Source organism: Paenibacillus sp. HGF5, from assembly GCF_000204455.1.
GTDB classification, from domain to species: Bacteria; Bacillota; Bacilli; order Paenibacillales; family Paenibacillaceae; genus Paenibacillus_AQ; species Paenibacillus_AQ lautus_A.
Genome location: NZ_AEXS01000009.1, coordinates 57,672 through 106,849, shown reverse-complemented (window position 1 = coordinate 106,849; position 49,178 = coordinate 57,672). Strand labels below are relative to the sequence as shown.

At 50.0% G+C, this 49,178-nt stretch carries 50 protein-coding genes (1 of these 50 only partly in view); 41 read left to right on the top strand and 9 right to left on the bottom strand.

All coding sequences use genetic code 11. The annotated features are described in order from the left end of the window. Positions 1-293, bottom strand: a 293-nt coding sequence (locus tag HMPREF9412_RS01425) for an alpha amylase N-terminal ig-like domain-containing protein (protein WP_009589442.1), incomplete at its 3' end; no start/stop codon positions are given. A gap of 581 nt (positions 294-874) precedes the next feature. Here HMPREF9412_RS01425 and HMPREF9412_RS01420 point away from each other — a divergent pair. The 3 genes from HMPREF9412_RS01420 to HMPREF9412_RS01410 all read left to right on the top strand — a co-directional run bounded on the left by HMPREF9412_RS01420 (position 875) and on the right by HMPREF9412_RS01410 (position 3,945). Next, positions 875-2,317, top strand: coding sequence for an ABC transporter substrate-binding protein/permease (locus HMPREF9412_RS01420; RefSeq protein ID WP_009589441.1), 1,443 nt, complete (start codon positions 875-877; stop codon positions 2,315-2,317). Then, positions 2,304-3,026, top strand: coding sequence for an amino acid ABC transporter ATP-binding protein (locus tag HMPREF9412_RS01415; protein ID WP_009589439.1), 723 nt, complete (start codon positions 2,304-2,306; stop codon positions 3,024-3,026). The genes HMPREF9412_RS01420 and HMPREF9412_RS01415 overlap by 14 nt, the downstream gene beginning before the upstream one ends. A 187-nt stretch (positions 3,027-3,213) precedes the next feature. Then, the gene (locus HMPREF9412_RS01410; protein ID WP_009589366.1) at positions 3,214-3,945 is read left to right on the top strand and encodes a 3D domain-containing protein; all 732 of its coding nucleotides are present in this window, start codon (positions 3,214-3,216) and stop codon (positions 3,943-3,945) included. An 80-nt stretch (positions 3,946-4,025) separates the two neighbouring features. Here HMPREF9412_RS01410 and HMPREF9412_RS01405 read toward each other — a convergent pair whose 3' ends face one another. Next, entirely contained in the window at positions 4,026-4,874 is an 849-nt protein-coding gene (locus HMPREF9412_RS01405; RefSeq protein WP_009589440.1) for a polysaccharide deacetylase family protein, read from the bottom strand. 166 nt (positions 4,875-5,040) lie between these two features. On the opposite strand from HMPREF9412_RS01405, the gene HMPREF9412_RS01400 reads away from it, so the two are divergent. From HMPREF9412_RS01400 to mobB, 7 genes are all read left to right on the top strand, one after another. Further along, positions 5,041-6,063 carry an NADH:flavin oxidoreductase/NADH oxidase gene (locus tag HMPREF9412_RS01400; RefSeq protein ID WP_009589410.1) on the top strand — a complete coding sequence of 341 codons (1,023 nt, stop codon included), beginning with the start codon at positions 5,041-5,043 and terminating at the stop codon, positions 6,061-6,063. A gap of 162 nt (positions 6,064-6,225) precedes the next feature. After that, the gene (locus tag HMPREF9412_RS01395) at positions 6,226-6,894 is read left to right on the top strand and encodes a PspA/IM30 family protein (RefSeq protein ID WP_009589445.1); all 669 of its coding nucleotides are present in this window, start codon (positions 6,226-6,228) and stop codon (positions 6,892-6,894) included. Between the two features lie 197 nt (positions 6,895-7,091). Further along, positions 7,092-7,496, top strand: coding sequence for a DUF350 domain-containing protein (locus HMPREF9412_RS01390; protein ID WP_009589371.1), 405 nt, complete (start codon positions 7,092-7,094; stop codon positions 7,494-7,496). Between the two features lie 31 nt (positions 7,497-7,527). After that, positions 7,528-8,034, top strand: coding sequence for a DUF4178 domain-containing protein (locus tag HMPREF9412_RS01385; protein WP_009589430.1), 507 nt, complete (start codon positions 7,528-7,530; stop codon positions 8,032-8,034). A gap of 10 nt (positions 8,035-8,044) precedes the next feature. Then, complete coding sequence (locus tag HMPREF9412_RS01380; protein ID WP_009589478.1) at positions 8,045-8,776, top strand: DUF4247 domain-containing protein; 732 nt, start codon at positions 8,045-8,047, stop codon at positions 8,774-8,776. A gap of 186 nt (positions 8,777-8,962) precedes the next feature. Next, a complete protein-coding gene (locus tag HMPREF9412_RS01375) occupies positions 8,963-10,252 on the top strand; it encodes a molybdopterin molybdotransferase MoeA (protein WP_009589432.1) in 1,290 nt (429 codons plus the stop codon). Then, the gene (gene mobB / locus HMPREF9412_RS01370) at positions 10,249-10,752 is read left to right on the top strand and encodes a molybdopterin-guanine dinucleotide biosynthesis protein B (RefSeq protein ID WP_009589367.1); all 504 of its coding nucleotides are present in this window, start codon (positions 10,249-10,251) and stop codon (positions 10,750-10,752) included. The genes HMPREF9412_RS01375 and mobB overlap by 4 nt, the downstream gene beginning before the upstream one ends. A gap of 10 nt (positions 10,753-10,762) precedes the next feature. Here the strand turns inward: mobB and xerS are convergent, their stop codons facing one another. Beyond that, positions 10,763-11,845 (bottom strand): tyrosine recombinase XerS, encoded by a 1,083-nt coding sequence (gene xerS, locus HMPREF9412_RS01365; RefSeq protein ID WP_009589376.1) that lies wholly within the window; start codon positions 11,843-11,845, stop codon positions 10,763-10,765. A gap of 202 nt (positions 11,846-12,047) precedes the next feature. On the opposite strand from xerS, the gene HMPREF9412_RS01360 reads away from it, so the two are divergent. The 7 genes from HMPREF9412_RS01360 to HMPREF9412_RS01335 all read left to right on the top strand — a co-directional run bounded on the left by HMPREF9412_RS01360 (position 12,048) and on the right by HMPREF9412_RS01335 (position 18,164). After that, positions 12,048-12,551, top strand: a complete 504-nt coding sequence (locus HMPREF9412_RS01360; RefSeq protein WP_009589447.1) for a GNAT family N-acetyltransferase — start codon at positions 12,048-12,050, stop codon at positions 12,549-12,551. Positions 12,552-12,632: 81 nt separating this feature from the next. Further along, positions 12,633-13,406 carry an SDR family NAD(P)-dependent oxidoreductase gene (locus HMPREF9412_RS01355; RefSeq protein ID WP_009589446.1) on the top strand — a complete coding sequence of 258 codons (774 nt, stop codon included), beginning with the start codon at positions 12,633-12,635 and terminating at the stop codon, positions 13,404-13,406. Positions 13,407-13,528: 122 nt separating this feature from the next. Further along, positions 13,529-14,416 (top strand): aldo/keto reductase, encoded by an 888-nt coding sequence (locus tag HMPREF9412_RS01350; protein WP_009589416.1) that lies wholly within the window; start codon positions 13,529-13,531, stop codon positions 14,414-14,416. A gap of 533 nt (positions 14,417-14,949) precedes the next feature. After that, positions 14,950-15,213, top strand: a complete 264-nt coding sequence (locus tag HMPREF9412_RS33165) for a hypothetical protein (protein WP_254663977.1) — start codon at positions 14,950-14,952, stop codon at positions 15,211-15,213. Then, positions 15,126-16,295, top strand: a complete 1,170-nt coding sequence (locus HMPREF9412_RS01345) for an ABC transporter substrate-binding protein (protein ID WP_009589475.1) — start codon at positions 15,126-15,128, stop codon at positions 16,293-16,295. The genes HMPREF9412_RS33165 and HMPREF9412_RS01345 overlap by 88 nt, the downstream gene beginning before the upstream one ends. 117 nt (positions 16,296-16,412) lie before the next feature. After that, a complete protein-coding gene (locus HMPREF9412_RS01340; RefSeq protein ID WP_009589479.1) occupies positions 16,413-17,270 on the top strand; it encodes a carbohydrate ABC transporter permease in 858 nt (285 codons plus the stop codon). A 21-nt stretch (positions 17,271-17,291) separates the two neighbouring features. Further along, positions 17,292-18,164, top strand: coding sequence for a carbohydrate ABC transporter permease (locus HMPREF9412_RS01335; RefSeq protein WP_009589480.1), 873 nt, complete (start codon positions 17,292-17,294; stop codon positions 18,162-18,164). Between the two features lie 120 nt (positions 18,165-18,284). Here HMPREF9412_RS01335 and HMPREF9412_RS01330 read toward each other — a convergent pair whose 3' ends face one another. Beyond that, complete coding sequence (locus HMPREF9412_RS01330; protein WP_009589461.1) at positions 18,285-19,223, bottom strand: NAD(P)-dependent oxidoreductase; 939 nt, start codon at positions 19,221-19,223, stop codon at positions 18,285-18,287. A 286-nt stretch (positions 19,224-19,509) separates the two neighbouring features. Here HMPREF9412_RS01330 and HMPREF9412_RS01325 point away from each other — a divergent pair, with 286 nt between their 5' ends. Together HMPREF9412_RS01325 and HMPREF9412_RS01320 are read left to right on the top strand one after the other, a co-directional pair. Then, positions 19,510-19,944, top strand: coding sequence for a MarR family winged helix-turn-helix transcriptional regulator (locus HMPREF9412_RS01325; protein WP_009589444.1), 435 nt, complete (start codon positions 19,510-19,512; stop codon positions 19,942-19,944). A gap of 56 nt (positions 19,945-20,000) precedes the next feature. Beyond that, the gene (locus tag HMPREF9412_RS01320; protein WP_009589468.1) at positions 20,001-20,636 is read left to right on the top strand and encodes an NAD(P)-dependent oxidoreductase; all 636 of its coding nucleotides are present in this window, start codon (positions 20,001-20,003) and stop codon (positions 20,634-20,636) included. Positions 20,637-20,980: 344 nt separating this feature from the next. Here the strand turns inward: HMPREF9412_RS01320 and HMPREF9412_RS01315 are convergent, their stop codons facing one another. Beyond that, entirely contained in the window at positions 20,981-21,442 is a 462-nt protein-coding gene (locus HMPREF9412_RS01315; RefSeq protein ID WP_009589458.1) for an Hsp20/alpha crystallin family protein, read from the bottom strand. Between the two features lie 120 nt (positions 21,443-21,562). Between HMPREF9412_RS01315 and HMPREF9412_RS01310 the strand changes: the two genes are divergently transcribed. The 5 genes from HMPREF9412_RS01310 to HMPREF9412_RS01290 are packed head-to-tail and all read left to right on the top strand — an operon-like array spanning position 21,563 to position 23,275. Then, a complete protein-coding gene (locus HMPREF9412_RS01310) occupies positions 21,563-21,784 on the top strand; it encodes a spore germination protein (protein WP_009589476.1) in 222 nt (73 codons plus the stop codon). A gap of 18 nt (positions 21,785-21,802) precedes the next feature. After that, positions 21,803-22,030 (top strand): spore germination protein GerPB, encoded by a 228-nt coding sequence (locus HMPREF9412_RS01305; protein ID WP_009589402.1) that lies wholly within the window; start codon positions 21,803-21,805, stop codon positions 22,028-22,030. Positions 22,031-22,078: 48 nt separating this feature from the next. Further along, complete coding sequence (gene gerPC, locus HMPREF9412_RS01300) at positions 22,079-22,696, top strand: spore germination protein GerPC (RefSeq protein WP_009589413.1); 618 nt, start codon at positions 22,079-22,081, stop codon at positions 22,694-22,696. Continuing rightward, positions 22,674-22,859, top strand: coding sequence for a hypothetical protein (locus HMPREF9412_RS01295; RefSeq protein ID WP_036670963.1), 186 nt, complete (start codon positions 22,674-22,676; stop codon positions 22,857-22,859). Before gerPC ends, HMPREF9412_RS01295 begins: the two co-directional genes overlap by 23 nt. Continuing rightward, complete coding sequence (locus HMPREF9412_RS01290; RefSeq protein ID WP_036670960.1) at positions 22,856-23,275, top strand: spore germination protein GerPE; 420 nt, start codon at positions 22,856-22,858, stop codon at positions 23,273-23,275. The genes HMPREF9412_RS01295 and HMPREF9412_RS01290 overlap by 4 nt, the downstream gene beginning before the upstream one ends. 59 nt (positions 23,276-23,334) lie before the next feature. Here the strand turns inward: HMPREF9412_RS01290 and tlp are convergent, their stop codons facing one another. Further along, positions 23,335-23,562: a small acid-soluble spore protein Tlp gene (gene tlp / locus HMPREF9412_RS01285; RefSeq protein ID WP_009589405.1), complete on the bottom strand. Its 228-nt coding sequence runs from the start codon at positions 23,560-23,562 to the stop codon at positions 23,335-23,337. A 221-nt stretch (positions 23,563-23,783) separates the two neighbouring features. Here tlp and HMPREF9412_RS01280 point away from each other — a divergent pair, with 221 nt between their 5' ends. From HMPREF9412_RS01280 to HMPREF9412_RS01265, 4 genes are all read left to right on the top strand, one after another. Next, positions 23,784-25,082 (top strand): YCF48-related protein, encoded by a 1,299-nt coding sequence (locus HMPREF9412_RS01280; protein WP_009589407.1) that lies wholly within the window; start codon positions 23,784-23,786, stop codon positions 25,080-25,082. 207 nt (positions 25,083-25,289) lie between these two features. Beyond that, positions 25,290-25,472, top strand: a complete 183-nt coding sequence (locus tag HMPREF9412_RS01275) for a hypothetical protein (RefSeq protein WP_009589477.1) — start codon at positions 25,290-25,292, stop codon at positions 25,470-25,472. A gap of 218 nt (positions 25,473-25,690) precedes the next feature. Beyond that, positions 25,691-26,107 (top strand): DUF2500 domain-containing protein, encoded by a 417-nt coding sequence (locus tag HMPREF9412_RS01270; RefSeq protein ID WP_009589448.1) that lies wholly within the window; start codon positions 25,691-25,693, stop codon positions 26,105-26,107. A gap of 65 nt (positions 26,108-26,172) precedes the next feature. Continuing rightward, a complete protein-coding gene (locus tag HMPREF9412_RS01265) occupies positions 26,173-26,922 on the top strand; it encodes an SDR family NAD(P)-dependent oxidoreductase (RefSeq protein ID WP_009589470.1) in 750 nt (249 codons plus the stop codon). Between the two features lie 111 nt (positions 26,923-27,033). Here HMPREF9412_RS01265 and HMPREF9412_RS01260 read toward each other — a convergent pair whose 3' ends face one another. Beyond that, a complete protein-coding gene (locus HMPREF9412_RS01260; protein WP_254663974.1) occupies positions 27,034-31,446 on the bottom strand; it encodes an Ig-like domain-containing protein in 4,413 nt (1,470 codons plus the stop codon). A gap of 200 nt (positions 31,447-31,646) precedes the next feature. Here HMPREF9412_RS01260 and HMPREF9412_RS01255 point away from each other — a divergent pair, with 200 nt between their 5' ends. The 8 genes from HMPREF9412_RS01255 to HMPREF9412_RS01220 all read left to right on the top strand — a co-directional run bounded on the left by HMPREF9412_RS01255 (position 31,647) and on the right by HMPREF9412_RS01220 (position 41,308). Further along, positions 31,647-33,980: an AraC family transcriptional regulator gene (locus HMPREF9412_RS01255; protein WP_009589370.1), complete on the top strand. Its 2,334-nt coding sequence runs from the start codon at positions 31,647-31,649 to the stop codon at positions 33,978-33,980. A 138-nt stretch (positions 33,981-34,118) separates the two neighbouring features. After that, positions 34,119-35,750: an extracellular solute-binding protein gene (locus HMPREF9412_RS01250; RefSeq protein ID WP_009589395.1), complete on the top strand. Its 1,632-nt coding sequence runs from the start codon at positions 34,119-34,121 to the stop codon at positions 35,748-35,750. Between the two features lie 86 nt (positions 35,751-35,836). After that, positions 35,837-36,796, top strand: coding sequence for an ABC transporter permease (locus tag HMPREF9412_RS01245; RefSeq protein ID WP_009589453.1), 960 nt, complete (start codon positions 35,837-35,839; stop codon positions 36,794-36,796). A gap of 13 nt (positions 36,797-36,809) precedes the next feature. Beyond that, complete coding sequence (locus HMPREF9412_RS01240) at positions 36,810-37,691, top strand: carbohydrate ABC transporter permease (protein WP_009589481.1); 882 nt, start codon at positions 36,810-36,812, stop codon at positions 37,689-37,691. 14 nt (positions 37,692-37,705) lie between these two features. Then, the gene (locus HMPREF9412_RS01235; protein WP_009589431.1) at positions 37,706-38,833 is read left to right on the top strand and encodes a glycoside hydrolase family 88 protein; all 1,128 of its coding nucleotides are present in this window, start codon (positions 37,706-37,708) and stop codon (positions 38,831-38,833) included. A gap of 173 nt (positions 38,834-39,006) precedes the next feature. Continuing rightward, positions 39,007-39,642: a copper homeostasis periplasmic binding protein CopC gene (copC, locus tag HMPREF9412_RS01230; protein WP_009589429.1), complete on the top strand. Its 636-nt coding sequence runs from the start codon at positions 39,007-39,009 to the stop codon at positions 39,640-39,642. Continuing rightward, the gene (locus HMPREF9412_RS01225) at positions 39,642-40,730 is read left to right on the top strand and encodes a copper resistance D family protein (RefSeq protein ID WP_009589379.1); all 1,089 of its coding nucleotides are present in this window, start codon (positions 39,642-39,644) and stop codon (positions 40,728-40,730) included. The genes copC and HMPREF9412_RS01225 overlap by 1 nt, the downstream gene beginning before the upstream one ends. A 146-nt stretch (positions 40,731-40,876) precedes the next feature. After that, positions 40,877-41,308 carry a GNAT family N-acetyltransferase gene (locus tag HMPREF9412_RS01220; RefSeq protein ID WP_009589425.1) on the top strand — a complete coding sequence of 144 codons (432 nt, stop codon included), beginning with the start codon at positions 40,877-40,879 and terminating at the stop codon, positions 41,306-41,308. Positions 41,309-41,433: 125 nt separating this feature from the next. Here HMPREF9412_RS01220 and HMPREF9412_RS01215 read toward each other — a convergent pair whose 3' ends face one another. After that, complete coding sequence (locus tag HMPREF9412_RS01215; RefSeq protein ID WP_009589387.1) at positions 41,434-42,306, bottom strand: AraC family transcriptional regulator; 873 nt, start codon at positions 42,304-42,306, stop codon at positions 41,434-41,436. A gap of 200 nt (positions 42,307-42,506) precedes the next feature. Here HMPREF9412_RS01215 and HMPREF9412_RS01210 point away from each other — a divergent pair, with 200 nt between their 5' ends. The 5 genes from HMPREF9412_RS01210 to HMPREF9412_RS01190 all read left to right on the top strand — a co-directional run bounded on the left by HMPREF9412_RS01210 (position 42,507) and on the right by HMPREF9412_RS01190 (position 48,660). Further along, positions 42,507-45,191: a family 78 glycoside hydrolase catalytic domain gene (locus HMPREF9412_RS01210; RefSeq protein WP_009589437.1), complete on the top strand. Its 2,685-nt coding sequence runs from the start codon at positions 42,507-42,509 to the stop codon at positions 45,189-45,191. A gap of 132 nt (positions 45,192-45,323) precedes the next feature. Then, positions 45,324-45,746: a cell wall hydrolase gene (locus HMPREF9412_RS01205; RefSeq protein ID WP_009589484.1), complete on the top strand. Its 423-nt coding sequence runs from the start codon at positions 45,324-45,326 to the stop codon at positions 45,744-45,746. A gap of 88 nt (positions 45,747-45,834) precedes the next feature. After that, positions 45,835-46,236 (top strand): spore coat protein GerQ, encoded by a 402-nt coding sequence (gene gerQ, locus HMPREF9412_RS01200; protein WP_374705876.1) that lies wholly within the window; start codon positions 45,835-45,837, stop codon positions 46,234-46,236. 444 nt (positions 46,237-46,680) lie between these two features. Beyond that, entirely contained in the window at positions 46,681-48,000 is a 1,320-nt protein-coding gene (locus HMPREF9412_RS01195) for a hemolysin family protein (protein ID WP_009589420.1), read from the top strand. Positions 48,001-48,162: 162 nt separating this feature from the next. Next, positions 48,163-48,660, top strand: coding sequence for a hypothetical protein (locus HMPREF9412_RS01190; protein ID WP_009589388.1), 498 nt, complete (start codon positions 48,163-48,165; stop codon positions 48,658-48,660). Positions 48,661-48,728: 68 nt separating this feature from the next. On the opposite strand, the gene HMPREF9412_RS01185 is transcribed toward HMPREF9412_RS01190, so the two are convergent. Next, positions 48,729-49,178, bottom strand: the 3' portion of a protein-coding gene (locus tag HMPREF9412_RS01185) for a DUF4367 domain-containing protein (RefSeq protein WP_009589415.1). 369 nt of this gene lie beyond the right edge of the window; 450 of the gene's 819 nt are visible here — the last part of the coding sequence; its start codon lies beyond the right edge, outside the window; its stop codon occupies positions 48,729-48,731.

The window sequence follows — 49,178 nt, the reverse complement described above, 5'->3', positions numbered from 1 at the left end:
CCGCTGTCCACCATATACACCGTTTCATCTCCCGCATGGATCCGGAATCCGTATGACAACCTTTTGTATTTGGGCCTGACTCCGCATTCCCAGTAATCAAACATGTCGTCAGAGGCGGCCTTTTCCATGGTGATCTCGAAGTACGTACGGTCCCAATCATATTTGTCGCCCGTCATGGCAACAACTGAATCAATGTCGTTCTTCTTGGTTCGAATCCGAAGATGAATGGTATGTGTATCGTAAGCATAAGCCCATTTATCTCTAGGAACATGATACAGCGCTTCTAACAGCATGGTTACACCTCCTATATGAGTAAAGCTATAGCTAATTAATAACCAGCTGCTGGCTTGCCTGAATCATGCGGTGAATGAGACAGGCGGCTTGCAATGTAGATGGACCGAAATCTTGCGCTTCTATAAGATGGGAAGGCAGCCGATAGATTATGCATCGTCCGTAAAGTGTTCCATTCTTATATTCCATATCTTTAAATTCCTATTTTGGATAATTCTAAAGTCCTGTGTTTACATTTTAATGCAGGGAGATGAGAAGCTTGCGGATAGGATGTAAGCTAAACATTAATTTCCATTATTATTGGGATTGAATGAATTCAAACCCGCTTGATTATTTTAATAATTAGTTATAATCCACAGACTGACTGAATCATATGTTACATGATCATTCTAAGGGTATGATGATTTGACCGTTGTATTAAAATAGTGGAATGACATACTACAAGCTGATCTTGCCTGTAAGTTACAAATTGAAAACCATCAATTTTCATTGCATATTCATGCATCCTGTTTTATAATGACTCAGTTGCTTTTTTTTCTAAAGATTTAATCTATTTGTAATAGTTAGGGGAGAAACGAGACGTATGAAACGTAAATTTACAGCGTGGATGACCCTGTTCATGGTGGTCGTGCTGTCTTTCGGCAGCCTCGTCCATGCGGAGGGCGAGAAGAAAACGGTGATTCTTGGCACCAGTGCCGACTATGCACCATATGAGTTCCATAAAACGATAGATGGCGTGGATACCATCGTCGGATTTGATATCGATATCGCGAAGGAAATCGCCAAGGATCTTGGCGCAGAGCTCATCATCAAGGATACGTCCTTTGATGCGCTCTTGCCAGAGCTGACGAGCGGCCGCGTGGATTTCGTCATATCGGGCATGAATCCAACGGAAGACCGCCGAAAAAGCATTGATTTCTCGGAGCCTTATTACGCTGCGGAACAATCGGTCGTCGTCCGCAAGGAAGACGCCCAGAAATTCAATACGCTTGAAAGCCTGGAAGGAGCCCGGATCGGGGTTCAGAAAAGCTCCATTCAGGAGTCCATCGCAAAAACGATACCGAATGCCAATGTAGTATCGCTTGATAAAATCCCGGATTTGCTGCTGCAGCTGGAATCCGAGCGCGTGGACGTCGTCCTTGCGGAGTATCCGATCGCAAAGACCAACATGAATGAAGCGACCATGGTCATCACGGATGCCAAGCCGACGGCGGAGAACGACACATATGCCATCGGGGTTCGCAAAGGAAACGAAGAGCTGCTTGGCAGCATTAATGCTACGCTCGAGCGTTTAAAAGAAAATAACCAGATCCAGAAATTTGTCGACGATGCCAGCGATCTGGCTGCAGGACGAACGGCAGAGAATCTGAATACCTTTGAATTTTTCTGGAAATATCGCGACTATTATGCCAAAGGGATTCAATTTACGTTGCTTATTTCGGCCCTCGGCGTGTTATTCGGATTCATTCTCGGATTGATTATCGCATTAATGCGGATGTCCGGCGTAAAAATCCTTAAGTTTTTGGCTACCGCATATATTGAAATCATCCGCGGCACGCCGATGCTGGTCCAGCTGTTTATTATCCATTACAGCTTGGCGGCGTTTGATATTAAATTCTCACCGATCCAGTCGGGTATTTTAACGCTCTCCATCAACAGCGCTGCCTATTTGGCCGAAATATTCCGGGCAGGCATTCAAGGCGTAGACCGCGGACAGCTGGAAGCGGCCCGTTCACTCGGGATGACGAAGGGCAAGGCGATGCGTCATATCATTTTGCCGCAGGCGCTGAAAGGGGTACTCCCTGCGATCGGTAACGAATTCGTTGTCATTATCAAGGAATCGTCCATCGTATCGTTCATCGGTGTATTCGATATTATGTACCAAGCTCAGATTTTGCGCGGTTCAACCTTTGCCCCGCTGAATCCGCTGCTTGTGGCGGCCATGATCTACTTTATTCTGACATTCGTTCTCTCGAAGCTTCTGGGTGTCTGGGAAAGGAAGTTGAGTGCAAGTGATAACCGTTAAGGATCTTCATAAATCGTTTGGCAAGCTGGAAATACTGAAGGGCATTGACATCGAGATTGCAAAAGGAGAAGTGGTGGTTGTCATCGGACCTAGCGGCTCCGGTAAAAGTACCTTTTTACGCTGTCTCAATTTGCTTGAAGTGCCGACCAGCGGCGAAATATCGTTCGAGGGTGAGCTGATCACCGCCAAGAATCACAATATCAATGCTACCCGCGAGAAAATGGGCATGGTGTTTCAGCAGTTTAACCTGTTTCCGCACAAGAAGGTCATCGAGAATATTACGCTTGCTCCTATTCAGGTGAAGGGGGTCTCGGCGAAGGAAGCCGAGGCTACTGCAGACGAGCTGCTGAAATCGGTTGGACTGCAGGACAAGAAGGAGTCTTATCCTTCCCAGCTGTCCGGCGGACAGAAGCAGAGAATTGCCATTGCGCGAGCACTCGCGATGCAGCCCCATGTCATGCTGTTTGACGAGCCGACCTCCGCACTCGATCCCGAGATGGTGGGCGAGGTTTTGGAAGTGATGAAGAAGCTTGCCGAAGGCGGAATGACGATGGTCATCGTGACCCATGAGATGGGCTTCGCCCGCGAAGTGGGAGATCGGATCCTGTTCATGGACGGCGGCAATATCGTGGAGGAAGGCACGCCGGACCAACTGTTCGGCAATCCGACCCATCCCCGTACGCAAGAGTTTTTAAGCAAGGTGTTGTAACTTTTTCATCTGGAATGTAACAAATTAAAAACAGCGCCTAGCCTGGTGTTTCAGGCAGCGGCGCTGTTTTTCTTTGTGTGTTGGTAACAATTGCTTGCGGTATAGGTTACAAAATTGTGATATATTCATGTTCGTTGACATACTACATCCGATTTACCAAGCTACATATTAAGGGAGGCATCTTTAGATGTTACAACAAATGAAATCTTGGACAAGAAATCGTGGACTTAACAAAAATAATAAGATCGCTGGAAGAACAGCCAAATGGTTTACCATTACAGCCGTGGCACTCGGACTGACTTTTGCCGGAGGCGGACTGCAAGCACATGCAAGCTCCGTGCATGTTGCCAAGAACGGCGATACGTTCTACTTCTTGTCCAAACAGTACGGCGTTAACATGGACAAGCTGATGAAAGCTAACCCAACAATTAAGGCAACGAATATTTACCAGGGGCTCAAAATCAACATACCAGGGACGGTATCGATGAACTCGGCGGCATCCGCGGCGCCCATCGCTCCAGGAAACTCCGGTTTCACGCCAAGCTTGAATGTTATCCCGCAGAATAACGTAGTCGAAGCATGGGGCAAGACGTTTAATTACAGCAAAACTTTGTCCGTTAAAGCTACAGCGTATTCCTCTGCTGCAAGCGAGAACGGCGGTTGGGGCGCGGTTGACTATTTCGGGAATTCCCTTAAGCTTGGCACCATCGCCGTTGATCCCAAGGTAATTCCGCTCGGTACCAAGGTGCTTGTAACAGGACATGAGCATCCAGGACTGCCTAAAAAGGCATTTGTAGCAGAGGCACGTGATATCGGCGGAGCCATAAAAGGGAATAAGATTGATATCTTCATCCCAGGCTCCCAATCATCCGTAAATCAATTCGGGATCCAGGATATCAAATTGTTCATTATCGATTAATTCATATATTATCAGGAATCGTAAAGACGGCTTCACTGGTCAACTTCCAGTCAGCCGTCTTTTTGGCGTTCAAACAGGCACTATCGTGATTCCGGCACGTTTAACATATCCGGAAGCGTCACGAAGCTGTACCCCTTGTTTCGCAGCTCCGCTATGATGTCGGGGAGCGCTTCAATAGTACCGGATAGATTGGATCCCACGCCGCCTCCGGCATGCTGGAGAATGATCGAGCCGGGACCGACCGCAGATAAAATATTGCTTTTGACATCTTCCTTTTGCAGTCCCTTCCAATCGAGGGAATCGACATTCCAATTCACGACCTTGTACCCGTTTTTACGAGCCCATTGAAGCTGTTCTTCATTAATATCGCCATAAGGAGGACGGATCAGCCGCGGGTGGACGCCGGTCAGCGACTTCAAAATCGTGTTGGTACGCTCAATTTGGCTTTTGAATTTCTCCAGGCTCAGCTTGTTCAGTTGGGCGTGATTGTAAGAGTGATTCCCAATGGCATGTCCTTCTTCATGGATGCGTTTCATGAGCTCAGGGTGTTTCTTGGCACGGTCTCCTACTGCAAAAAAGGTGGCCTTCACCTGCTGTTCTTTCAGCACATCGAGTACTTTTCCGGTAAATCGGGGGTCCGGTACATCATCAAAGGTAAGCGCCACCTGTTTGACCCGTGGTCCGCTTGCGCGAAACGTGTCCGGGTATTTTCTCAGCAATTGGCTTAAAGACGGCGCGCCGTCTGATGGTTTGCTCTTATTTCGCTTCGAATGATCCATGACTTGGCCGGACTCCGACATGACGGAAGCATCCTGAGGTTGTTGTGACAGATTATGTAAAGCGGACGCGTTTGCCGGGATGCCCGGCACAACGATAAAGAATGAAAGGATCCACAGCAGGCAGATTCCTGCGCGGCATCTTTTGAACATCACGATCGGCCCCTTTAGCTTTTTAGTATGGTATGCCCAGTTGGATAAACAATTATCCTCAATATGGGAATTCGACGGTTTTTAGTTTTCCCTCGGAAAGGTGTATAATAACCCCTAACAGATTTTATTACATCTTAATCATTTGGATGTGGAAGGAGATAATCGCTTGGCTGACTTGTTTACACCCTACAATTTCAAGAATTTGACCCTCAAGAACCGCATTGTTATGCCACCGATGTGTCAATATTCCGTAAAGGCCGGGGACGGGATTCCGAATGATTGGCATTTTGTGCATTACGTCAGCCGTGCCGTGGGAGGCACTGGCTTAATTATTGTGGAAATGACAGGCGTTCACCCGGACGGACGCATAACGAATCAGGATACCGGGATCTGGGACGACAATCAAATTCCTGCCTATCGCCGTATTGTCGAAGCCGTGCATTCTTATGGAACCAAGATTGGTATCCAGCTCGGCCATGCCGGCCGAAAGGCGCAGGATGCCGAGCCGTCGGTTGCCCCGTCGGCAATCCCGTTCAGTTCCCATTACAAAATGCCGAAGGCACTCTCCACTGCCGAAGTGGAAGATCTCATTCAGGCCTTCAGGGAAGGAGCTCGCCGGGCCGTTGAAGCTGGATTCGACACGGTTGAGATTCATGGCGCGCATGGTTACCTGATCCATCAGTTTCATTCGCCGCTGACGAATCAACGCAGTGACGAATATGGCCAAGACCTCCCCCTGTTCGGTGAACGGGTTGTCCAGGCCGTTAAGGAAGTGCTGCCCGAAGGCATGCCGATCATCATGCGGGTGTCTGCTAAAGAATATGTGGACGGCGGTTATGATGTGCAGTACTGCGCTGAAATCTGCAAACGATACCGGGATGCCGGGGTCGATATTTTTCATATCTCCTCCGGAGGAGAAGGGGTCGTCGGTTCCAATGGCGGTCCGGAAGCGAAGCCGGGTTATCAGGTCGATCTGGCTGCGGAGTTCAAACAACTGCTGAAGGTCCCCGTGATTGCGGTAGGGCTGCTTGATGATTACAATGTCGCCCAAGAGGTGGTCTTGTCGGGCAAGGCGGATATGGTGGCGATTGGAAGGGGCATGCTGCGGGATCCGTACTGGGCGGTTCATGCTGCCAAAGCGCTTGATGAAGAACAGAAAGTTCCGAAGCAGTATGAACGTGGATATTAAAAATCGGTGCGTGTTCAAAATTCGGATTTCACCACCGATAAGGTGATCCAAAGATGACTTTTTGAACAACCTCTAAAAAAATTTTGAAACCGTTTGGGATCATGCAACGTAAACATTTAACATATACCAGTATTTTAAAGCGAAAGCGAGAGGAAGAGAACGATGTCCATATTTAAAAGATTGCGTGACTTGACCATGTCCAATATTAACGCCATTATCGACAAGGCTGAAGACCCGATCAAGATGACGGACCAGTACATCCGCGACATGACCGAAGACCTTGAGGATGCCGAGAAAGCGGTAGCTGCCCAAATCGCCATCGAGAAACGCTTCAAAGCCCTTTATGAGGAGCAAGCTGCTCTCGTGGAAAAACGCACGCAGCAGGCTCATACGGCAGCGCAGGCGCAAAACGTTGAGCTTGCCCGCCGTGCGCTGGAAGAGAAGAAGGCAGCTGAAGCCAAGCGCGACGAGTACAAAGCAAGCTACGATCAGAACAAGCTGGCAGCCGACAACCTGCGCGGCAAGCTGGAGGAAATGCGCAAGCAGCTTACAGCGATGAAGAACAAGCGCGAGACGCTGGTTGCCCGTTATAATGCGGCTAAAGCGCAAACCGAGATCAACAAAGCAATGAACGGTTTCGGGTCTGACACGGCTTCGGCCGGGTTGAAGCGGATGGAAGAAAAGATGCTGGCCATGGAAGCGCGTGCCGAAGCAAGCAACGAGATGTCGACGCGCGAGAAATCCCTCGATGAAGAGTTCGAGAACCTCGGCAAGGACAAAGCCGTTGAGGATGAGCTTGCAGCCTTGATGAAGCAATACGAGAACAAGTAATCCGGGTCTGGTGGTCTGACAGGTAAATAGTATCGATGGCGAGGGAGACGCAGCAGGGCTGAATACTACTGTGCTTCTCCTTCGCTTTTGTTTGATACCGGATATATACGGGATTACCCCATTAAGGCTGTCTATCTTCATTTGAAGCAGTCTGATCGGGGCATTGATATGTATGTTGAATGTGTGGAGGCTTAGAGATGGATTTTGATATGATCTTGCGTGTATTGCTTTGGACGGCTGTCGGTGGGCTGCTGTTGTTTGTATTGATGTTCGTGGATTCCCTGTTCACGAAATATAACGATCTTGAAGAAGTGAAAGCAGGTAACATGGCGGTAACCACAAGGCTGATCCTCAAGCTGGTCGCCCAAGGGTATATTTTATCCGTGTCGATCGGAACGTCCTATCACCTGCTGGAGGCGATTGTGGTATCGGTCGTTTCGTTTATCATATTGTTTGTTCTCGAAGCGTTGACAGAGCTCATGCTGCGCAATTTCGGCAAGCTGAACCTGGATAAGGGAACCCGCGAGGGCAAAACCGGTTACGGTTTGTTTGCAGGATCGCTGCATGTGGTCGGAGCGTTAATTATTACCGCTTGCTTATAGAACGCATAATGGAGATAGGGGATTAGGAAAGATGAGTATGTGGAAAAGAATCAGCAATTTATTTAGCAAGCCCGAGCCGCCCAAGGTAGAGAAGAGCATGCTGCAGCTGGCTCCGGGCGATATTTGCGAAGTGTCTCTGGTTACTTACGAAGTCACGGGCCGCGTGCACAATCGAGGCCGCAACGCGGTCGTCCTGACGCTTCAGGATGGCAGCACCATTGCTTATCTTCACATCGAAGAACGCGAGACGGTTCAATATGCACTCTATGCGCCCATCGATGGACGCCTGGATTCGCCGGATGAGGTGCCGTCCATCATCGATCTGGACGATCATGTGTTTCATTTGGAAGAGGAATACGGTGGACATGTATCGATATCCGGCCGTACTGCATTTATGCAAAGCGGGGAGCAGCATGTATGGCAGTACCAATCGGATGATTACAAGCTGCTGCGAATCGAATGGCAGAATGGACGGTTTATGCTCTATGAAGGCGAGAAAGTGATACCGGGGGACGTAAGGGTTATCCGGGCGACTTAGGAGTGGTGGCATGAAGGAACGCTCTTTTTTATCTGTAAAAATCATACTGGTACTGAGTCTGTTCGTATCTTTATTAAGCGGATGCGGAGCGCCGAATATCAAGGATACGTATCCGCTGGAGTCCGTCAATCGGGACGGAAATGCAACATCCTATGTGTATCGGGCAGCTGATAAAAGCGTTCCCGAAGTGGCGGGCGAGCTCATGGCGGCGAATACGCCGGATCAATCGTCTCCTGAGGATACGGAGCGGATGTTCTTGGTGTATGGCGATGAGTATTACCATTTGCAGCAGGATCCCCAGAAGCCGGCCGATACGCTGATCGAAATCGATTCCAAGGAATATGTTCAGCGCAATTACGATTCCAGTTTCCTGCAGGGATACTTGACCGCCGTCCTTATCGGGAATTTGTTTGATTCGATGGGCGGCGGGGGCTATCGCGGCTATACCAGCAAAGATGTGTATAAACCGGCTCAAGGGAACTATAAAAAGCCGACAAGCCAAGATAAGAAGATCGCTCCGCCGTTGACGGTTGACCGGAGCGGGAAAATTACGCGGCGCGGTCAGGATACGGTCGGCACGGGCGGAAGCCTGTTCAGACGGAATCCGGATTCAAGCGGTGACCGCGGCTCGATCAAACGCGGCGAAAGCGGCGGAAGTTTGTTCGATTCGCCGAAGAAATCGTACAAGAAGCCCAAGACCCGGATCGGATCCGGTAAGATTTCCCGAAGGGGCCGAAGGTAAAACAATACGCTTTATGCGCATGGTCTAAGGGCCATGCGTTTTTTAATGTTTCGAAACGAAAATATACAACCTTCAGATACGTACAAGCGATTTCTTGGAGATCAGCCGCTCGGTTTGAAGATTGCTCAGAATGTAGTACAGTAAGATTATCAGTCTGGGATATAGTCAGAAAGCGAGGAATGCGTTGTGAAAGATCATGAACCGATATCGCCCAAGAAACCAAACCATAAATTCGATCGGCGTGCACTACAGGTATCAGACGCGCAAGCGTTAGCAACTTCTTATGCGGATTGCGGCCAGGAGGAGCTTATTCGGCTGCAGGACAGCGATGGCCGGGTGCTTGCATCCGATGTCGTCGCTCCTCACCCGTTCCCGGCTTTTGCCCGTTCGGGCATGGACGGTTATGCGGTGTCGTCAGCCGATTTGGCGCCATGCGATCAGGGGGAAAAGGTTTGGCTTGAGGTCGTCGACCATATCCCGTGCGGATATGTCTCTTCCGTGCGGATAGTACAAGGCAAGGCTTCCCGTATCATGACGGGCGCCCAGGTGCCCGAAGGCGCAGACGCTGTCGTGATGCTTGAAGCGACGGAGCTTCGCGTGGAGGATGCCGTAACCTATGTAGGCTTTAAGCGTTCCATCGAGAAGGGAAAGAATATTACCCCTCTCGGGTTTGAACTCCAGGAAGGCGATATGATTCTCCGCCGAGGGACACGCATCGGGCCGGGAGAGATTTCGGTCCTGGCTACGTTTGGCATACATAAGGTTGGAGTGTATCGTCAGCCGATCGTGGGAATCTTCTCGACGGGCACCGAGCTGCTCGACATAACCGAGCCGCTTGAGCCCGGTAAAATCCGTAACAGCAACACCTATATGCTTGCATCGCAAATTCGGGAAGCGGGCGGCGTTCCGGTGATCATGGAGGCCATTCCCGATCATATCGAGCTTGCCCGTCAGAAGGTGGAGGAAGCGCTCCGGGATTATGACATCGTGGTTACGACAGGAGGCGTCTCCGTAGGCGATTACGATATTATGGGGGAGCTGGTGACATCCGGCGGATTGGACATGCTGTTTAATAAAGTCACGATGCGTCCGGGCAGCGTGACAACCGCGGCGGTGAAGGAGGGGAAGCTGCTCTTCGCGCTCTCCGGTAATCCGGGGGCATGCTTTGTCGGATTTCTGTTGTTTGTCAGACCTTCGATTCGAAAAATGCTGGGCATGGAGCAGTTGTATTTAACCGAATGGACAGCCGAGCTGGGTTCGGATTATGCAAAGGTGAATAATTTTACCCGTTTTGTCAGGGGCAGCCTCCAAGTGGTAAACGGCAAACTTGTAGCCACGCCCGCCACCCTGGATGAATCAAGTGTCATGATCACGATCAAGGACAGCGACTGTTTGATTGTTATACCGCCAGAGCTTAGAGGAGCGGTTAAAGGCCAAGCCGTGCAGGTGCTCGTTCTTCCAGGGGTCTGGTCATGAAGGTCTTCCAGTTCTGCGGGTATAAGAACAGCGGCAAAACCACGCTCATTGCGGCTCTGATTCCACAATTGAAACGACAGGGCATCAGGATAGCCGTCATCAAGCATGATGGGCATGGCTTTGATATGGACCGCGAAGGGACGGATACGTACAAATTCCGCGAGGCCGGAGCCGAGGGGATTGCCATTGCCTCGCCGGGCCGGACGGCCATGCTGAGGGAAACGGAGCTGGACCTTGATACGTTGATACATATGTACACTGATTATGACATGGTGCTGGTCGAAGGGTATAAGACGATGCCTTACCCGAAACTGGTACTGCTGCGGGGAATGGAGGACAGGGGGCTGCTGGATCAGGTCGAGGAGATCCGGGGCATCGTCGTGAATCCCGACATGCTAAAGGAACCGCCCGGCCTGCAGGAGATTCAGCATCGGCTGGCGGTTCCCTTGTTTACTTGGAATGAGACGGAGCGGATCGCGTCGCTTATACTATCACTGTAAAAAACTATAATTACTCGTCGGTACGCCGCTCAATCGCCTCGGACATCGTTTTGTCCGTCAAATGGGCATACACTTCGGTCGTTTCGGTCGAAGCGTGCCCCAATTGTTCTTTCGTTTTATATATGTCATTTTGAAGATAGTAATCCGTTGCAAACGAGTGCCGCAGCTTGTGCACGGTCAGGGACGGCTTGCCAAAACGCTTGGCGTATTTGATGATCATTGCCTGAATCGCCCGTTTCGTCATGCGCTGTCCTTCATTCTGGCCGTTGCGCAGCGCGACGAAGAGAGCTTTTTCTTTTTTCGGCACCTTGTAGCGGGTCTGCCGCAGCTGCAGATAATGCTCGAGATCGTCTTTGGCCTGCGCCCGGAAGTAGACCGGGGTTTTAAAGGTTTCATCGTTATTGCCCTTACGATACACATGCAGCATTTTATTGTTCAGGTCGATGTCCGCAAGATTCAAGTTGACCACTTCGGATACGCGAAGACCGGAGTTTAGAATAAGGCTGGCAATGCAGGCATCTCGGACTTTGTTCTGTTCATGCGCATAGAGAGCCTGTTTGTTCTTCTCCACATCATGCCCGTATCCTTCGTGAATGTAAGTAATGAAATCCTGAAGCTCTTCTTCTTCCAGTATTTTTCCTTTCAACTTGGCAGCCGTATCTTTGGGCTTGTGAATTCGTTTGATCTCCACTTTGGCCATGATGTTGCGTTTAAGGAGCGGGTAAAAATCCTCATCCTCCGCAATCTGGCTTAAATAATGGAACAGGGAGCGAAGCGATGACAGCTTGCGGGAAACCGTGATTCGGGAATTGGTGCCTTCCCGGCGCGTGGTCAAATATAATCGGTAACCTGTGATGCTGTCCATGCGCAGCGTCTCCAGCTCTAGCAGCGTCACGTCCCGGTTAGAGGCGGCTTGTGACAGCCCTTCCGACCGGAGCCAATTGAAAAACGTTTCATAGTCCCTTACATATTCGAGCAGGGTGGAGGGGGAGAGATCCGGAAGTTTGTAGTCGATAAATTGCTGCACAAACCAAGGCATGGCCGGCGCTTTCTCATCGAGTCTAGCGCGGTCGATATCTTTTTGTATATTCATGTTCCACCTCGAATGATTGTCTTTATAGCGAAAATCGCTGTCATTATCTACTAGTGTAACATATGGAAAGTCCGTCGTGCTTAATGCTTCAAACGATCGTTCTCCTCGATCCGATGGCCGCTTGTGTTTCAACGTAGACGGATATTATGATGAAGATGGGAAGCATTTAATATGATAGTGAAATGCCTAGGGAGGCGGCAGCATGATTTCAGAACGAGCGGAGCGCATGGGAATTGAGCTGGTTCCCAAACGGAAGCAAGCCGTTATCGTAAACTTGATGCAATTGTACTTGTACGATTTTACTAAATATCTGGATATCTCGGTGAACGATCAAGGATTGTTTTTACCCTATCCCGATCTCGATGAGTTCTGGAAAAAGCGGGAACGGAAATATCCGTTTCTGATTACGTTTGATCAACGGCCGGCCGGTTTTGCCTTGATCGAGCGTATGGACAACGCCGCGGAAGCCGACTATTACATGACGGAATTTTTCGTAATGCAAAAATACAGACGTACGGGATTGGGGACTTGGGCCGCGACCTGGCTGTTCGATCAATTCCAGGGACGCTGGAAGGTGACGCAGGTCAGCAGCAATATACCGGCCCAGGCTTTCTGGCGAAAAGTCATCGAGTCCTATACGGGCGGGCGTTATGAGGAATACGTGGACCCGGTTCGTCATAATCCTTCGCAGTACTTCAATTCCTAGTAAGTCAACATGAAATCAACCATGACGTGTTTCAACTGAATACCTGAGCTGTTTGCATATCTATAACTTGGAGGGATTCGAATGTATTTGCCCAGCTTTAATCTGGAAGGAAAAAAAGCCTTTGTAACAGGGGCAGGGCGGGGAATCGGGCGCGCGATAGCCGTAGGCTTGGCGGAGGCCGGATGCGACGTTGGTCTGATGTCCCGTACCCGAAGCGATCTAGAGGAGACCGCGGGTCTGATTGCCGGCTTGAAGAAAGGTCAAGCCTATGTGCTGCCGGGCGATCTTACGATTCGGGAAGAGATGGAGGCGGCGATCCGCGAATTTGTGGACCAGGCGGGGCAAATCGATATATTAGTGAACAATGCCGGCATGAACATTCGTACGCCGGCGCTGGAAGTGACCGATGACGAATGGGACTTAATCGTGCAGACCAATTTGAAATCGGCGTTTGTCGCATCTCAAACCGCTGCCCGTTATATGAAGGAGCAGGGGAATGGAAGAATCATCAACATTTCTTCCGTCGGCGGCCATACCGCCCTACGCACGGGCGTTGTCTATGGATCGACCAAGGCCGCTCTAATCCATATGACCAAGGTGCTGGCGATGGAGTGGGCGCAGTATGGAATCCAGGTTAACGCCGTAGGGCCTTGGTATTTCCGGACGCCGCTGACCGAGAAGCTGCTGAATGACGACACTTACATGCAGGCTATCCTGGACCGGACGCCGCTAAAACGCGTAGGAAACCTGGAAGAAGTGGTGGGGCCCGTCGTTTTCCTGGCTTCCGAAGCCGCCAATTACATGACCGGGCAAACGCTGCTGGTTGACGGCGGGCTTAGCATTTATGGATTTTGATAGGTTTTTTTTCATGCATGCAGGTGCTTGAATCCTTTGGCAATTGTATCGGAACAAAGCTTTCAAGATTATCCATATCGGGTAATGAAGAATGGTAATCATAGGGAGGAGAGTGAAGGACGATGGAACGTAGAACATTTGGACGGACGGATATGCAGGTCAGCGTATTGGGATTCGGCGGAGCCGAGATCGGCAAGTCGGATCAGAAGACGGTTGACCGGCTGCTGCACAGCGCGATTGACGCAGGCCTTAACATGATTGATACCGCGGAATGTTACGGCCACAGCGAGGAATTGATCGGCAAAGCGCTGTCGGGCCGCAGGGATGATTATTATCTGTTTACGAAATGCGGGCACGCCTCCGGACTGGACTACCCGGATTGGGATCCGGTAATGCTTGAGCAGAGCATTGACCGGAGCTTGAAGCGGCTGCAGGTGGACCACGTTGATGTCATTCACCTTCACAGCTGCTCTGAGGAAATGCTGCGGCAGGGCGCCGTGATCGAGGTGCTGAAAAAAGCAAAAGAGCAGGGGAAAACGCGGTATATCGGCTACAGCGGCGATTCGACGGATGCACTGTACGCCCTTCAAACCGGCGCATTCGACAGCTTTGAAACTTCGCTGAACATTGCGGACCAGGAGGCAATCGACCTCACGATTCCGCTTGCCATGAAGCAGGGAATAGGGGTTATTGCCAAACGTCCCGTAGCCAACGTAGCCTGGAAGCATGAAACATTAAGCGAACGGGACTATGCCTATCCTTACTGGGTTCGGCTCGGCGAGCTGAACTACGATTTCCTCTCTGACGTTCAGCAAGGCGTTGAGACGGCATTACGGTTCACCCTGAGCACGCCGGGCGTAGCGACGGCCATCGTAGGTACGGCAAATCCAGACCGTTGGGGGCAAAATGCCGCACTGCTCGAGAAAGGGAAATTGCCGGAGGAGGTTTACGAATCCATCCGCGGCCGCTGGAGAGAGGTTGCCGGATCCGACTGGGTGGGTAAGGTGTAGATCGCGGCTTGCTTAGAACCTGAGATTCAGACCGAATAGAGTAAGAGGTTTGCGCCTTAAATACCGTTTTGGTATCCCGGAAGAGCTTGTCAAGATTTCTTGACAAGCTCTTTTGCCGTGATGAGAGTGCGGATGCCGCGCCTCGGCAGATCGATTAAGACAAAGTGGAATGATGTTTCCGGAGAAGGCCGGCCATTGCGAGTGGCGGGTCTTTTTTTGTTGAATAAAAGAGCATGAGCGTTTGGATGGTGAATAATTATATTGTTTCAACATATGAAAAATTCATAATAGAGAAATACCAATCACTTTCGTTTCTCTTGCCGCTCCGATGTTCCCGCTTAACTATGGTTTAACCTAGCACAATGACATGGCCTAAAAAGTAGAGCTAGGGTGCGAAGAAAAGTTGACATGGAAATATTTCCCCCTGCTAAAGATGAATGTCCCCCTTTGAAAGCAATAGGGCTTGGAATAAAATTCTGGTAGACAGCAAGTGTCTACATCAGGTTCTGAAAACATACTTAGGGGGATTAGAAATGAAAAGGACTTCCATGTTACTCATGAGTGTCATGCTGCTGCTCTCCATGTTCCTCGCAGCCTGCGGAAACAGCGGTGGCACGAACACTCCTGCCGCTGAAGGAGATACGCCGAAAACGGAACAACTCCGCCAGCGGAAGAAAAGAAGGATGAAGCCGCTCCGGTTTCGCTTCGCGTGTTCTCGACCTTCGGAGGAACTGACGCAGCTCGCGAAGCCTTCCAGGCCGCGTTGGATGAATTCACGAAAGAGCATCCAAACGTAAAAATTGATAACGACACCATGTCAGCAAATGATGACGGTTTCAGAACGAAAGTCAACACCGATATGAACAGCGGCAACGAGCCAGACCTGTTGTTCTACTTCATCGGGGCTGACGCAGAAGGGTTCGTCAATGCCGGCAAAGTCGTTCCGCTGAACGAAATTCTCGACGCTGACGCTGACTGGAAGAACGGATTCATTCCTGATGCGCTTGAGCTTGCGAAGCAGAAAGACGGCAACATTTACGCTGCACCTTTGACCGGGTTCTACGAAGGTTTGTTCGTTAACAAAAAAATCTTCGAAGAAAACGGTCTGGAGCTCCCAACCGATTGGGCGAAGCTGACCACCGCCGTTAAGGCATTGGCAGCAAAAGGCATTATTCCTTTGTCCGTACCGTTTGACCAATCGCACTACCTGATTGAGCATACCATTTTGTCTGCGGCTGGCCCTGAAGGACAAAATAAAGGCCTGCTCGATGGCATCGATCCAAACTGGGAAAAAGCTTATGCCGCTATGAAAGAATTGTATGATCTCGGCGCATTCCCTAAAGATGCCGCAACAATCGACCTGAGTATGTCCGGCAACTATTACAGCGAAGGCCTGGCAGCCATGACCATCGAAGGATCCTGGGCCATCGGCGGCTGGAGCGACGATACTCGCGATAATTCCACGGTTGTGCCATTCCCGACGGTTCCTGGCGGCGTGGGCAGCGGCAATGATATCGTAGGCGGATTCGGTTCCGGCTTCTACCTCTCCAAAGCCACTTATGACGATGCAGCCAAAAAAGAAACAGCCATCGCTTTGCTGAAACACCTGACTTCCCCGGCGTCCATTCAAAAAATCGCTTCGGCTAACGGCGGTACACCTGCTGCTGACGTTGAAGTGACGGGATTGCCGCAAGTCGCACTCGACGGCTTCGCTATGGCAGCAAAAGCAGCCTCCATCAGCGCACCTGTTGACAGTAAAGTTTCGCAAGAAACGTTCGGCAACCTTCGTGCCAGCGTTCAGCCTGTAGTAGAAGGCAAGAAAACGCCTACTCAAGCGATCGAAGAAGCGAAGAAAACCGAGGATGCCAACAAAAAATAGTTGTTATCAGAAACGGTAGAAATAAAAGTGACGTACGCCGCCCCTCTGCTTTCATTCGGGCGGCGTAGTCATTTCGGCATGGACGATGAAGAAAAATAAACATCAAGGGTGATTAATATGAAGGGTGATCGCAAGTACATTGTGCTGTTTTTATTACCCGCAGCAGCCATCATGACAATCTTTCTATATTATCCGTTCTTTAAGAGTTTGTATCTCAGCTTTTATCGCACAAGCGGCTTTTTCGACAAAAAGTTTGTGGGCTGGGCTAATTATGAGAGACTCGTTACGGATAAGCTGCTTGGCGCTGCAACGCTGCACACGCTGGAAATTATGCTCTATGTTATCGTGTTCCAGGTGGGAATTGCGCTAGTGCTGGCCGTCCTGGTAGATAACATATCCAAGCTGAAAGGGTTCTATCGAACCGTATTCTTCTTCCCGGTGGTTATATCCGGTACGGCTATTTCTTTGTTGTTTGTGCTCTTCTACAACTACAACTTCGGATTGCTGAACAACTTGCTGGCGAATTTCAACATCGAGAAGGTATTGTGGCTGGATGCGAAAAATGCGCTTAAAGCGGTATCGATCCCAACGGTATGGCATTATGTGGGCTTTTATTTCGTTCTGTTCTTGACCGCCATGTCCAAAATACCTTCGGATTATTATGAAGCTGCAAAATTGGAAGGAATCACGGGCCTCAAAAAAACAACGATGCTTACAATTCCGCTTATCATGAGTGACATCAAGGTCGTCATTACCCTTGCCATTACGGGTACGTTGAAGGTGTTCGAGTTCATCTGGGTCATCACAAGCGGCCAGAACGGAACCGAGGTGCTGGGGACGTACATGTACAAAAAGGCCATGGTGGACCAGAACTTTGGTTACGGATCGGCGGTTGCGATATACATGGTGGTCTTTGGCGTGCTGCTTGCGTTGATAGCCAACCGTTTGTTGAAAAGAGACGAGATTACATACTAAGCATTATAGGGGTGTACTGTTATGGAGCCAACCATCGTCGTTGAACACAAAACTCAGCGCGTTAGGAAGCGTCGGTTTAGTCTAGGCACCACGTTGATGTACGTGATTTTGACAGCGTGGTCCTTAACAACCATCTATCCGTTATTCTGGATCGTGAACAACTCGTTCAAAGTATCCCGCGATGTGATGAATAATTCCTTTGGCATCGCCTGGGAACCGGTGTTTGTTAACTATCAGAACGCATTTGACCGCATTAATATCGGAAGAAGTTATATCAATAGTTTGGTGATGTCCTTCAGCACCGTATTCTTGGTATTATTGCTTGGAGGATTAGCTGCTTACGTGTTGTCCAGGTTCAACTTTCGAGGAAAGCGAACCATTTATTCCATTTTGTATGCGACGCTGCTGATTCCTGCGTTTGCAACCGTGGTTCCGGTCTATGAGCTGCTTATCAAAACCAGTCTGGTCAATACATACTGGGGTTTGATTTTTCCGCAAACGGCAGGCAATCTGACGTTTGCGACCTTGGTTATTGCCGGTTACATGGCAACCATTCCGAAAGAGCTTGAAGAAGCGGCATTCATGGACGGCTGCAACCGGTGGCAGATGTTTGTGAAGATCTTCGTTCCGATCTCTCAGCCCGTATTCGCGTCGGCAAGCATCTTCGTATTTATGTGGTCGTATAACGATTTGTTCTCGGCATTGATTTTTGTGAACAAAGAGAATGTCCGTCCAATCGTTGCCTTGCTCAATGAGATCAGCTCGCAATACGGAACGGACTTTGGATTGATGGCGACGGCAGTATCATTGACGGTTATTCCGGTTCTGATTGTATATCTGTTTATCTCGAAATATATCCAGAAAGGTCTGACCGAGGGAGCCGTCAAAGGTTAAGGAAACGGCGAACTCAACGAATAGGCAAGTCAAGAGGGGACATGAAGTCGCCTGTTTGACTTGCCTATTCGTTGTTAGGTTTCATACGAGTATTAAACTTCAGAGAGCGTGATCGGTAAATTATGGCGAGGTGAGATTATACTCGATCAAGCGGGAGAAGCCGTCTTCTCCATGGCCGGCATGGATTGCTTTTTGGGCAATTGCTTTTGCTGCGATTAAGACGCTGCTATCAATTCCATGATGTTCGGCAGCGTGGATAATGTGCTCCATGCTCGTTACATTCGAGATCAGGTTGGAACTGTCCCCAGGGTAAACGCCCCGATCCGCATCATGCGCCATATAGGTCATGATATCCGGCATAATGCGAATGATATTGTGCGCATAAGGGGCGATGTCTTCCGCAGCGATGTTCTCCGCCCGTGCAATGGCCAGCGCGTGTACATAACCGCTCATGGCTGTCCAGAACACATCTAACAGCGCCACATCATATGCCGCTGCACGACCCGGATCCTCGCCCAGGAACGAAGCGGTTCCGCCCAGGCTGGCGAGTATACTCTGACGGCTGCGATAGACGTCTTCGGGCCCGCTGTACAAAATGACGGCCGAAGGCTCCCCAATCGTAGGTATCGGCGTCATAATGGCACCATCGATGTAGTCAATTCCGTTGTGGAAAGCCCATTCCGCCATTTCCCGCGCACGTTCAGGTACGTCGGCTGTCAGGTTTATAAGCGTTTTTCCTTTCAAAGCACTTGTCTCAGAAGACAGAACGGCGTTCACTGCATCATAGTTGAGTACGCAGATGATAATAAGCTGACTGGCAAGCACCGCATCCTTAACGGACGGAGCCAGCACGGCACCTTGCTTTACCAGCGAGTCAGCCTTTGCCGATGTCCGGTTCCACACCGTTGTGGAATGGCCGCTCCTGATAAATGCACCGGCCAGTGCCTGCCCCATGGGTCCGAGCCCCAGCACCGTTACGGCGGTTTGGCTGCCGTTTGCCGGCGTTTGACGAGTTTCAGTTTCAAGCATTTGATCTTGAAGTTGTTTCGACGGTTTCATTGTATACCTCCTTAAGGATTAGCTTCGAATACAGTGTAGACCTTGACATTAATGTCAAGGTCAACGGTTTGTTTATAAACATAGAGGAAAGAATAATATTTCAACATATGAAAAATTCACAAAAGTAGTAGTAACTCGTTCTACCATCAGTGGAGCATGCTAACGGCTGAAACCGAACTTATATACAAACGAAAGAGGAAAAAGTATTTAAACTAACTAAAATAAAGTTGTTGACAATAACATAGTTAAATGTTAATTTGTATATACAAATGAGAGGTGGCTGGATATGAACATCGATGATTCCATTTTAAGCTCGTGCCTGTTTTTTACGTCAAATCGGTTTGCACGTTCCATGACTAAGATGGCGGAGGATGCATTTGCAAAAGCCGGCTTATCCCCAACGTACTCCTATGTGCTGGTGGTGATCCATCAATATCCCGGAATTACGCAGAAAGAGCTTAGCGATAAATTGTCGATTGCTCCATCCACAAGCACCCGATTCATTGATAAGCTGGAGGAGAAACTTCTGGTAAAGCGCAAATCCGAATGGAAAGAAACGCATATTTTCTTGACGGATGAGGGGATGGCGTTATACCAGGAGCTGAACCAATATTTTGAAAAGTTATACGGAGAGTATGTCACCCTCTTGGGGAAGGAGCATAGCGAACAGTTAGCGAAACTTCTCCATGAATCCAGCGAATTGCTGAAAAGGGGAATGTAGCCTCTGTCTTTTTTACCACTCATTTGCACATACAATTGATAAAGGAGAGATTCGAAATGCAGATTGGTATTATCGGTGCGACAGGGAAAGCGGGAAGTCTGATTCTCAAGGAGGCACAAGCACGCGGCCATGAAGTAACGGCGATCGTGCGTGATGCATCCAGAATCTCCGATTCCAGCATAAACATTTTGGAGAAGAACGTGCTGGATCTGACAGGTGCCGACCTTCAGCGGTTCGACGTTGTCGTGAATGCATTTGGCGCGGCTCCTGGGCAGGAGACTCAATATGTGGAAGTAGGCCGGGTGCTGATACAAGCACTAAAAGGCACGGATACCAGACTGTTTGTTGTCGGAGGAGCGGGCAGCTTGTTTGTGGACGAAGCCAAGACGCTTCGACTTTTAGAAACCCCCGATTTTCCGAAAGAATATTATCCGACGGCATTCCATGCCGGCGAGAATTTGAAGGACCTGGAACAAACTTCGGATGTAAAATGGACGTATCTGAGCCCGGCAGCGTTCTTTAATCCGGAAGGTCGGCGGACAGGCAGTTATCAGGAGGGCAAAGATCACGTCATTGGCAATGCTAGCGGTAAAAGCTATGTCAGCTATGCCGATTACGTCATTGCGGTGCTCGATGAGCTTGAGCAGCCTAAACATCTCAACGAGCGCTATACGGTCGTATCCGAGGCTTAACAGGCCCGGGCATGCGGCCTTCATATAGATCCTGGAATAAGCTGGTTTCGTAACTGAAATCAGCTTATTCCTTTTTGATTATGTTATTTCAACATATGAAAAATTCACAATAGTAAACACCTCAAGGTATATCTAGCTACATCCCCTTAAACACAACCCGACCACTTACAAAGCGGCTATGATAAAGGTTTAAACAAGGAAAAACCCCATTACGATATCGCAAATTTAGGCATCTATAAGTACTAGATAAGATGGGTCAAAACAACCTGCAAACAAAGGATATTGCATGCAGGTTGTGATGAACGGTGCTTCTGTTGGCTGTCCTTGTCGTTACCCGTTTGATCTCACAAGAAACGAATATTGATATCACGCAGGCGGCCGGGAGACATTTTCGGCATCTTAATTTGAAGCGTAGGCTGTCTATAGGTCGCAACGGATTGCGCAGGCAGAATGGGGACGGGTAAAGATATGGTTTGGTGTTGTTCTTTTGGCAAGCCGTTGATTTTGATCTGCGTCCGGTTTAGCTGAATCCATAAATTTTCCGGATGGATGCGTTTAGGCACATAACATTTCACGATCAGAAAGTTATGAGTATCTAACGTTTCATAGCGAAGCGAGTGCGGGTCGGGAAGAATTTCATTTCCGGCAGTCGCTTTTCGTATCGTATCCTTTACATAATCCTCAATGATCGTCGGATCCAGCTGATAATCCTCATTGAGATGATTCAGATCCTTAAATGGAAAGGAATTGTTGTTAAAGAAAGAGTCCTGTGTCAACCAGTCCGGCTTTTTAGATCTTGAGCTCACGATAATCCCTCCTACGTTCTTTGCTTCCAGTGTATGGGCGAAAGAATGTTATAGTGACATCTGGGCATCCGACCACATAGAATAAATCAAGCGGACGATTATGAACAAAGAGGTGGAATTGTGGTTTCAATTATCGGCAATATGAAAATCGTAAACGTGGGCCCCAGTTCTACGGTATTGGTTGGAAATACAGGAGTCATCGATTTAAACAGCACGACAAAAGCTTATTCCGGCGCCAACTCGTTCACCACCGGTGACAGTATTGGTACGAATATAACAAATAACCAAGCCAACAGTACGAATACATTCGATCCGGACCTTATTGATTCGCCTAATGCTTAATTAAGGTTGTGAGCCCCAGTGAATCTAACGGTACATCAATGCATTAATATACAGCAGCTTCGGGTTGACGCGGTGACCAATTCCTCGGTGCTTCAGATAGGAACCGCAGGTGAGATTCGCGCATTATCCAATATATATAACACCGGCGGTTTTACGGGCCCTGCTCCGGAGTTCGAGCCTTCGAATAATATGGCCCCCCTGGTTCCGTTACCTGCGCCGATTGAAGATCTATATCGGCCAGAATGAGGCTCATATCATACGCATACAATCATTAGGGAGCGGGGGGGAGATGCTATGTATCAATACCATATCCAGCAATTGTTCCATTGCCTTCAATCCCAGGCGGAGCAGCTTAACAGAATGGAACAAATGCTAAAGGAAATGCGTAATGAAATAAATCAATTACAGCAGGGCAACCAAAAGTCGACGGATCACGTCGAATATAATTTTGATTTATTGAAAATCGAAAAATTGGAAGGAACCTTAAACATTGGACTGACACCCTCAGATGGGAAGTCTCTGGGGGATATCACCGTCAATGGCCAGTCGGCAGAACAATTCCAGGCGGGAGCTGCCGGAAGAGATCTATACTCAAACATACATCAGCAGGTATCAAGCCACTTGGAGCATGCGGTGCCGGCGCGGCTCGAGCAAATGATTCCTCAGTCCAATCACGAACTTGGAGATCAATATGCTTCGGTGATGATAGAAGATATCCGAAAACAACTCGGAGATCGTATCAACGTTTACTTACAGCAATACCAAACGAACAGCACCGCAATGAATCCGGGTGATGTTGAACAAACGATCGCAAATCAAATGAAAAAAGAAATCGATACGGCAGTCGAGCATCATCTTCATCATTTGCAACAAGGAAAGAGGAATACGAATGAAAATGACGGTCATCAATAAAGAGCTCCGGGTTGGTTCGATCCGTATTACGGCGATCTCCAGCTCATCCGTGCTGTTGATCGGAGATACCCGGGTTATTAATAGCAGTTCCATCTACGACACTCCTTCCGAATCCCTGCAGATCACCCCGCTCGTTCCGTTATCGCCGGGTACCGCACCATGAAGCGCCATGTACTCGTTGATAACGTATATATCATCAATATCTCTAATAGTTCGGCATGCATTTGCGGCGAATCGGGACATATCGATGCCTATACCCGAGCATTGGCGATTCAACGTCAAGTTCCGGTTTTTTTTGAGGACGAAGGCAATTATGAGGACTATCCGATTTTTTCGAGATCCATACCTGCATGGCAGCTTCCGTCAGAAGTAGACTTAGACGTTATACATGACCATAAAACGATTCATGTGGGTTGCCTGGACGTGATAGCGACAGCGTCTGCATCGGTTGTGCAGGTAGGTTCGAACGATACGATGGAATTGGAATCAAGGGTGAAGGCGATCAGGCACTTTATTACGGATGCGCCCCAAGAATTAAAGGATTATAAAGGCGTCATTGTCAGAAAGAGCCCACTATAGCGTGGCAAAGAAACAGGAGGAGCTTCATAAGCTCCTCCTGTTTTTTTGCGGTCTGCAGATTATTCTCCTTGCTGGTGGGCAGCCTCGTCTTTAATCTCTTCCCGGAAGCCGGAAATACTCTTTTCGCGACGAGCATTGCGGTCTTGAATCTGTTCTTTCTCGCTTGCGGGAATCTCATCCCCGAACTCCTGAAGATAATCTTCCGCCTCACGGAAGTTCTCGATCGTGTTTTGGACGGCCTGCTGCAAATGTTCGACATTGTCTTCGCGATTATCAGGTTTAGCCATGAAAGTTCACCTCCTTGTATGTAATGACTTGCTCATTCGCACACCTCAAAAGTCTTCCATAATAGAAACATCCTTATGCATCTGAGAATGACGCTATCAAAAAAGCTACAGTATTGTAAATTTTGCAAGCCGGTTCTTTACATTTCCGTAGGATGTAATATGTTATAATGTCGAAAAAGCAGACTTGCCGGCATGACATCGAATAAGAGGAGGAAGAATTCTTGATATCTAGACGTTTTATATTCTGGCTCGGTATGCTGATGATGATTGTATTCACGTTAGCAGCCTGTACCTCAGAACCGATAAAACAACAACAGCAAACTTCTACTGTAGAAGACCCTCCTGAATCGATTGAAGATGAAGAAGAAGGTCAGACTATCACACTAGTAACGCCGGATACGGCCATGAAAGCACCTGAGGAAAAAAGCAAATATCAGATACATACACGGTTGACGGATTTCCATCTGCTCAGTGAGTCAACGGGGATTGCTTGGGGGATCACGAACACAGAACTGCGTCTCTATCAAACCCAAGATTACGGTGAGACTTGGGTTGATATCTCTCCATCATCCAATGTCCAATTCGTTGACAAGCTGGAGTATGGGAAAGACATCGTGTTCACGGATAAAAATCATGGTTGGATTATACGAAACAAACAGAGATCGGCCGAAACGATCCTGCTCAATACGACCGACGGTGGCGCCAGCTGGAAGCTCTCTTCGCTTCCGGAGACGGGAGTCGTCACGGCAATGTCCTTCGTTTCATCCCAGCAGGGATGGATTATGGCAAAAGGCGATCTCTCCCGGGGATCGGAAGAGAAGTCGCTGTTTCACACCAGCAATAATGGCGGATTATGGGATGAGATTATGCAGAATACGGAGTATCCAACATCCCGAATTCCGGGAAGCGTCATTCCGCGAACCGGATCCGTCATCGGATTAACGTTCACGGATTCGCTTGTCGGGTTTGCGACCATCCGTGAAATGCAATCTTCCAAGTTGTATATAACACGTGACGGAGGACAGAAGTGGAAGTCTTCCGGCCAAGTATTCAAAAGCAAGCTGCTGGATGCGTGCGGTTCCGTTTTTGCCGGGACGCCCAAGTATCTGGGCAAAGGCGGTAGCGGAAGCGAGATGTATATACCGGTTACCTGCGTGAAGGAAGATCAGGCGAACTATTTGGGTTACTTTACGGCCGATACGGGGAAGTCATGGAATTTGGTGTCGTTCCCCATGACGGGAAATAGCGGGAAGGGAACCATCCAGCCTGTCTTCCGTCGTCTGCATGACGGATGGAGAATGGTGAACGGCATCGTCTATCATACGAGCGACATGGGCAAGACCTGGACGCCATTCCCTAGAAGCAAGCTGCTGTCCGATAATCTTGCAAAATATCCAAATGTGGTCAAATTGCAATTCACATCGTCGGATGTCGGCTGGATGCTGATTGAAACGACGGACAAAAACCGATCGCGCCTGATGAAAAGCAGTGACGGCGGCGTAACCTGGCAGGGGTTGTAATACCGGCTAATAGCATACAAGCAGGATCTGATTCGCCAATCGAAAACGCTCTCGATGACGAAGGCTTTATCGGCTAAAACCAACGGTTCCGATAAAGCCTTTATAAACACAAAGAATTGTGAAATAAATCACAAACAATATTCAACCTGTATGCTACTATAAAGATGTAATCAGGTACGTCAAAATGTTTGGAAGGGGACGATCCTCATGCATACCGATCAAATGACGATAAATTTCCTTCGCTTGTGCTACCATTGCGATGATGCATGTTTATGTCAGACGGAGGAGCAATGCCTGGCTTGCTGGAATGAGCAGGACATGACACCGCAGGACCATGAAATGACGGGACAAGAAGAAACGATGAAATGGATGAGATTGGCTTACGATTAAGCGGGTATGAACAACATGAAGACCATGAATGGATCAGGGCGTTATAAGGTTCCATGAAGAAGCTGATAACTGGCAAAGTGCCGGCATCAGCTTTTTTTGACGCTCCCAGAAAGGGACAAGTTCTTTAAAATTTCAATCAAACTTTCCATGATGTAGGAGTTAAATTGTCCGACATAAAGCATATACATATTTCAAGACAAGGTGGAGGGGGGAGCCGTATGGGATCGGGGTCAGATTGGATGTTCGATTTTTTCGGCAGCGTTATGCCCGTGTTTTTCATCGTCGTCATCGGGATCATTTTGCTGTCGGCCGGTAAGGGAATCCTGCAATGGAGTCAGAATAACCGACAGCCTTTGCTAGCGGTCGATTCCAAAATTGTGAGCAAGCGAACGGAAGTGAAACATACACAGCAGACGGATGATACGATGTCGAGCCGTACTCGTACCACCTATTATTTGACATTCGAAGTGGAGAGCGGAGATCGCATGGAATTTGCCGTAAACGGCGAGGAATTCGGCATGTGCGCGGAAGGGGACGAGGGACTGCTTCGTTTTCAGGGAACCCGGTACTACGGATTCGTCAGGCACCCCAGAGCGCATCTTCACGTGGTCCGGGGTTATGAACAGCCTAAATAAGAGGCTGGTTCATTTTATGACGCCTTCTCCTGTGGTATATAATGTAGGAGAAGGAGGAGCTGCCTATGAAATTTCAGGATAAAACGGTCGTGATAACGGGCGCTGCGAACGGGATAGGCCGGGGATTGGCTGAGGCTTATGCGGCTAGCGGAGCTCGAGTGATAGTAAGCGATGTTCATGAAGAGCAGGGCAATCTGACGGCAAACACCTTGAAGGATCAAGGATTTCATGCCGTCTTCATCCCCTGCGATGTGAGGAAGGAAGAAGAGATTAAACGCCTGATGGACCAAGCGGACCAATATGGGGGCACCATCGATATCTTAATAAACAACGCTGGGGTCTCCCGATGGAAATCACCATATGAGCTTACGGTTGAAGAATGGGACGACGTAATCAACACGAACGCCAGAAGCTGTTTTTTGGCTACCCGCGAGGCTGCCGCATATATGAAAAAGAGTGGGAATGGCGGGGCTGTCGTCAATATATCCTCCACGCGTTCCATCATGTCCGAGCCGAATTCGGAAGCTTATGCGGCTTCCAAGGGAGCCATCGTTGCGTTGAGCCATGCCATGGCCGTTAGTCTGGGGCCCGATGGAATTCGGGTAAATTGCATAAGTCCGGGCTGGATTGAAACCGGGGATTATGAAGTGCTTCGATCCGAGGACCATAAGCAGCACCCTGCGGGTCGGGTCGGGATTCCGGCCGATATCGCCAAAGCCTGCTTTTATTTTACCGATCCGGAGAATGACTTTGTAACAGGGTCCCATCTGGTGGTGGACGGCGGCATGACCCGCAAAATGATATATGAACCTTAACTTGTTGCATAGATAAAATAAAAAAGGATCGTCCCCCCGGGGACGATCCTTTCCTGGTTATAACCCGTATTCGCAAAACAGTGGCGAATATCTCAATATAGCCGCTTGGACTTAACGGACGGTTATAGCAATGGAATCCGACTTGCCGCTCGTCCGGTCGGTTACGCTGACAACGGCATTTCCTCTTTGATTCGCGCGGGCAACTCCCTGTGCGTTAACGGAGATGATATGGGGGTTGCTGCTGCGATAGCTGAGTTTGGCGAGGGATTCCTTGCGGCCATCGGGGTGAAGAAGTTCAGCCCGAAGCTGCTGCGTTGTCTTGGAAGTCATTAGATCCTTGCCCAGCAGCCGGAGAAAAGGCTGATTTCCATCGAATACGGCCGTGACATGGAGCGTTTCAACGAATCCGTAACGTTGGTCCTTAACCGAGATCGCAGCGCTTCCCGGAGATATCGCCTTCATCCGTCCGGTTGAACTCACTTGAATGATATCCGGAGCATCGGATGTGTACGTCAGCTCTTCCGCCTGTTCACGCATCCCGCCCGGAAAGCCGTACCAGGCTTCGATTTGCCCCGATTCGCCCAGTTTGAGCTCATCCGAAGCTTCCACGCGCATTACGATCGGGGCTAGCGGGTACACGCCGACTTCGGTGAAGCTATTCCACGGGTTGGCATTATTTCCTTTGCCCAGTATCCGAATGTACCGGGCTGTCGTTTGCTCCACAAGAAAAGTTTCAGGCTGTACAGTCGTACCGGAAGTCAGCCCATTCTCGTAGATGGTCGACCATTCCTCGCCATCGACGGAGGCAAGAACATCAAACCGGTTTTTACGGGTATCCCCTAAATATATGGCCAGCGAAACAGCGCCCACTGGCTTCAGCTCACCCAGGTCAAGCTGTACGTATTCCGTGCCCGGCGCGGACCAGCGAGTGCTGAGGTTGCCGTCGACGGTATGTTCCGGAATGTTCGCCGATTCGGGAACGGCGCTCGCGGTAACCTGCTCCACCTGATATTTTAGATGGTTCGGCGGTTCGCCTATGGCGGGATTCCGGGTGAATTTGATGGTATATCTATTGCTCAGATTCGGTTGAGCGTCGTTCTGAATGACGATGGTTGCCGTACCCGGGATCGTTTCTGCCTGATCAATGGACACGGCATGCTCCGCTTCGGCCGTCACCACAGGCGGAGAGGGAGCATCAAACGGAAGTCCGACTTTATAATACGTGAATTCTGGACGAAACCCATGGAGCGGCATTCCGTCCATTAATAAACGGTTAACCATAGGTCGGGCTGCCGGTTCGGGCAGATCGCCGTCAGGTATGGTCCATTCCAGCAGAGGAGTATACCCCGTCTCCGCTGGAGGTATCGGATCGTTTGCGTATAAAGGAACCATGCGAACGGACAACCGGACATTCTGGACGTGCTCCAGGTGTATGGTCAGCTTGCGCATGCCTTCGTTGCTGGATTGGCCATCCGGATTCGGGGAGGTCGCCAGCGGCGCTGCATCCATGACGGAGAACCGGGCACCGGCCGGTCCTTCGACCAGCTCAACATACAGCCGCTTATCCAGTTGTGAAAGAATGGCGGCGCGTCCATTCGCAACAATCTCCACGTCCGCTCCGGTGTGCATGAACCAATACAGCTCTGAAGGAAGCTTCAGTTTCATCTCATCCTGGACGACCAGTTCGCGTCTATCGGCGGAGAGTTTCATTCCTCTTAACATCTCGCCTGCGTCTTTCCGGTACAGGTCGGTCATATCCAGAATCGTATAGGCTCCTCTTGGCTTCGATTCCTTTTTTATCGTAACGGCTGTGCCGTAAGGCTCTTGCTGAACAATCGGATTCTGGACGGGATTGATGACGATGGTATTATGTCCCTCGGTTTTTTTGCGGTAATACGTCCAGCGATTATAATTGTAATCCCAGAAGCCGGGCAAGCTGTAGGATTCGTTCCCCAGATCGGATGCCCACCTTACGCCCAACGCGTCAAAAACGAAGGTACCGCCATCCAGATCGTTATGGCTTCGCATCGTTTCGTTAACGCCTTTCATGGAAGCAAACAAGGCATAGGGATCATCCCATGCGCTCCGCATGGAGGCCGATTCAATGCCGGTGAAGAAACGATCCAGCTCCGTCGGAGCCGTTTCAAACATGCCAGGCTCGTAAAACACCAGATACAGAGGGTGGAAGTAGCCCTTGCGCTCATACAGATCGCCAATAAACCAGGCGTATTCAGGTTTATCGAAGAATGAGGCGAACCATAAGGATTCATACATGTTGTAGCTGACGCCGCCATCATAAAAATTGAACACGCCGCCTTCGCCTAGCAAATGATACGGATATGCGCCCGATGCCTCGTATCCCGGCAGCAGGGATAGCCCAAAATCGGTACCCAGGCTTTTATTCAAGCCTTGAATATACATGGCCAAGTATTGGCCTCCATAATGCCAATAAGCAGGACCTTCCGGCCAAGAACCGTCCTCGGTATAGTGACGGAGCGCATATTGCAGCTTCTGAAACGTGCTCTGGATGACTTCCAGAGCCTGATCCTCGGTCTCAGGCTCATCCGCAACGGTTAACGCAAGCAGGCCAAGGCCTCCGTTGTCTACCAGGTTAATGTTATTGTGCTCCCCGTTATGGCGGAATTCACCCCGGTACCAATCGAGCGCGACAGCAAGCGCATGATCCCGAATCGCCGCATTCAATTGGGCTCGCTGAGCTTCATTCAAATCGTCGTATATCCAATCGTAGGCCAACGCAACGGCAAAAGACAATTCGGACAAGGCAAGGATATTGTTGGTTCTGCCGCCCCAATCGGGGTAGTGCGTCATCGACTCCAGTTCCTGCCACGCACGTTCGGCATAACGGGATTCGCCGGTCAAGCGATACATGAGCGCGGTCGGAATCAAGCGGTCGCGCAGCATGTAGGCATTGCCCCCATTAGGTTGGTAGGTTAGCGGCGTAGTCGCAAGGACGGGGTCTGCTTGATTTCTCAAGAGTTCCATCCACTCCGTCATATAACGATCTCCGCTTGCCAGCAATTGCTTGGAGCGGTTCAAATCGTCCGTGGATGCGAGAAGACGGGGATGGGAACGGGCGTATGAGGCATGTAGCGATTCCGAAATTCGATCTGCCGTCGGCCCGACAAAGACCAGCATATCGCTTTCCGTACGTCCGCCACGTCCATCTTCAGCCGATACGCGAAAACGGTCGTACCCCAGATAGTCTTCATTGGGAGCATATCGATAAGTACCCTCGGCATCCACTTGAACCGTGCCCTGTGCCGGCGGTGCTTCAAGCTTCCATGCGATCGGATCTCCATCCGGATCCTCCGCTTTCTTGAATTGGCCGGAAAGGGAGGTGTTCATCGTCGTATAGCCCCATTCCAAATCCAGCAGGGGAGCAGCATTCACAGGGGTAACGTGGATCGTGCCCTGGCCGAATTTGGCGCCGCCCGTATCAGCCTGCAGGGCAGCAAACTGGAAGCGATCCGCTCCGCTAAAGCTGCTGTCGGGATAGTAGGTAAAGCTGCCGTTCTCCTTTACGGTAATCATGCCGTGCGCAGGCTTGGAGATGAGGAGATACGTAAGGTCGGCACCGCTGCTGTCGAGCGCGGACAGTTGCCCGAGCAAAGCTTGGCCTTGAGCCGTTTCGCCTTCGTAATCGTCCACCAGCAAGGTGTCCGGCGCATTGACGCTAACCGCTATTGAGGAGGTATGAGCACCGTCATAAGTCGCTGCCGTTACGGTTGCAAGTCCTGTGGAAAGGCCGGTTACGTCACCTTGATCCGTCACTTCCACGACTTCCGGATTGGACGCAGACCACTGCAGCTGAGGGGGAGGTGACGAGCCTGGCTCATAACGGACGGAAGGTGTTATGGTCTCGCCCGTATTCAGATAGGCCACATCCGGTTCGATCGCGATGGATTGAAGCGGCTCCTCAACCAACACATCGTCAAACCAAGCTTTGCCCGTTCCGGTTTCCAGAAACAGCTCAACGGTCAATAGGGGCGGTGAGGCTGCATTTTCCGGAACGGTGAATAGCTTCTCCATATAGGTCCAGTCTTGGGTGCCCTTGAGCGTTCCGACATGAACCAGCACATTGCTGGTGCCGGTTCGCTTCATTTGATATCGAATGAGTGCGGCATTGCTGACGGACTCCGTTTTGACCCAGCCGCTGATCCGATACGTTTTCCCGACCTCTACCGGGATGGACTGGGTTATGGCTGCCCGGCTGGCCGTTCCTGCGGGACCTTCGATGCTGACCGATTGTTTCCCGGACTTGAATATTCCCGAATCTACTCCCAATATGGGCGAGCCTGTTGGAAGCCACTGTCCCCAATTTGCCGGCTTGATTCCGCCTGACCAACTGGACCCCGCCTCCGTTGCCTCAAAACCGCTGTTCACAAGCAAACCCTCCTGTACCTGATCTCGTTCGCCCTCTGCCCATGCCAATGGGGGCGGCAAAAAGCCATGAAGCCCCGTAATCAGCATGAGTACAATCAGAGCCATTCGTTTCACATCCATTCCCTCCCGACTGATATCGATTTCCGGTCATGAAACCGGAACACTTCCATCGTAGAGGAAGCCGCAGCGTTCGAGTATGATACAATTTCGTGATGCATTAACATTTTTGAAGAAAACCTGTTCATGTTAAATAAAAACAGTATGATGTAATTAATGTAAGTGCGGAAAGAACACATCTAAAGAATGGAAGGAATGAGGGTATGGGGAAATTGACGACAACCACTGCAAGAAATGAGCGTTCCAATCGCGTATCCGTGTTCGTTACGTTGCTCATGTCCTATCTTGTGGTACTGCTGATCCCAGTCATCGTGTTCTGGGGTCTGTATACCCAAATCGAGCGAATTATGATCGAGAATGCCAACAACTCCAACATGGCACTCATCGAACAGGCCAAGCAGGTCGTGGACAGCCGATTGGATGAAATGCATTTGATTTCCCGAAACATTACTTCACATCCGAGACTGGATGCGCTGTTAAAGGCAGGATCCCCTCAAAACGGAGCGGAGCACTACAATTACTACACCTTCATGCAGGAAATGCAGCGGTACCGAAACAGCAGCAGTTTTATCACCGATTTTTATGTATATCTTGATGAGAGCGATACGGTTCTCAGCCCAACCTTAAAAACGACGTCCAGCGTCTTGTTCTCCGATATCTACGGATATGAAAGCTTAACCTTTCAACAATACCAAGCGGATATACTGCGCGGCGTTCATTTCAACCGGTATCTGCCCGTAACGGAGGTCGGCAAAGGCCTAAACCAGAAACGAATGCTCACATATATGCAAACGCTTCCATTTGGCGAGAAAAACAACCCCAAAGGCGCCCTTGTCATGCTGATCGACGAAAGGCAGATTACAGGCTTGCTCGAGGAGATCGTGAAAACCAACAACGGAACGATATCCATTAAGGATGCCAGCGGTCAAGTGATCCTTCGTGCCGGTGAAACCGGAGTATCCAATATGAGTAAAGCTGAGGATAAGCAGGCCGTCATGACGGTATCGTCCAGATCCGCGCGCAGCGGGTGGGAGTACGTGTCGGTCGTGCCGGAAAAAGTGTTTATGGAAAAGGTGAATATGGTCAAACGAATGGCCGCCGGCGTTCTGGTTATCTGCCTGGCCGCCGGAGTTGCCGCTTGCGCGTACATGACGTACCGGGCGTATTATCCCTTGCGCGACATTATCCGCTTTATCCGCCAATCCCATCCGGTCAAGGAAGGAAAGGTACGCAACGAATATGATTTCATCAAATCCACGATGGCCGATTCCTTTGGCAAGCAGACGGAGATGAAGGAGCAATTGTCGAGGCAAACGCCGGTGATCCGGTCCAACTTTTTGCAGCGTTTATTGAAGGGAAACGTGGATGCGGCCGATATGTCGGAGCATGCCCTGGAATTCATGGGGATATCGTTTCCGTTTCCCGGCTTTGCCGTTGCCCTGATCGAGCTGAGGGATGCCAGCGGGTTCATTCATAACGAACGGGAAAGCGAATGGGCCCTGATCCGCTTTGTCACCGGGAAGGTGGCCGAAGAAATTCATCCCTTTACCGCGTATTCCGTGGATCTGGAGAAGAACCAGGTTGCCATAATTCTGAATATGCCGGAACCTCTGCAGGACAAGGCGGGCGAGCTGTACGATTGGGCGGAACAAGTGAAGCTGGTGATTGAACAGCGCTTCAAATCCGAGATCACGATCGCGATCAGCGATATCCGTTCGGATCTTGGATCTTTGGCCAGCGGATATACCGAAAGCTTGAAGGCGCTGGAATATTCCATTTTTACGGCCTATAAACCGATTTTATTCTACGATGAAATGAAGCAGAAAACGGGGGTGTATTATGATTTTCCCATTGAGACGGAAATTCAGCTCATTAACGCCATGAAAAGCGGGGATACGGATAAGGCTCAGGATATCATTCAAAGTCTGTACCACAACAACTTCAGCGGTCAATCCATCTCGCCCGAGCTCGGCCGACTCATGTTCGCGAACCTGCTCAGCACGATGTTCAAGCTGCTCAATGCCTTAAATTTGAAATACGAGGACGTATTCGGTCAGGCAGGCAAATCGATCGAAGACATTACCGAAGGCAGCACGGTAGAGGAGCTGTACCGGGAAGTGAAATGGATGTTCGGCCAGGTCTGCCTGTACGTCAGAGACCAGAGAGGCGATTCCTCCTCGCAGCTCCTGGATAAGATAAAAAGCTACATTGCAGAGCATCACGACGATGCCATGATCAGCCTGGCTTCCATTGCCGAGCAGTTCGATATCACGCCGCCCTATCTGTCGGCCTTCTTCAAGAAGAACAGCGGGACCAATCTGACCGATTACCTGGCCAAAATTCGGATCGAGCGCTCCAAGGAAATGATGCGGGATGCCAAAAATACGATTTCGCACATCGCCCGTTCCGTCGGTTATACCAGCGATGTCGGCTTTATCCGGGTATTCAAGAAATACGAAGGGATCACCCCAGGAAAATACAAGGAAACCCTGCATTCCCTATCATCCACCTTAAGAAATGATCATCTCAATTCTTAATCGCTGTATATGGATCCAGAAACTGTACGATATACGTTGAAAGCGCTTCAGCATTAATATTTGAGTCAGGGCCGGCATCAACTCGGCCTGAACATTTCGGATGATCATTCATTTAGGAAAAAAGGGAGGCGTCGTGATTTGAAAACAAACCGGAAACGTATGACGAGGCTGGCCATCTTCATGCTGATTGTGGCTATGATTGCCGGGTGCAGCGGAAAAGGCTCGGGAGCCGAGGAGGCTGCCGGCGACAAAGGCAAGGAAGGAACGGGCGTTGCCTCAGGCGGAGAAACGGGGTATCCCGGCCAGCTGACTTATTGGGTATCGCTGAATGCCAACGCATCGGCAACGATGCAGGATATGAACGGCATTGCCGCCTATCAGGAAATGGAGAAATTGACAGGGACCAAGGTTAAGTTCCAGCATCCGCCGGCAGGGCAGGAGGCCGACGCATTCAACATTATGGTCTCGTCGGGCAACTTGCCGGATGTCGTGGAGTATGGCTGGGCCAACGTATCCGGAGGGCCGGATAAAGCGATATCGGACGGTTCGATCATTCGCCTGAATGAGCTGATTGAAGAGCATGCTCCGAATTTATCGAAACTGCTGAACGAACACCCGGAATACAAAAAGCTGATTACGACGGATGATGGAAACATTTACGTTTTCCCGTTCATTCGCGGCGACGAATATCTGCTGACCTTTAACGGCCTTATCATCCGCAAGGACTGGCTGGATCAGCTCAAACTGCAAGTGCCGGAAACAATTGACGAGTGGTATGAAGTATTGAAGGCAATCAAGACCCAGGATCCCAACGGGAACGGCCAGGCGGATGAAATCCCACTCCTGCTTGATATGGATATGACGGGTATCAACCATGCGTTTGTCGGCGCGTGGGGAATTACGACAGGATTTTATCAGGTGGACGGGAAGGTCCAGTATGGCCCTATCCAACCGGAATTCAAATCTTATTTGGAGACGATGAGCAAATGGTATGCCGAAGGCCTGATCGATCAGGATTATGCGGCAACGGACGGGACGCTCAAAGATGCCAAAGTGACCAACAATCAAGTGGGTGCCTTCTCCGGATACATGGGCAGCAGCCTCGGCCGCTATTCCGAGCTCATGCTAAAAAGCAATCCGGACGTCGAACTGGCGGGCGCACCGAACGTTGTGCTGAAGAAAGGGGACACGCCCCTTCTTGGACAGAAGGATTCGCCGTTCAACGGATTTGGGGCGGCTGTGACGAAAGCGAACAAGTTCCCGGCGGAAACGGTGAAATGGCTGGATTACAAATATGGGGAAGAAGGGCATATGCTGTTTAATTTCGGGGTTGAGGGAGTCAGCTACGAGATGAAGGACGGATACCCGACCTATACCGAAGAAGTGATGAAAAATCCGGATGGGCTGTCAATCACCCAAGCGTTGTCGAAATACAACCTGGCCAGTTATTCGGGGCCTTTCGTTCAGGATCGCCGTTACGTCGAGCAGTATTCTGCGCTTCCTCAGCAAAAAGCGGCCATTGAGACATGGATGAAGGCGGAGAACGACCGTTTGATGCCGATTATTTCGCCAACGGCAGAAGAGAGCACGCGTTATGCCTCGATCATGAACGATATTAATACGTATTACGAAGAAATGATCAACAAATTCATTATGGGCGTGGAGCCGATCAGCGGCTTCGATCAATTTGTCCAAACGGTACAGGGAATGGGGATCGAAGAAGCGCTTCAGATTCAGCAGTCTGCGCTGGACCGATTCAACAGCCGGTAAGTTTTGTAAAAGCGCATGAAGAGGGAGAACAGGGGCGATCCTTAGCCTTCTTCATGCGGGTTATTTTTCACAGAGGAGGGCATACGGTGCAGCTAAAGGAAGAAACAAAACGCATGACGATACAGAGTAAATCCGAGAGCTTCAGCGCAAGAGCAGCGAAGGACTTTCGCCGGAATTCCACGATCTACCTGATGCTGCTGCCGGTTGTGGCGTTTTATGCCGTGTTTCATTACGGACCGTTATACGGCCTGCAGATTGCGTTCAAGAACTTCTCCGCAGGGCTCGGCATCTGGAATAGCCCATGGGTCGGCTTTCAACATTTCAGCGATTTTTTTAACGGATTTTTCTTTGAACGGGTCGTTTCCAATACGATTATCCTTGGCGCGTACGATCTTATCTTCGTATTTCCCGCCTCCATCGTGCTGGCCTTGATGCTGAACGAGGTGCGACATCGGATCTTTAAGCGGACCGTACAATCCATTACGTATATTCCCCATTTCATTTCCGTTGTCGTTGTTGTCGGGATGCTGGTGGATTTTTTGGCGGTGGACGGCCTGATCAACCATATCATCACCTACTTCGGCGGCAAGCCGATTTCGTTCATGCGGCTGCCGGAATGGTTCCGCACCATCTATACCTCATCCGCGATCTGGCAAGGGATTGGCTGGGGCTCCATCATTTATCTGGCAGCCATCTCCAATATCGATCCGTCCCTGTATGAGGCGGCGAAGGTGGATGGTGCCGGCCGCTGGAAGCAGATGCTTCAAATTACGCTTCCGGGCATCCTGCCGACCGTGATCATTCTGCTTATCTTGCGGATCGGTTCCTTTATGGCGCTGCAGGATGAGAAGATCCTGATCATGTACAACCCGGTCATCTACGAGACGGCAGACGTGATCGGGACTTATGTCTACCGCAAAGGGATACTGGAAGCAAGCTACAGCTTCAGCGCCGCGGTCGGCATGTTCAATTCCTTGATTAACTTTGCGCTGCTCATTGGAGCCAATTATCTCAGCAAGCGGTTTACCGACACGAAGCTGTGGTAGAGAGGGGGATCTCATGCGAACTACTAGATCGGTCAGTGAAATCCTGTTTGATTCTGCGAATGTCATTCTATTGTGTTTGTTATCGATCATAACGTTATACCCGTTTCTCTACGTATTGTTTGCTTCGATCAGCACGCCGGCCGAATTCGTTCAGCACCGGGGCATCCTGCTGTGGCCCAAGGGTTTCTCGCTGGATTCCTATCGGATGGTATTCGAGAACCCGAATATCATCCGAAGTTACCTGAACACGATATTTTATGTGGTCGTCGGCACGACGCTGAACATTCTGATGACGGCTCTCGGAGCCTATGGCTTATCCAGGAAAAACGTGATGTGGAAAGGCGCCATCATGATGCTGATCGTGATGACGATGTTTTTTGACGGCGGGCTCATCCCGAAATACCTGCTCGTGAAAAATATGGGTCTGCTTGATACGTACTGGGCACTGATTATTCCAAGCGCCATGACGACATGGAACTTGATTATTATGCGAACGGCATTTCAAGGGGTACCCGATGCGCTCGAGGAATCCGCGCGGATCGACGGAGCCACCGACTGGACCATTCTGTTCCGGATCATCATCCCGTTATCGCTGCCGGTCATTGCGGTCATGGTGCTCTTTTACGGGGTGTGGCATTGGAATAAATGGTTTGATGCCCTCATCTATTTAAGGGACCGGGACTTGTTTCCGCTGCAGCTGATCCTGCGCGAGATTCTGATCCAGAACGATACCAGCAGCATGATGACCTCGGTAGGAGGGGGAGATCGGATGCCGGTTGGCGAAACGATTAAGTATGCGACGATTATGGTGGCGACGCTGCCGATCTTGTTTCTATATCCGTTCTTGCAGAAATATTTCGTGAAGGGCGTCATGATCGGCGCCATCAAAGAATAGGAGGTATGTGAACCATGTGGGAACAGGCCATCATGGATGCGGTAGAAAAGACCCAGAGGAACATCGGTTTATATCCGATGAAATTCCCTCACATCACGGCGGAGAAGCGATACGAGTGGGGAGAAAGCAATGACTGGATTGAAGGATTCTACACCGGGATGATCTGGCTGTGTTATGAATATACGAAGGACCCGTTGTTTAAGGATACGGCAATCGCTCAATTGGAGGATTACAAGGCGCGGCTGGAAGAGAAGCGGCATCTGGATCATCATGATATCGGATTTCTATACCTGCCCTCCGCATTGGCCGCGTGGATCGTGGAAGAACATGAAGAGGGCAAACAGCTGGCGCTAAAAGCAGCCGACCATCTGATGCTGCGCTGGCGGGAAGAGGGTCAGTATATTCAAGCCTGGGGCCGGAAGGGCGACGAGAAGAACGGCGGCCGTATTATCATCGACTGCATGATGAACATACCGCTGCTGTATTGGGCGTATGACCAAACAGGCGACGAACGCTACAAACGCGTGGCCGTCGCGCACGCGGAGAAGAGCCGCCGTTATTTAATGCGAGGGGATGATTCTTCATACCATACCTTCTACTTCCAGCCTTCGGACGGGAAGCCCATCGGCGGTGGGACGCACCAAGGATATCACGACGGCTCCACCTGGACGCGCGGGCAAGCATGGGCCGTTTACGGATTTGCGCTTTCCTACCGTTATACCCGTGATCCGAAATATTTGGATACCGCCGTGCGAGCCGCCCGCTATTTTATCGAGCATTTGCCGGAAGACCATGTCGCCTATTGGGATTTTGACGTTCCGATCGAAGCGGGTACACCTCGCGACAGCTCCGCTTCCGCCATCGCCGCATGCGGGATGCTGGAGATCTTGGAGCACCTGGAAGAGGAAGATGGCAATAAAGGGCTATTGACAGACGCCGTCGAGAAGTCCATGATCTCCCTTGTAAACCGTTATTCCACCATCGGTGAAGCTGCCGAGGAAGGCTTGATCAAGCATGGTTCCTATTACGTCAGAGGCGGGATGGGGCCGGACGATTACATGATCTGGGGGGATTATTATTATCTCGAGGCCTTGCTGCGACTGACCAAAGGGATACCTGGCTATTGGTATGAGAGAGTATAGTAGAACCGGATCCGTGAACTATAACAGGGATGCCGCAATCTGTGCGGCGTTCCCTTTTTTGTGTAAAATAGGATAGGATCATTGTTCACAATATACTCATTAGCATTGATGGAACGTCTTTGTTATGATGGGGAAGATTCAAATTTAAGATAAATGGTTTGGAGGAGATAGGCATGTTGAAACATGTGAAAACTTCGGTTCTGCTGACCTTGGGTCTGCTGCTTGTACTGGTGTTCCCAACAGCAACGTGGGCGCATTCCAAGCTGGAATCCAGTACGCCCGCCGCGGACGCCAAGATCACGGAAAGCGTGAAGGAAGTCAATCTGTCATTCAATGAAAATATCGATGAAAATTTAAGCACCCTCAAGGTGAAGAATGCGCAAGGCGAAGCGGTAGAAGTATCGGAAGTCAAGGTTAACCAGAACACCATGGCTGGAACGCTGGCAGCACCGCTTCCATCCGGTTCTTACACGGTGGAATGGAAGATCGTTGGCGGAGATGGACATCCCGTTGACGGAACGTATGCTTTCGAAGTCGATGCACCGGAAGCGGAAGCTGCTCCTGAGACTCCTGCCGACACCGAAGAAACGCCTGTGGATACAGGAAATACACCGGATGAAACAGCACCGGCGGATGATACAGCCGCAGGCAACGCAGATCAGACGGCGGATACGAATCAGCAGACGGAGAACACGCCGGCTAATGACACATCCGAAGGAAACGGGTCGACCGTGTGGATCGTCATTATCGTCATCGTGGCCGTTGTCGCAGGATACTTTGGCATTAAAGCATCCCGGAAGAGAAAGTAATGTCTTATTATTGGTTAAGCGAGCCGTTTTTATATTTAGCATACGCCATTCTGGCCGGGATCACGGTGCTGTCCCTGGTACCGAAGGCTTATAAGCCGGATATTTCGGTACCAGCCTGGCTCGGGCCAGCGGCGGGGGCAGCCATCATCCTATTCGGATTTGTGCCGCTGCTGCAAATCATCATGTTCTTCAAGGATGATATCGGATTCTGGCAGTCCTTTAACAGCATCATGTTCAAATTCAGCGAGGGCGAGCGTTATGCCTGGATACTGGTTCTTTCGATCCTATTGGGGGTACTGACCCTGATCGTCCGCCGGAAACCCGGCTCTCCCTTACGCTGGCTTATGCCCGCTGTTCTGTTGGGCATTGCCGTCGCCATGTCTTCGTTCAACCACGCTGCATCCCTGTTCGATGGCGCTGGACAGCTTGCTTTCTTCGGCCATTTCACGGCGATGGCCATATGGACGGGAACGCTGCTGCTTACAGGATGGTTCAGCACGGAACATGATCGCTGGAGTGCGTTTCTCCGATGGTTCCATCCAGTAGCCATCGCCTGCGTCATCCTTGTCATCGGATCGGGTCTGTTCCTGATGACGGCCGTGACGCCAGAACCCGTAAACAGCTGGACGCTGTCCTACGGTCAAGCCCTGCTGGTCAAGCATATTCTCATTCTGCCGCTGCTGGTGTTCGCGTTCGTTAACGGTTATCTCGTCAAGCGCAAGCTGCGCAGGGATACAAGCTATCGACCTGCGGCATGGGCACGAAGCGAGGGAATCCTGATTTGGCTGATTTATATCGTCACCGGCTACATGAACCAGCAGCCGGCGCCGCACGAGGTCGTGGATACATTGGCGTCATATGGTCCTGCAGCAACGTTTGTTTGGTTCCATCCCGGGTTTACGATCGGTGAATTGGCCTTTACGTGGAGCTGGATCGGGATACTCTGCCTGTGCCTTGGGCTTGGTCTCCTCTGGAATGTCGTGAACGTATTTCGCAGGAACCGGGCAGCAGCCGTCGGGCTGTTAAGCGGGATAGGCGCCGTTGTGCTGATTTATTGCGGTCTGATGTTCTCGGTTACCGCCGTTTAATTTGTTTTTAAGTGAAAGGTCCTTGCTGTTTAGTCAGCAGGGCCTTTTTTTGGTATGGGAGCAATGATAGATGGCTGGATAAAGATGGTATACTTGGGTTGAAGATCGAACATGCACCGACTCTTGAACTGGGGGGAAGTTATGATATGGAAAAAGTGAAATTTATACGCTTAGCATCTCTTCCGGATGCATCCGTACTGGCTCGATTAAACGAGGAGTTTAATGGGGATGAGATGCCGCTAGGGGAAGTTGAACATAGTTTGCAACAAGCGGATGAGATCGTGGCCATAGCTTATTTAGGTGATGATCCTGTAGGATTTGCCTGCGCGCAATTTTTTAAGTCCTTTTGTTACCGGGAGCTTGTCGGCGAGATAACGGAAATGTACATTCAGGAGCGGGCCAGAAGGCAGGGGCTGGCAGGAATGCTGCTCGTTTTTCTGGAGGAACAATTGATCGCTCGCGGAGTGAGAACGGTCAAGGTGCTTACGGGTCATAATAATCACCAAGCCATCGGAGCATATGAGAAATCAGGTTATAAGCGGGAGGATGAAGTGCTTCTGGAGAAAGAGCTGGAGTAACAAGACGTGAAAGCATCCAAGATATCAGATAAGGGTCAGCTAATAATGAAGCATATTCAAAAGCATGATGATCCTTATGTAGCTCGGACATCATGCTTTTATTTTTTGCTGGAGAATCCGGTCATTTATCCATGATGCTGCGTTTCTGAGCGATATTGACCCGGCGTGAGTCCCGTGCTTCGCTTGAATACCGAGTTGAAGGAATGCATGTCCTTGTAACCGACCTTTTCGGCGATCATACTGATTTTATCTGCCGTGGTTCTCAGCAGCTCGCGGCTCATTCGAATGCGTACGGTCTGCAGATAATGATGCCAGCTCTGGCCTGTATATCTGCGGAACAATCGCTGAAGATGGCGTTCGCTGAAGCCGCTGATCTGCGCAAGACGCGTCAGCGTGAGCTCATGCATGTATTGTCCCTCCACGTATTGAAGGACATCATGAAAAGAGGGATGCGAAGGCTCCGAGGTCATAGGCTGCGAATGCTCGATGGCCCGGCTGAACTCAATGATCAGCTGTAACAGCAGCGTATGCAAATAGACGGCTGAGCCGCTGATTTGCATGGCATATTGTTCATAGAGGGAGACGAACAGCTTCTCGAAACGGTCATGCCGATCCGTAATGGCGCGGTACCCAAGCGAGCCGTCTTCCATCTGTTTCAATAAGGAGGCTGTCCTCGAATCGGAAGCAAAGGCAATCAGTTTCGGAAGGAGTTTAACGGAGAATATGCAATTGTTCACGATGAGCGGCTTCCCGTTCGAAGAGGTAGGCCGAAATACGTGAGGCATTCCGAGCGGTATATAGAACATATGACCTTTGCGAACACGCTGCACCGAGTTCTCCATGTGATGGAAGCCTTCTCCTTCAGCAATATACGTAATTTCCAGAAAATCATGGTTATGGTAAGAACCAGTAAAATTCTCCGCGTTACGATTTACATACATCAGGGTGTCATCCCGAAAAAAATAATCTCCGTAATAGGTTTCCATCGGTCGTTTCATCCTGTTTGCTCCTTTTCATTGATCGAGGATGGATGTCCGTTTTACCGCATTAAATTGTCCGTTATCCCCATCATCCTGCTTGGAGGTTCACTTATAATAATAGTTGAAACAGGCACAGAAATGAAAGCGAATATCAAGCCAAGCGGCTAATTCAAACGGATTGTTGAAGCAGCCTTCTTGAAGTGAACGGAGGAATAAGCATGTTCAGCGTAACGGATGTACGATGCGAATATCTTCATCAACCGATAGGTATCGGAGAGCGAAAGCCGCGCATCAGTTGGAGGTTGGCCTCGGACGAAAGAGCCGTCAGTCAAACCACTTATGAGATAGAGGTTTCCATCGAGAATGAATTTGCCCAGCCCTGCTGGACATCAGGGAAAACAGCCTCGTCGCAGTCGGTTCATGTGGAATTAACGGGGCTGAGCGCAACATCATGTAAGCGCTATTTCTATCGTGTGCGTGCTTGGAACCAGGCCGGAGAAATGACGGAATGGTCAGAGACGGCCTACTGGGAGACAGGAAAGCTGGAAGGAGAGCCATGGGTAGGACAATGGATATCTGCACCACGATCCTTGCTGCCTGCTGACGCCGGTCACCTCCCGCTGCTCCGCAAGAGCTTCAGCTTAAAGTCGCCCATTACGAAAGCAAGAATATATGTCACGGCGCTGGGCCTTTACGAACTTGAGCTTAACGGACAGAGAGTAGGAGATTGTTATTTCACCCCAGGCTGGACGAGTTACGATCATACGATTCAGACGCAGACCTACGACGTAACCGAGATGCTGAAATCTGGCCAAAACGCGATCGGCGCTTGGCTCGGTAACGGTTGGTACAAGGGACAGCTGGGGTGGGAGGATCGGCACGCGATTTATGGAGATCGATTAGCGCTTCTGCTGGAGCTGCATATCACGTATGCTGACGGCAGCGAAGAAGTGATGGCAACCGATTCAAGCTGGCAGTCGGCCAAAGGCCCGATCACCATGTCGGAGCTATATCATGGTGAAACCTATGATGCGCGCCTCGAACTGGAAGGCTTCAGTACGGCAGGTTATAATTCCGATGATTGGCATGGCGTGGAAACGATCGACCACGGTTACGACAAGCTGAAGCCCCAGATCAACGAGCCCGTGAGAGCCGTTCAAACGGTGCGGCCCGTGGAATGTCTGACCACGCCCAAAGGTGAAACCGTCATCGACTTCGGGCAGAATTTGGTAGGCTGGGTCCGATTTAGCGTGACCGGTGCGGAGGGCATAACGGTGACGCTGCAGCATGCGGAAATACTGGATGCCGAGGGCAACTTTTATACGGAGAATCTCCGAACCGCTAAACAAACGATTCAATACACGTTAAAAGGCGGCGGAAACGAAATCCACGAGCCTCATTTTACGTTCCAAGGGTTCCGATACGTGCGTTTAGACGGTTTCACGGAAGAGCAGCTGGACCTCCGGCATTTCGAAGCGGTCGTGCTCCATTCGGATTTCGAAGAAACCGGAACCTTTCAATGCTCGGATCCCATGGTGAATCAATTGCAGAGCAACATTCGATGGGGACTGAAGGGGAATTTCCTCGACGTGCCCACGGACTGCCCGCAGCGCGACGAGCGGCTTGGCTGGACCGGCGATGCGCAGATGTTCATCGGGACGGCGGCCTATCTTGCCAACATTGCGCCTTTCTTCACGAAATGGCTGTCGGACCTGGCCGCGGAACAGCGCGATGACGGAGCGGTTCCATTCGTTGTTCCGCATGTGCTCGGCGATGAAGCCTATGCTTCGGCCGCCTGGGGAGATGCAGCGGTCATTTGCCCGTGGACGGTGTACGTCAATTTTGGCGATCGACGGATATTGGAGCGTCAATACGAGAGCATGAAGCGCTGGGTCTCCTACATTCAAGCTCAAGGGGAGCATGAATATCTGTGGAATACCGGCTTCCATTTCGGCGATTGGCTGGGACTGGATGCGAAATCCGGGGACTATGTGGGGGCTACTGAACGGGACTTTATCGCTTCGGCGTTTTATGGTTATTCGGTGGAACTGCTTAGAAAAACGGCGGTCGTATTGGGACGAGAACAAGATGCTGCCCTGTATGCCGAGCTTAAAGAAAAGGTTGTCGCTGCATTCCGTAACGAATTCGTGACCCCGTCCGGAAGGCTAGCGGCGTCGACGCAGACCGCGCACGTACTTGCGCTTATGTTCGGACTGCTGGATGAGGCGGCGGAAAAACGCGCGGCGGACCGTCTTTATGCATTGCTGGAGGAGAGCCGGTTTCATTTAACGACCGGTTTTGTGGGCACACCTTATATCAATCATGTGTTAAGCCGGCACGGCATGCACGATGCGGCGTATAAGCTGCTGCTGCAGCAGGACTATCCTTCATGGCTGTATCCGGTGACGAAAGGCGCCACGACGATATGGGAGCATTGGGACGGCATCAAGGAAGACGGCAGCTTCTGGAGCCGCGACATGAATTCATTCAATCATTATGCATACGGAGCCATCGGCGAATGGCTGTATCGTTCGGTTGCAGGCATACAGACCGTGGAGGATGCGCCGGGATATAAACATATCCGGTTTGCGCCTGTACCGGGCGAAGGCCTGACATGGGCGGAAGGCAAAATCGATACGATGTATGGAACCGTCCGGTCATGCTGGCGGATGGAAGATGATGGCGAGTTTCAGTTGGAAGTGTGCATTCCGCCTAATACGACTGCTGAAATTTGCCTGCCGGGTGTTTTTGACGTTTCAAACGTTATGGAAGGCAGCACGATCCCTCTAAACGAAGCAAAGGGGATCCATTCCGCAGTTGATGGCGAAGCGGGTGTTGTGATTCAAGCGGGCTCGGGGGAGTATACGTTCCGTTATGTATACAACAATCCTAAAGCGAAGTAAGGCATGATAGCAGGAGACCAAAGTTCTTTATCGCGATGGACGCGGTAAGGAACTTTTTTTTCGTATCCAGGCACATTTCTGGGCGAATGCACATACGATACAAAGTGATCTTAAGGAAGCGAGGGGAACTCTGTGGCAGTCATCAAAGCGAACTCGAATGATGTGGATCTTCTGGCAAGATTGATCCGCGCAGAGGCAGAAGGCGAAGGTGAGCAGGGCATGCTCATGGTAGGGAATGTCGGGGTGAACCGGATACTGGGTAACTGCCTGGATTTTCGAAACATCCGCAACATGAACGATATGGTTTTTCAGAGCCCGGGTGGTTTTGAAGCAACACAGAAAGGCTATTTTTATCAACGGGCCAGGGATCGGGATCGTCAGCTAGCCCAAAGGGTCATTAATGGGGAACGCATATGGCCGGCTAGCAACGCGCTATGGTTCTTCCGCCCGGCAGGGGACTGCCCGGCAACCTGGTACAATCAGCAGAACACAGGCCGATTCAAGGCACACTGCTTCTTCACCCCGACATATGCCGATTGCCCGTCCGTTTTTTGATTCATGTTATACAACCGCTTCGGCGGGAGTTATAAATTAAAGGAGGAAATTACTTATGTACAATCAAGGTGTGCCGCCTGTGAACTTCATGAATGGAGTCCGTTATCCGGGAGTGCCGAACCGCGGGACCGCTGGTTATACGGCAAACGTTCCACCGCAGGTGCCCAGCGGAAGCCCAATGACGCCGGGAGGCACCGTTGTTCCGGCACCGCCGCAATTTGAACAATCTTACGTGGAGAATATCCTTCGATTGAACCTTGGGAAGCAGGCAACGTTTTACATGACGTATGAAAACAATTCGCAATGGAATGCCAAGGTGTTTACGGGCATTATCGAAGCCGCCGGTCGCGATCATATCGTCATCAGCGAACGGACGACAGGGCGCCGGATCATCCTGCTGATGGTGAACCTGGACTATGTCGTGTTTGACGAGCCGCTCAATTATCAATATCCGGGCGTGATCGGCAATCCGCCTCCAACGGCAAGATAAACCTATATTTGCGAATGCCCCAATAACCTTCGTTTACACCGATGTGAAACGGAGGTTATTTCATTTGGCCTTGGCAGAATATTCAATGGCATGCGTTTTTCTAACGCCACTGCGCGCGGCCGCATCGTATTATTTTAACATTTTGAATGTTTATTCATAGAATCGTTCAATTCATCGGAAAACGAGTGTTAACGGCTGAGAATCAAATTAAAGCTCATAACAACGATGATTAATGTCATAAGACAACGTTTGACTGTGTATCGTAGTACTATATAATTACTTATATAGCTTGAATAAGTCGGAATAAGACAAGGAGATGAGACCATTGGGAAGTTGATGCGTAGTCCGAACACGCTGTTATGCTTGATGGCACCACACATTTTTAATAACCGAAGGAGGTGTTCCTATTCGTCATAGCATGCTGTATGGCGGGTAGGAGATCGATTGAGTGACCCCTTACCGAGTTTGATAAGTTTAACCTTGGTATTGATTCTCGTCCTATTAAACGGATTTTTTGTATCGGCTGAATTGGCTTTTGTTAAAGTGAAGAGCAGCCGGATTGACGCTCTGGTTGAAGAAGGACATAGACGTGCACAATTTGCACAGAACATACTGAAGAACCTGGACGGATATATATCCGCGTGCCAGTTTGGCATTACCATCGTGTCCATCGGCCTTGGCTGGATCGGCGAGAGAACGATTTCCGCCATGATTACGCCTTGGTTCAACGGAATAGGGTGGAGCAACACAGCCGTTCATGCGGTGTCCTTGGTATTAGCCTTCATCTTGATCGCACTCATGCATATCGTATTCGGTGCATTAGCGCCTAAGACGGTGGCCGTACGCAAGGCGGAACAAATCACGCTGCTGTCCGCAGGCCCGCTGCGGGTATTTTACACCATCATGTTCCCGTTTATCTGGTTTGCCAATGGGCTTTCCAATAACGTTCTCCGCATATTCCGGATGAAGCCGGTGGTTGAACGCAATGTTCATACCGAGGAAGAACTGCGGGATATGATGAAAGAGAGCAGCGAGAGCGGTTTGATGGATAGCACGGAGATGACACTGGTAGACAACATTTTTGAATTTGCCGATACGACGGCAAGGGAGATCATGATCCCCCGTACAGAAATGATCTGCTTATACAACAATCTTTCATTGGAAGAAAATCTGAAGATTGCAAGCGAGGGCATGCGAACCCGTTATCCGATCTGTGACGAAGACAAGGATCATATCATTGGCTTTATTCACATTAAAGATCTGATGCGCGGCTTTGCTGGCGACCAGCTTTCCCTGATTCGCCCGATCATTGCTGTTCCTGAGTCGATCAAGATCAGTGAACTGCTGCGAAGAATGCAGCGGAGCAAGACGCAAATCGCCATTCTTATCGATGAATACGGCGGGACTTCGGGACTCGTGACCCTGGAGGACATAATGGAAGAAATCGTCGGTGAAATTCAAGACGAGTTTGACGAAGAGCGTCCTGGCATTGAAAAGGTGGGGGAGGATGAATACTCCATTGATGGATTGATGCTGATCGATGAAATCAATGACCAATTTGGTCTGAATGTGGATACAGAAGATTACGATACCATCGGTGGATGGCTGTCTGCGCGCCTTGAGGTGCTGCTTCCGCACAAAGGCCAGTCTGTTTTATACGAAGACTGTCGCTTTGTGATCGAGGAGACCGAGAATAAACGCATCTCCCGGATACGCCTGATCAGGCAAGAGCAGCAGCTGATACAGGAAGAAGCGGGCGCGTAAACTGGATATTAGAAGAAGCAGCGACATTTTATGTCGCTGCTTCTTTTTATTTGCAGAAAAGTTTCAAAAATTATATCAAACCGTGAAAAATTAGAAACTTTTACGCTACTACGACGTGTTAAAATATGGATGTTCCTATCATATTGAAAGAAAGGTGATATTATGTCGAAAGTACGCAGTCCAAAACGTATAGCTTCAGCACTTGCAGTCAGTGTTTTATTAAGTTTATCCCTGGCAGGAGGGGCTTACGCGGACTCCGCTGCAGACATTGCACCCGGTGCTTTGACGACTCCGCCTCCGGTTGAAATGAATTTGAATTCTTCCATCAGCCTCTTAGCGAATAAATATCTGATCAACTACTATTCTACGATTAGTAAGGCAAGCGGTACCCAAGTGAGCATCAACGGATTTACCGGCGCTGGACAAGCCGTAGATAGCATCGGCATTAATTATGTTCTACAGCGCTGGACAGGGTCGGCTTGGGTGGATGCTGGCAGTGCATATGAAAACGGAACCAACAAGCTTTCGCTTAGCGGCACCAAAAATTTCAACGTTCAGGCAGGCTACTATTACCGTGGCAAAACCATTCATTGGATTAATGAGAACGGTACATATGAGGAAGGGACTTATTATACGAACTCGATATTAGTAGAGCAGTAATTTCGATAGGTTATAACAAAGAAGGACACTTTATGAAAGTGTCCTTCTTTGTGTGTGCAGGTATGGTTTTAGTGTATGCTGTTGGCGATTTTAATGAATTCTTCTCGAGAAAACAATCCGCTAATGTTCACCAATATTTTGTCATTGTCATGCAAAAAGCGGAGGTTGGTTTCAGTCAGGTAGGCTACGGCTCCAGATTTCAGCTTCAGCGTCTCGGTAACCTTTCCTCCAAGGCCGATGGACCGTTCTGCCGTCATGTCGATTAAATCGATGTAGAATACCTTTTCATCCGCATTCTTGTAGTGAAGATGAAGATCCAGGATCGGCGCGTTCTCGCTTTCCGCGATTCCCGTCGCCTCATAGAACTCAAAGCCTGGCGGAATATAGCCGACTTCAGGTATCTTGAATAATACGCGCTTTTGCGATTCGATTAAGGATTCGTCGGAATCCGTAAAGGGAACGTCTTTGGTTTCCACCAATTCAGCGGGCGGTACTTGATCGGCGTTATCTGGCGTAGG

Coding starts and splice junctions, on each gene's coding strand:
- HMPREF9412_RS01420 (WP_009589441.1), top strand. CDS start 875: ATGAAACGTAAATTTACAGCGTGGATGACCCTGTTCATGGTGGTCGTG.
- HMPREF9412_RS01410 (WP_009589366.1), top strand. CDS start 3,214: ATGTTACAACAAATGAAATCTTGGACAAGAAATCGTGGACTTAACAAA.
- HMPREF9412_RS01405 (WP_009589440.1), bottom strand. CDS start 4,874: ATGTTCAAAAGATGCCGCGCAGGAATCTGCCTGCTGTGGATCCTTTCA.
- HMPREF9412_RS01395 (WP_009589445.1), top strand. CDS start 6,226: ATGTCCATATTTAAAAGATTGCGTGACTTGACCATGTCCAATATTAAC.
- HMPREF9412_RS01390 (WP_009589371.1), top strand. CDS start 7,092: ATGGATTTTGATATGATCTTGCGTGTATTGCTTTGGACGGCTGTCGGT.
- HMPREF9412_RS01385 (WP_009589430.1), top strand. CDS start 7,528: ATGAGTATGTGGAAAAGAATCAGCAATTTATTTAGCAAGCCCGAGCCG.
- HMPREF9412_RS01380 (WP_009589478.1), top strand. CDS start 8,045: ATGAAGGAACGCTCTTTTTTATCTGTAAAAATCATACTGGTACTGAGT.
- mobB (WP_009589367.1), top strand. CDS start 10,249: ATGAAGGTCTTCCAGTTCTGCGGGTATAAGAACAGCGGCAAAACCACG.
- xerS (WP_009589376.1), bottom strand. CDS start 11,845: ATGAATATACAAAAAGATATCGACCGCGCTAGACTCGATGAGAAAGCG.
- HMPREF9412_RS01360 (WP_009589447.1), top strand. CDS start 12,048: ATGATTTCAGAACGAGCGGAGCGCATGGGAATTGAGCTGGTTCCCAAA.
- HMPREF9412_RS01355 (WP_009589446.1), top strand. CDS start 12,633: ATGTATTTGCCCAGCTTTAATCTGGAAGGAAAAAAAGCCTTTGTAACA.
- HMPREF9412_RS01350 (WP_009589416.1), top strand. CDS start 13,529: ATGGAACGTAGAACATTTGGACGGACGGATATGCAGGTCAGCGTATTG.
- HMPREF9412_RS33165 (WP_254663977.1), top strand. CDS start 14,950: ATGAAAAGGACTTCCATGTTACTCATGAGTGTCATGCTGCTGCTCTCC.
- HMPREF9412_RS01340 (WP_009589479.1), top strand. CDS start 16,413: ATGAAGGGTGATCGCAAGTACATTGTGCTGTTTTTATTACCCGCAGCA.
- HMPREF9412_RS01335 (WP_009589480.1), top strand. CDS start 17,292: ATGGAGCCAACCATCGTCGTTGAACACAAAACTCAGCGCGTTAGGAAG.
- HMPREF9412_RS01330 (WP_009589461.1), bottom strand. CDS start 19,223: ATGAAACCGTCGAAACAACTTCAAGATCAAATGCTTGAAACTGAAACT.
- HMPREF9412_RS01325 (WP_009589444.1), top strand. CDS start 19,510: ATGAACATCGATGATTCCATTTTAAGCTCGTGCCTGTTTTTTACGTCA.
- HMPREF9412_RS01320 (WP_009589468.1), top strand. CDS start 20,001: ATGCAGATTGGTATTATCGGTGCGACAGGGAAAGCGGGAAGTCTGATT.
- gerPC (WP_009589413.1), top strand. CDS start 22,079: ATGTATCAATACCATATCCAGCAATTGTTCCATTGCCTTCAATCCCAG.
- HMPREF9412_RS01295 (WP_036670963.1), top strand. CDS start 22,674: ATGAAAATGACGGTCATCAATAAAGAGCTCCGGGTTGGTTCGATCCGT.
- HMPREF9412_RS01290 (WP_036670960.1), top strand. CDS start 22,856: ATGAAGCGCCATGTACTCGTTGATAACGTATATATCATCAATATCTCT.
- tlp (WP_009589405.1), bottom strand. CDS start 23,562: ATGGCTAAACCTGATAATCGCGAAGACAATGTCGAACATTTGCAGCAG.
- HMPREF9412_RS01275 (WP_009589477.1), top strand. CDS start 25,290: ATGCATACCGATCAAATGACGATAAATTTCCTTCGCTTGTGCTACCAT.
- HMPREF9412_RS01270 (WP_009589448.1), top strand. CDS start 25,691: ATGGGATCGGGGTCAGATTGGATGTTCGATTTTTTCGGCAGCGTTATG.
- HMPREF9412_RS01265 (WP_009589470.1), top strand. CDS start 26,173: ATGAAATTTCAGGATAAAACGGTCGTGATAACGGGCGCTGCGAACGGG.
- HMPREF9412_RS01260 (WP_254663974.1), bottom strand. CDS start 31,446: ATGGATGTGAAACGAATGGCTCTGATTGTACTCATGCTGATTACGGGG.
- HMPREF9412_RS01255 (WP_009589370.1), top strand. CDS start 31,647: ATGGGGAAATTGACGACAACCACTGCAAGAAATGAGCGTTCCAATCGC.
- HMPREF9412_RS01240 (WP_009589481.1), top strand. CDS start 36,810: ATGCGAACTACTAGATCGGTCAGTGAAATCCTGTTTGATTCTGCGAAT.
- HMPREF9412_RS01235 (WP_009589431.1), top strand. CDS start 37,706: ATGTGGGAACAGGCCATCATGGATGCGGTAGAAAAGACCCAGAGGAAC.
- copC (WP_009589429.1), top strand. CDS start 39,007: ATGTTGAAACATGTGAAAACTTCGGTTCTGCTGACCTTGGGTCTGCTG.
- HMPREF9412_RS01225 (WP_009589379.1), top strand. CDS start 39,642: ATGTCTTATTATTGGTTAAGCGAGCCGTTTTTATATTTAGCATACGCC.
- HMPREF9412_RS01220 (WP_009589425.1), top strand. CDS start 40,877: ATGGAAAAAGTGAAATTTATACGCTTAGCATCTCTTCCGGATGCATCC.
- HMPREF9412_RS01215 (WP_009589387.1), bottom strand. CDS start 42,306: ATGAAACGACCGATGGAAACCTATTACGGAGATTATTTTTTTCGGGAT.
- HMPREF9412_RS01210 (WP_009589437.1), top strand. CDS start 42,507: ATGTTCAGCGTAACGGATGTACGATGCGAATATCTTCATCAACCGATA.
- gerQ (WP_374705876.1), top strand. CDS start 45,835: ATGAATGGAGTCCGTTATCCGGGAGTGCCGAACCGCGGGACCGCTGGT.
- HMPREF9412_RS01190 (WP_009589388.1), top strand. CDS start 48,163: ATGTCGAAAGTACGCAGTCCAAAACGTATAGCTTCAGCACTTGCAGTC.